The following is a 57,671-nucleotide window of genomic DNA, read 5'->3' as shown; positions in this document are numbered from 1 at the left end:
CGCCGATTTCCGCCCGGCAAGAATCGAGAACTCGAAGATCAAGAAGCGCGATGAGCATTCGGCTCCGGTCATCGAACTGGTGCGCAACCCGGACATCCTCGCCGAGCTGGTCGCCGCGCGCGGACAGAATCCGCAACTGCCGCCGTTCATTGTCGGTTTTGCCGCCGAGACCGGCGATGAGCAGGGGACCGTGCTGGAGTACGGCCAGGCCAAGCTGAACCGCAAGGGCTGCGAAATGCTCGTGGTCAACGAGGTGGGCGCATCCCTGACCTTCGGGCAGGAAACCAATAGCATCCAGGTTCTTTTCGCCGATGGCGCCGACTCGGTGCAGGCCTCGGGCAGCAAGCTCGAGGTGGCCCGCGTGGTCATCGAACAGATTTCGAATGCAACAAAAAGTCATGCAGATGTAACAAAGTGAGTGGCGCCATACGGTGCTTGTTCACGAAACGTACCAGATCTGCTTACCGGTCCCAGAGACCAGATAGAGTTATACGGTGACTTCAACAACCCCTGAACTTCGTCTTTTCACCTCGGAATCCGTGACCGAGGGCCACCCGGACAAGATTTGCGACCAGATTTCCGACGCGATCCTCGACGCCATGCTGGCGCAGGATCCGGACTCGAAGGTCGCCGTCGAGACCCTGACCACCACCGGGCTGGTGCACGTTGCCGGCGAGGTGACCACCAATGGCTACGTGGAGATCCCGGAGATCGTCCGCAAGACCATCCTGGATATCGGCTACGACTCCTCGGCCAACGGCTTCGACGGTGCGCGCTGCGGCGTGTCCGTGTCGATCGGCCAGCAGTCCCAGGAGATCCACGACGGCGTCTTCAACTCGCTGGAGTCGCGCGAAGGAACGGCCAAGGATCCCCGCGACATGCAGGGTGCCGGCGACCAGGGCCTGATGTTCGGCTATGCCTCGGATGAGACCGACTCGCTGATGCCGACCCCGATTTTCCTGGCGCACCGCCTGTCCGAGCGCCTGACCCAGGTCCGCAAGAACGGCCGCATGCCGCTGCTGCGCCCGGATGGCAAGACCCAGGTCACCATTGGCTACGACGGCGACAAGCCGGTCTCTGTGGACACCGTGGTTGTCTCCAGCCAGCACGCCGCCGAATACGAGCTGGCGACCCTGAAGGCCGACCTGCATGAAGAGGTTGTGACCCCGATCCTGGAGCGTTCGGGCCTGGACATCTCGAACACCAAGATCATCCTGAACCCATCGGGCCCGTTCATCATCGGCGGCCCGGTCGGCGATGCCGGGCTGACCGGCCGCAAGATCATCGTGGACACCTACGGCGGCTTCGCCCGCCACGGCGGAGGCGCCTTCTCGGGCAAGGACCCTTCGAAGGTCGACCGCTCGGCTGCCTACGCGATGCGCTGGGTGGCCAAGAACGTGGTCGCCGCCGGCCTGGCACGCCGTGCCGAGGTCCAGGTGGCCTACGCGATCGGCGTGGCCCGTCCGGTGGGCCTGTATGTGGAGACCTTCGGCACCGAAACCGTTGATCCGGCCAAGATCACCAAGGCCATCAACGAGGTATTCGACCTGCGCCCGCTGGGCATCATCGAAGACCTGGACTTGAAGCGCCCGATCTACCGCAAGACCGCTGCCCACGGCCACTTCGGCCGCGAGGACAATGACTTCACCTGGGAGAAGCTGGACCGCGTCGAGGCCCTGCGCAGCTGGTTCAACGCCTAGGACCTGAGCGTGCAGCAAGACGCCCTCATCTCAGCACCCGAGCCGGCCCGCCTCAAGCGGGTTGCCCGGGTGCTGATTGATTCTTCCGTCCCGCACCTGGACCGCTTCTTCGATTACGAGATTCCTCCCTCGATGGCCCAGGATGCCGTGGCGGGGGTGCGCGTGAAGGTGCCCTTCGGGCCGCAGCTGCTCTCCGGATTCATCGTCGCGGTGCTCGAGGACCACGCCCCAGAGATGAAACTGCGGCCGCTGGCCAAGCTGGTCAGCACCCAGGTGGCGCTGTACCCGGAAATTGTGGCCGCCGCGCAGGAGATCGCGACCCGCTATGCCGGAACCCTGTGGGATGTGGTGCGTCTTGCGGTGCCCGCCCGCGCGGCCAAGGTCGAAAAAGAGGAATTGGCCACCGTCGCGCCGTTGCTGCCCGACGCCCCGAACCAGCTCTCCCGCTACGAGCACGGCGCCCAAGCGCTTGACGCCTGGGGAAGCGGCGAAACCCTGCGCGCCGTTGCCACCTGGGTGCCGAATTTCCACGGTGCCTGGCCAGGTTTCTTGATGGATGCGGCCCGTCCGGTGCTTGAGCGCGGCAAGCGCGTGCTGCTGATCGTGCCCGACGCGCGCGACCTGCGGCTGCTGGGTGGCTATCTCGATGAGCACTTCGGCGCCGAATCCTATGCGCGGCTGCAGGCCGACGACGGGCCGACTCCGCGCTACCGCAACTTCCTGCGTGCCATCGGAGGGCATGTGCAGATCGTCATCGGCACCCGTTCGGCGGCGCTATGCCACGTGCCCGGGCTGGAACTGATGATCGTGTGGCAGGACGCGGACCAATCGCACCGCGAACAGCGCGCACCCTACCAGCACAGCCGCGAGGTGGCGTTGCTGCGCAGCCAGCAGGCAGGCATCTCCCTGCTGATCGCATCGCCATCGCGCTCGGTCGAAGCCCAGCGCCTGGTGGCGACCGGCTGGGCCACCGAACTGAAGGTTCCCCGCGACCTGTTGCGTGCGCAAACCGCCCGCATTGTGGCCACCACAAACGATTTCGAGCTCGAGCGCGACCCGGTGCTCGCCCGGGCGCGCATCCCTTCGCTGGCCTGGCGGGAAGCTACCAAGGCCCTGGAATCCGGCCCGGTGCTGGTGCAAGTGGCGCGCACCGGGTTCATGCCGGCGCTGGCCTGCCAGGACTGCCGGACCCCGGCGCGCTGCACTGCCTGCCAAGGCCCGCTGCACATCGCCGGCAAAGGCTCGCATGTGGCTTGCCGCTGGTGCGGCGAGCAGTACCACGACTACCGGTGCGTGCACTGCGCCTCACCGAGGATCCGGGCCGCCAGCATCGGCGCCGACCGCACCGCCGAAGAACTCGGGCTGGCCTTCCCCAAGGTCAGCGTTATTTCTTCCACCGGAGCAAAACCCGTGGACAAGATTCCCGGCAAACCGGCGCTGGTGGTCGCTACGCCAGGGGTCGAACCATTTGCCGAATCCGGCTACGCCGCGGTTCTGCTGCTCGATGCCGACAAGATGATGGCCCACGATTCGCTGCGCAACCCCGAAGAAGTCATCTCCCGCTGGTTCACCGCTGCTTCCATGGCGCGTGCCGACGGGGTAGTGGTGCTCACCGGCAATCCGAGCCCCGCCGGGGCCGCGCTGGTGCGCTATGACCCGGCGAGCTTTGCCGAACGCGAATTGGCCGAGCGCCGCGAGGTGGGGTTGCCTCCGGCAGTGCGCAGCGCAGTGATTTCGGGCCTGGGCGCCGAACGGCTGGTCGCGAACCTGGATCCGCAGACCCGGCAGTGCGTGCAAATCCACGGCCCGACGGTGATAGACGGGCCCCCGGCCCAGCACCGCTACGTGCTCTTCTTCTCCTACTCCGACGGGCCGGCGGTGACCATGGCCCTGCGCCAGCTGCGCGCGAGCATGTCCGCGGCCAAGGACCCGGTCGTGAATATCGCTATCGACCCGGACGACGCGCTCTAGGAGCCCGCCGCGGGATCCTCGGCCTGGCCGGTTGCCAGCAGCTGCAGGAAGCCATCGATGGCGGCGGCGGTTTCGGGAGCCTTCTCGTAGTGGATCAGATGCCCGACGTTCTCGAGCATGACCAGTTGGGCGTTGGCGAAGCTGGCCCGCAGCGCCTCCTGCGTCTGCGCGGTGCCCAGTTCGTCTTGCAGGCCGCCGACCATCAGCGTCGGCAAGCCGAGCGCAGGGGAGTAGTCCCCGACCGTTGCGCTGACCGAGGCGCGGTACGACTGGGCCAAGGTGGCCCGCGAGTGGAAGCCGCCGAAGTAGGCGCGGTGCTGCTCGCGCACGTAGCGGCGGATTTCCGGGTCCCTGCTCTTGGTCATCACCAGGCTCATGGCATCGCTGAACAGCTTGGAACGCAGCAGCGGTTCGCCGATGCGGGCCGGAAGCTTGGCGCACACCTCGTAGTAGCCGCTGGTGAGCTTGGCCAGCAGCGCCTGGTCGGACTCCAACGCCGGCTCGGAGATCGGGTTGAGCAATACCAGCGAGGCAAAGCCGCGGACGGTGGCCAGCTTGGCGGCCACGATCGAGCCGAAGGAATGCCCCAGCAGGTGCACGGAGGATTCCAGTTGCAGCTCTTCGGCCAGCTGATTGAGCACCGCAGCGTACCCCTCGACGTCATGGGGCAGATCCGCCATCGAGGTCGAAGTGCCAAAGCCGGGAAGATCGGGAACGATCACCGTGTAGTGCTCCAGGTGCGAGACGATGCGCGCCAGCCCGTGGTGGTCTCCGCGGAAACCATGCACGGCGTAGATCACCCCGCGGGAGGGCTGCTGGGCCGGGTGGGTGTAGACCCGGATTTCTGCACCGTTCAAATGATGGGTGGTCACTAGCTGCTGTCGTGGGGCCATGGCTTTAACCCTACCCGTCCAGCAGCGCCAGGGCGGTGCCCTCGTCGATCACCAGATCGGTGATCAGCCCGCCTTTGAGCGCACCACGCACGGCCTGGAGCTTGCCGCGGCCGGCGACCACGCAGAAACGGGTCGGCACCTTGCGAAGGGCATCGAGGTTCGGGCCGGTGGAGCGGGCATTAAGCGAAATGTTCGAGCTGTTCCCGTCCTTGTCGAAGAACACCGTGGCCACGTCGCCGACCACGCCGATCTCGTTGAGCTCTTGGGTTTCCGCCTTGGTCAGGTAGCCGCCGCGGTAGACCTGCGAAGCCACGGCGGAGCCGGCCGAGCCCAGGGAGAATACCGCGAGACTCATCTCCTTCTGCACCTGCAGTACCCGGCGGATCGATGTTTCCTCCCACATTGCGTCGCGGGTGGAGGCCCGGTCGAAGAAGGCCGGGACCGGGAACTGCTCGGTGCGGGCGGTGAAGGCTTGGCCGAAACGCGTGAGGATGTCGCTGGCATAGCGCACGCCGCTGGTCACCGGATTAGCCGCTCCATTGAGCTGCACGATCTTCGTGTCATGGGTCGGGTGGGAGCCCAGCGCCGTGGACACCGACTGCATGGTCGATCCCCAGGCAACACCCACCGTCATCGAGGAGGAAACCATGCCGCCGAGCAGGTAGGCCGCGTGCGCAGAGACCCGGGCCAGCAGCTCGGAGTCATCCATGTTGCCATCGGTGGGTACGACGTTGAAGCTGATCCCGTAGTGCTCGGAGAGCTGGTTTCCCAGCAGCGCCGACATGTTGGCGCTGGGGGAGATGCTGATCGAAACCATGCCGGTGCGCTTGGCGTGGGTGAGCAACCGGGAGACCGTGGACCGCGAGGTGCCCAGCTCCTTGGCGATCACTTCCATCTTCATATCCTGAAGGTAATACAGCTGGGCGGCGCGCAGCGCATCCTTCGCCTTGGGGGTGCTGTGCACAGATGTGCCAGTCGTTGCCCGCTTGTAGGTGCCCCCGGACGAGGATTTCATCATGATTCAGACCACTTCTGCACGTTTGTGCATTTTGTTTGACCGCTTTGCCGTTCAGTAACAAGACTAGCTTCAGACTCATTCAATATTTACATAAGGGGCACAAATCGTGATTCGGGAACAGCTAGCCAAACTGCGCGAACGTCCGCAGGCGCAGGTTCTGGTTGTTGGCGGTGGCATCAACGGCGTAGCGACCTTCCGCTACCTGGCCATGCAGGGGATTGATGTAGCCCTGATCGAGCGCGGCGATTACTGCCAGGGCGCTTCGGGTGCCAGCTCGCACATGATCCATGGCGGAATCCGCTATCTGGAGAACGGCGAGTTCCGCCTGGTTCACGAGTCGGTGCAGGAGCGCAACTCGCTGCTGGAGATCGCTCCGCACTACGTGAAGCCGCTGCAGACCACCATTCCCATCTTCTCCACCTTCTCCGGCATCCTCAGCGCACCGATGCGCTTCCTGTCCCACAAGTCGGGCAAGCCAACCGAACGCGGGGCGGCGTTGATCAAGGCCGGGTTGATCATGTACGACGTGTTCGCAGGGATCGGCGGACGCAACACCCCTTGGCATAACTTCAAGGCCGGCAAGGCTGCCCGCCAGGATCTGCCAGCACTGCGCGATGACGTCAAGTACACCGCCACCTATTTCGACGCCTCGGTGCACAACCCCGAGCGGCTGACCCTGGATGTGCTGCGTGAAGGCCTGAACGCCAACGACGAGGCCCGCGCCAGCAACTACGTTGAGCTGGCCGGCGTCGACGGCGGCACCGCGAAGCTGCGCGATATGCTCTCCGGCGAAGAATTCGACTTCGACGCCGATGTCATCATCAACGCCACCGGCGCGTGGGTGGATCTGACCAACAAGGACCTGGGCCGCGATACCAAGTGGACCGGCGGCACCAAGGGTTCGCACATCGTGCTGGATCACCCGGAACTGCTCGCCGCTACCGGAGGCCGCGAAATCTTCTTCGAGCATGAAGACGGCCGAATCGTGCTCATCTACCCGATGCTCGGCCGCGTGCTGGTCGGCACCACCGACCTCGAGCACGACATGAACGAGCCAGCGGTATGCACCGACCAGGAAGTCGACTACTTCTTCGAGCTGGTCCACCATGTCTTCCCGGGCATCAAGGCCACCAGGGAACAGATCGTCTACAAGTTCTCCGGCGTGCGCCCCCTGCCCAGCCATGACGACACCGCGCCAGGCTTCGTATCCCGCGATTACCAGATCAAGGAAACCCGCCTGACCGACGCGACCACCATGCTCTCGCTGATCGGCGGCAAGTGGACCACCTTCCGCGCACTGAGCGAGAACCTCGGCGGAAAGGCCCTGGAATTCCTCGGCGCCCGTGAAGTGAAGTCCACCGCCGGCGTAGCCATCGGTGGCGGAAAGAACTTCCCGGCCAACGAGGGCGAACTCGCCGCTTGGTATGCCGCGCGCGAGTCCAAGGCCGGCCGCGAACGCTTGCGCGTGCTGCTCGAACGCTACGGCACCGGAGCCGATGCCCTGCTGGAAATCATCGGCGGCAACGAAACCATGCTAGAGCACACCAACGAGCTGTCCTGCCAGGAGTTGGCCTACATGGCGAACCAAGAGCAGGTGGGCCGGTTGATCGATGTCTTCATCCGCCGCACCAACCTGGCCTTCCGCGGCCTGGTCACGAAGGATTTGGTAATCGAGGCAGCTAATTGCCTTGCAGAGCCGATGGGTTGGGACCAGTCCCAGACCCAAGCCGAGATCGACCATTCGCTCTCGGTACTCGCAGAAGCCCACGGAGTCACCCTGGTCTAACCTGCATCCAGGCCGGCGGCAAGGCGCCGCTGGCACTCGAAACCACTAAGAGGTCAACGTTGTCCACTCACGTGTTTCTCGCCGAATTAGCCGGCACTTTCATTCTCCTGCTGATGGGCGGCGGCGTCTGCGCGAACGTCGCCCTGAAAGGCACTCTCGGCAGCGCCGCGGGCTGGGTAGCCATCAGCTTCGGCTGGGGCCTGGGCGTCTATTGCGGCGTCTGGATAGCTGGGATCTCCGGAGCCCACCTGAACCCGGCAGTCACCCTGGGCCTGCTGGTCAACCCGGACGTTGCCGAGTACGCCCCCGGCGTCGCCAAGACCATGGCCAATACGCTGCTCTACTTCGCGGCGCAGTTCATTGGCGCCTTCCTGGGTGCCGTGGGCACCTGGCTGTCCTACAAGAAGCACCTGGATGATCCGCAGAACGCGGGCACGCAGCTGGGCGTCTTCGCCACCGGACCGGCCATCCGCTCCTACGGCTGGAACCTGGTCTCGGAAATCTTCGGCACCTTCGTCCTGGTGTTCGTGATCGCCGGACTGGGGCACACTCCTCACGAGCTTGGCCCGCTGGCTGTCGGCCTGCTGGTTGTTGCCATCGGCCTGTCCCTGGGTGGAGCCACCGGCTACGCCATCAACCCGTTCCGCGACCTCGGTCCACGAATTGCCCACGCCATCCTGCCGATCAAGGGCAAGGGCTCCTCCGACTGGTCCTACTCGTGGGTTCCGTTGGCTGGTCCAGCCATCGGCGGTATCCTTGGCGGACTTGCCGCCGCGCCAATGTTCTAGAAAGAGAGCAGTGAATCATGAGTGAAAAATTCGTCATCGCCATTGACCAAGGCACGACCAGCTCCCGCGCAATTGTCTTCACGCACGCCGGTGAGGTGCATTCGGTAGGCCAGAAGGAACACGAGCAGATCTTCCCGGCTGCCGGATGGGTCGAGCACGATCCAGCCGAAATCTGGAGCAACGTGCGCGAAGTGATTGGCCAGGCCCTGTCCAAGGCCAACCTGACCCGCCACGACATCGAGGTCGTCGGCATCACCAACCAGCGTGAAACCGCGGTGGTGTGGGATAAGAACACCGGCGAAGCCGTCTACAACGCGATCGTCTGGCAGGACACCCGTACCCAGGACATCGTCGACGAACTGGCAGCCGATGGCGGCCTGGAACGCTACAAGCAGACCGTTGGCCTGCCCCTGGCGACCTACTTCTCCGGCACCAAGATCAAGTGGATCCTGGACAATGTCGAAGGTGCCCGGGAGCGTGCCGAAGCAGGCGACCTGCTCTTCGGCACCACCGACAGCTGGGTGCTGTGGAACCTGACCGGCGGCGTGGACGGCGGCGTGCACGTCACCGACGTGACCAACGCATCACGTACCCTGTTCATGGACCTCAAGACCCTGGACTGGGACGAGAAGATCCTGGCTGACTTCGGCGTGCCGCGCTCGATGATGCCGCAGATCCGCTCTTCTTCGGAGGTCTACGGCTCCGTGCACACCAACCAGCTGCTGCGCGAGGTGCCCGTTGCAGGCATCCTGGGCGACCAGCAGGCGGCGACCTTCGGCCAGGCGGCCTTCACCGCAGGTACCGCGAAGAACACCTACGGCACCGGTTGCTTCCTGATCTTCAACACCGGCACAGAGATCGTGAATTCGACCAACGGCCTGCTGACCACCATGGCCTACAAGCTGGGCGAGAACGCACCGGTGTACGCCTTGGAAGGTTCCATTGCCGTGGCCGGGTCGCTGATCCAGTGGCTGCGCGACAATATCGGCATGATCGCTACCGCTCCGGAGATCGAGGAACTGGCAGCCAAGGTGGAGGACAACGGCGGCGTGTACATCGTTCCGGCCTTCTCCGGGTTGTTCGCACCATATTGGCGCTCGGATGCCCGTGGCGCGATCGTGGGCTTGACCCGCTATGCGAACAAGAACCACATCGCCCGTGCGGCCCTGGAGTCCACCGCATTCCAGACTCGCGAAGTCCTGGATGCGGTCAACGCCGACGCAGAGGTTCCGCTCACCGAACTGAAGGTCGACGGCGGCATGGTGGCCAACGAAGCCCTGATGCAGTTCCAGGCTGACATCCTCGGCGTGCCAGTGGTTCGCCCGAAGGTCACCGAGACCACCGCACTGGGTGCAGCCTACGCTGCTGGCCTGGCCGTTGGCTTCTGGAAGGACCTGGGCGAACTGGAAGACAATTGGGCCGAGGACAAGCGCTGGGAGCCAACCATGGATGAGGCTACGCGTGAGCGCAGCTTGCGCCTGTGGAAAAAGGCTGTCACCCGCACCTTCGACTGGGTCGACGAAGATACCAAGGCCTAAGCGCAACCGTGGCTTGGCCGGTTCCGAGCCGGCCGCAACCGGCAACGCCCGAATCACCCGGATGGGTGGTTCGGGCGTTGCCGGTTTAACCCGCGGGGCAGCTCAATCGCCTCAATCGCCCGATGCGGCCTCAATGGTGTCCTCCTGGCCTGGACGCGCGGTTTCCTGCGCGGCGGGTCTGCGGCGCGCGGGGGACTCGCCGGCTTGCCGGGCGTCCCAATAGGTATTGCGGCGGGGCTTTTGCTCCGGATCGACATGTGCAGGCATGACCACGTGCGGCAGCCCATCGACATCGACGACCTCGAGCTGTCCGGCATGGCGCTTGTGGTGATCGGACGTGCACATTCCCGCCCCGGACCAGACACTGGTTTCGCCGCCTTCGGACCAGGGCTTCTGGTAGTGGTCGGTTTCGACATGATCCGGCGGCGCGGTGCAGTCGGGCACGATGCAGCCGCGATCCCGGGCCATGATCGCTTCGCGGATCCGGCCTTTGTGGTAGCGCATCTTGCGCCCCATATCCAGCACTTGGCTGTTGCCGCCGAGGACCATCGGGATGATGTTCGCCCTGGCGAGCAGCTGCCGGAGTTCTCCGGGCGGGATGTCGATGCCATTTGCGGTCATGCCGTGCGCGTCCGCCAGGTTCTGCAGATCCGCGAGCCACAGGTAGACCACGAACTTCGGGATGACGACTTTTCGATCGCCGCCAGCAAATGGTGCGCGCAACAGCGCCATGAACGCGTTGAGCCGGCGACGATGCACATCGGGCTGCCCGGCGGGGGAGTCCTGCAGGTGCGGCTCGTCTTGCGCCCCGTCTTGCGGTTCGCCTTGGGCCTCTGCCTGCTTTGCGGTGCGGCCGCCGTCCGGGTTCTGGCCATCGTGAGCTTCTGGTTCCTCTTCGGCCCACGGCGGCATGGGCTGATCGCTGCGCAGCCACGACGGCGGCTCGGGTGCGGCTCCACTTCCGTTGCCAGCGTTCTGGCCTGCCGTGGACTCCTGGTCCGCTTGGGAGTCCTGGCCCTCTCGCGGGCCGCCGCTGGCGCTGGATCCCGAACCTGCCGGGCGCTGCTGCTGGGGATCGCGATCGGCCCGGCCGGCCTTGGTTCGTGGGTTGCCGGCCTGCGTGAGTACCGAATGAACCAGTTGCGCGTCGGTGGCATCGGTGCGCAGCGAGAAGAAATGCACGCCGTTTTTCACCGGGCCGATGAACATGCCGAGCTTGGGAGGCAGCTCCTTGCCGTGCAGTTCTTTGTAGGTCCTGATTGAGGTGCTGATCTGCTTCTGCGCGGCGGCGGGGCCCAGCTCCCGCAGGGAGTGGGCCGCGGCTTGGTCCAGGCTGCGGCCATCGGTGCCATGGGCCAGCAACGGCACGGGCACGCCGTCAAAGATGGTGTCCTGCGGTTCGAGCCGTTCAAGGCGCCGCGCGGCGGAAGCGATGGCCCGGCGGTTGGCAGCGCCCTGCCCGTAGAGTTCGGCCAGATGCTCGAAACGCGGCGCGCAGATGCCGCCATCGGGGGTGCGCCGGCCAATGAGCAGGTGCGCGTCGGCAATGCGCCGTTGGGCTTCGAAGTAGCTGATGCCCAGCCATGCGGCCAGCAGCTGGGCGGTGTCCTTGTAGCAGCAGCGCCCCGGGGCAAGGTCCGGTTCCCCGGCAAAGAGCCCGTCGGTGATGGCGTCGGGGTCATCCGCAGGCAAACGCAGGGCCGCGTAGCTGTCCAGTGCCAGCGCCCGGGCGCCGGTGGCCTCGGCATGCAGTGCGCCGGCGTGTTGCTCGCAATGGACTTGCTGGGCGAACCTTTCGGTGAGCTGCAGATGCGCCAGGACCAGGCGCGGGTCGCTCGCATCGCGCACCAGCTTGCCCAGCGCGGCATACAGGGCCAGGCACAGGTAGCCAAGGCGCAGCACCATGGCACCGGACAAGGCCGGTCCGAGGTGCATCGGGGCCTGGCATGCGGTGCGCAATGCGGCGATCAGGGCTGGCGCGTTCATGGCTCCATGATCGGGCGCTGGAAGCTCCTGCCCCTGCGGGCAGCTGCGGGATGTGGATAACTGCGGTGGCGCCGCGTTTGCCGCTGTGTGCAATCTTGCGCTTCATCGATGCGCGCGTGGGCAGGGGATATGCGATAGAATCGCGATATGAATCCGAAGCGCAACCTAGCCTGAGCACGGCCCGTTGGCCGTACCCCCGAGTGGAAATTTGGGGGCTTTTGTTGTGTCTGGAACCAAGAATAAGTTTTTCCTATCGGAAATTTTCCGCAAAGCGTGTGAGAAGAGCAGCGTGACATCATCGACGAACGAACCCAGGACCTACGACTTCAAGGACATCGAGTCCAAGTGGCTTCCGGTGTGGGACGAACTACAGGTGTTCAAGCCCGCCGATGATGGCAGCCGCGAACGCCGCTATGTGCTGGACATGTTCCCCTACCCATCGGGCGATCTGCACATGGGCCACGCCGAGGCCTTCGCCATGGGCGATGTGGTCGCGCGCTACTGGCGCTTGCGCGGCTATGACGTGATGCACCCGATCGGCTGGGACTCCTTCGGCCTGCCCGCAGAGAATGCCGCGATCAAGCGCAATGCCCACCCTGCCGAGTGGACTTACAAGAACATCGATACCCAGGCCGCCAGCTTCAAGCGCTACGCGATCTCCGCCGATTGGGATCGCCGCTTGCACACCTCGGATCCGGAGTACTACCGCTGGACCCAGTGGCTGTTCAACAAGTTCTACGAGAAGGGCCTGGCCTACCGCAAGGACCACCCGGTGAACTGGTGCCCGAAGGACCAGACCGTGCTGGCCAACGAGCAGGTCGTCAATGGCGCTTGCGAGCGTTGCGGCACTGCGGTGACCAAGAAGTCGCTGAACCAGTGGTACTTCAAGATCACCGAATACGCTGACCGCCTGCTTGAGGACATGGAGCAGCTCAAGGGCCATTGGCCTGAGCGCGTGCTGCTGATGCAGAAGAACTGGATCGGCCGTTCCGAAGGCGCCGAGGTCACCTTCGGGATCGAAGCGCACGAGGACAAGCCTGCGCTGCAGATCCCGGTCTTCACCACCCGCCCGGACACCCTGTACGGTGCTACCTTCATGGTGGTCGCCGCCGACGCGCAGCTGGCTGGCGAACTGGTCACCGATGAGCACCGCGCCGCCTTGGAGGAATACCAGGAGCAGGTCAAGGCCCTGTCCGAGATCGAGCGCCAGTCCAGCGAACGCGAGAAGACCGGCGTATTCACCGGCCGCTACGCGATCAACCCGCTCTCCGGGGAGAAGCTGCCGGTCTGGGCGGCGGACTACGTGCTGGCCGACTACGGCACCGGAGCCATCATGGCTGTGCCTGCGCACGACCAGCGCGACCTGGACTTCGCCAAGGCCTTTGACCTGCCAGTACGCGTGGTCGTCGAAACCGGTCTGGAAGACCCGAACGAAACCGGCACCGCCACCGCGGGCGAAGGCCAGCTGGTCAATTCGGGGCAGCTGTCCGGTTTGGAGAAGACCGAGGCGATCGCCAAGGCCATTGAGATCGTGGAAGCTGCCGGCACCGGCAAGCACACCATCAACTTCCGCCTGCGCGACTGGCTGCTGTCCCGCCAGCGCTTCTGGGGCACCCCGATCCCGATCATCCACTGCGCCGATTGCGGCGAGGTCCCGGTTCCCGACGACCAGCTGCCGGTGCGCCTGCCCGATAACCTGCGCGGCGAGCAACTGGCCCCGAAGGGCACCTCCCCGCTGGCCGCCGCCGAGGAATGGGTCAACGTGGCCTGCCCGCAGTGCGGCGGCGCCGCCAAGCGCGACACCGACACCATGGACACCTTCGTGGATTCCTCCTGGTACTTCCTGCGCTTCGTCTCCCCGCAGTACACGCAGGGCCCTTTCGACCCGAAGGCCGTGCGCGACTGGATGCCGGTAGGCCAGTACGTCGGCGGGGTCGAGCATGCGATCCTGCACCTGCTGTACTCGCGCTTCTTCACCAAGGTCATCCACGACCTGGGCCTGATTGACGCGACCGAGCCGTTCTCCGCGCTGCTGAACCAGGGCCAGGTCCTGAACGGCGGCAAGGCGATGAGCAAGTCGCTGGGCAACGGCGTGGATTTGGGCGAGCAGCTGGACAAGTTCGGCGTCGACGCGGTGCGCCTGACCATGGTCTTCGCCTCCCCGCCGGAGGACGACGTGGACTGGGCCGATGTCTCCCCATCGGGCTCGCAGAAGTTCCTGGCCCGCGCCTGGCGCATCGCCCAGGACACCACCAGCGAGGCCGGCGTGGACTACGCGTCAGGGGACAAGGCGCTGCGCCAGGTCACCCACCGCACCGTGCACGAATCCGCCGCGCTGCTGGATTCGGGCAAGTTCAACGTGGTCATCGCCAAGACCATGGAGCTGGTCAACGCGACCCGCAAGACCATCGACTCCGGTGCCGGGGCAGCGGACCCGGCCGTGCGCGAAGCCGCCACGGTGACCGCCCAGCTGCTGAGCATGTTCGCCCCGTACACCGCAGAGGACATGTGGGAAGCGCTGGGCTATGCGCCCTCCGTGGTCACCAGCGCCTGGCCGGAAGTGGACGAGTCGCTGCTGGTCGATGACACCATCACCGCGGTGGTGCAGATCAAGGGCAAGGTCCGTGCCCGCCTGGAGGTTCCGGTGGACATCACCGAGGAGCAGCTGCGCGCCCAGGCCCTGGCCCACGAGTCGGTGATCCGGATGCTCGATGGCAAGGAGCCGCTGAAGGTCATCGTGCGTGCGCCGAAGCTCGTGAACGTGGTTCCCGCCCCGTAAGCTCGGCTCATGACTGAACGCCAGAAAAGCTCGCGCGCGGGCTGGCTGCCCAAGTGGCTGGCCCCGCGCGGGCTTTCGCGTACCCGCATCGGGGTCGTCTCCGATTCGGCGTCCTGCCTGCCCGGGCATTTCGGGCCGCATCCGGATTTCATCGAAGTGCCGATCCCGATCATCGTGGACAACCATGTGCACGGCGAAGACCTGCAGGCGCTGATGATGGGCCTGGCCATGGGCAAGGCGGTGAAAACCTCGCGCCCGGCGCCAGGCGAGTTCGAACGCGCCTACCGGCAGCTGCTCGACGCCGGCTGCGAGTCGATCATCTCGATCCACATGTCCGGGGCGCTGTCGGGCACCGTGGAGGCGGCCCGCTTGGCGGCCCGCAGCTTTGAGGCACCGATCACCGTGGTCGATTCGCGCACCGTGTGCCTGCCCCAGGGATTTGCCGTGGCCGATGTGCTGGCCGCCCGCGCCGCCGGCGCCCCGCTGGAGATGCTCGAGCAGATCGCCGGCACGGCCACCGCCAACACCGTGTACTTCGCGGTGCCGAGCCTTGAGCAGCTGCGCCGCGGCGGCCGGATCAGCGCGCTGTCCTCCGTGGTCGGCAGCTTGCTGAATTTCAAGCCGATCCTCGGGATCGCCGAGGGCTCGATCGTCGCCCTGGAAAAGCCCCGCTCCTTCGCGCGCGCCACCGCACGGCTGGTCGCCCTGGCCCTGCGCGACGCCCGCGACGCCAGTGGCGAGGTGCGGCTGGGGGTGATGCATTTCGGCGCCGAGGAACTGGCCGAGGAAATCGCCACCGAACTGGCGCCGTTCAGCGCCATGCCGGTCGTGGTCGAGTCCCTTCCGGCGGTGCTGGCCGCGCATACCGGCCTGGGCGTGATCGCCGTGTGCGTCGCCCCCAGCTATCCACAGTCGGCGTCGATCCTGGATCGGCCGCCGGCGCCATAGCCCAGACTGTGGCCCATGGGCCGCCACGACTTCTTCAGCAAGTACGCGCCACGTCCCGGTCGCCTGAGATTCGCGATCTCGCGCGTGGCCGTGCTGGTGCTGGTCATCGTGGTGCTCGCCTGGATTGCGATCTCCATCCTGCTCGCGCCACCGCCGGTCGCCCAGGAGCTTGAAACTGTTCCGCTGGTATCCGACCCGTCCGCTTCGGCGCCTGCGGACCGCCAGTCCCCGAGCCCGGCCGCACCCGAGGTCACGGTCCACGTGGTCGGCGCGGTGAAGAAGCCCGGCGTCTACCAGCTGCCCGTGGATTCGCGGATTGCCGACGCGGTGGACGCCGCCGGCGGGCTGGCCAAGGGCGCACGTGCGCAGATGGTGAACCTGGCGGCCAAACTGGTCGACGGCCAGCAGGTGGTCCTTCCAGGAGCCGAAACGGCCACGGAACCGGCCGCGGCACCGAGCGCGGCGGCGGGCGGGAAGATTTCGCTCAACAGTGCCGATTCCCAGACCCTGCAGGAGCTTCCGGGGATCGGGCCGGCATTGGCTGCCAGGATCATCGACTTCCGCACCGAGAACGGTCCGTTCAGCTCCGTGGAAGAGCTGGATGCGGTACCGGGCATCGGTCCGGCGCTGCTGGGCCAGCTGAGCGAACTGGTGATCCCGTGAACACCGATTTCCGCGGCCTGTGGCTGCTGGGCGGCGCATGGACCGCCGCCTATTTCACCCTCCCGGCCTGGTTGCTCTGGGCACTTTCCGCGCTGATGGCTATCCTGCTGTTCCTGCTATTGCGGCCCCGGCACGACCGCGCCTACGCGGCGCCATGGTTTACCGGTCCCATTATCCTGCTCCTGGGGGTGGTGGCCGTCAGCAGCCTGGCCTTCACCGACCCCCAGTGCCAGCTGCCGGGCGCCGGCGAGCAACAGCGCCGCGCCGTGGTCCGCTTCGAGGACCCGGCTACCGCCCAAGGCCAGGGGGCTGCCGCCGGCCGGGCGGAAATCCAGCGGTACTGGGCCAACGGCCAATGGGTGCCATGCCGGGTGCCGGTCTTCCTCACCATTGATTTCGGGGTGCCGGCCACTGCGGGCGAGTTCGAGACCATCCTCGACTTGGAAGCAGCAGCTGCCGGCGCCTTCGATTGGTGGGCGCATGCCGCCAGTGAACCGCAGGTGAGCTCCTGGGTTGAGCCTACCGCCGCGGATTACCTCAAGGAACGGTTCACCCAGGGCCTGCGCGGCCTGCCGGACAATGCCCAGGCACTGCTGCCTGGCATGCTCTATGGCGATCGTTCCGGACAGGACGAAGCGTTGAGCGAGGCGATGAGATCCAGCGGGTTGAGCCACCTGACAGCGGTGAGCGGATCGAACATTGCCCTGATCGGGGCCATTGTGCTGGTGCTGTTCCGGCTGTTTTCGGTGCCACGGGCACCCAGCGCGATCTTGATGATTGGCGTGGTCGGGCTCTTCGCCTGGTTTGCCGGGCCGGATCCCAGTGTCCTGCGCGCCAGCCTGATGGGCAGCATTGCGGTCATCTCGGTGCTGCTGGGCCGTGGCCAAGGCTCCCTGGGAATACTGTGCCTGAGCGGAACAGCCTTGCTGGCCATCGATCGCTCGCTGGGTGCCGAACCGGCCTTCGCCCTGTCGATGCTGGCGACCCTGGGAATCATCATGCTCGCCCCGGCCCTGACCGAAATCCTTCTCCACATATTCCCGGCCTGGTTCGCGCAGCTGACGGCCATTTGCTGCGCGGCGCAGTTCACCTGCCTGCCGGTGGTCATCGCGTTGAATTCGGATTTCAGCCTGTACTCGCTGCCCGCGAACCTCGTGGTCGCGCCGTTGCTGCCTTTGATTACTGCGCTCGGCATGGCCTGCCTGATGCTGTGCACGCCGTGGCCAGCGCTGGAATCGGTGCTGATCTGGGTTCCGGGGCTGCCGGCAGAAGCCATTGGCCAGGTGGCCCATTTCGTTTCCGGGCTCCCCGGTGCCGCCCGGCCGTGGCCCGAGGGCCTACCCGGAATCGTCTTGGCAGTGATGCTCTCCCTGGTGCTGTGCACCCTGCTGGTGCTGGGCCGGGAAACCGAGAGGCTCCGGGTCAGGCAGGTGTCCCTAAGCGTGCTGGGAGCGATCATGGTATTCGCCGTAGCGCTCGTTCTGCCTGCGACGCTGTTCTACCGGGAAGATCTTGCCCCGCAGTGGAGCATTGCCATGTGCGATGTGGGCCAGGGCGACGCCTTCGTCATCAATCTGGGGGATTCAGAGGGCTGGCTGATCGATACCGGACCACCGGAGAGCGGGTTGCTGCTGTGCCTGGAGCGGCTGGGCATCAGCAACTTGAGCAAGGTCTTCATCACGCACACCCACAGCGACCATTTCGGGGCCGTGGGCGAGCTGGAGAATTCGCACGTAAAGATTGGTGAACGCCTGGTCTCGACCGGGTTCGACCTTGAACTATGGCCAGGTGCGCGTGCCTTGGAGCCCGGTACGCGGCAGGCTGCAGGGGAGGTGGGCTTCGAAGTCGTGGGCCCCGAGGCGCGCTTCGCGAAATACGCCGAACCGAACGATACGTCGCTGGTCATCCGGTTCAGCTTTTCCACCGGGTCCGGGACCATCGATCTCTTCACGGCCGGGGACATGGAAACCGAAGCCATGGATCGCCTGCTGCGCCTGCATCCGCAAGGGCATGCAGCGATCCTGAAAGCCTCGCACCATGGGGCACGCAACGGCGGAACCGAAATCATCGAGCAGATCCGTCCGCAGATCCTGCTGGTCTCCGCCGGGAAGGATAATTCCTATGGCCATCCGCACCCCGAAACCCTGGAGATGGCGCAGCAGGTCGGCGCGACGGTGATTCGCACCGACCAATCGGGTACCGTACTGCTCACATTTACCAGCCAGGGCGTTCTGGGTACCGCCCTGGGTACGCCAGTTCGGTAGGATCGTTATATCGACCGATGCACTAAGGAGTTCGATGGCACGCGCCCAAGCAAATCCGGGTATCTCATGGCGGGAACTGCGCCCGCAACCACTGATCCTGTTGACCGGTTCAGAGGATTACCTCGCTTCGCGCGCCTTCGAATTGCTGCGTTCCCAGGCATCCCAGCGGGACGATATCCAGCACACGCGTCTTGACGCGGCAAAGTACGAGCCAGGAGAGCTGCTCATGGCCACCAGCTCTTCGCTGTTTTCCAGCGCCAATCTGGTCGAGGTCCACGAACTGGCCCACATGAACGAGTACTTCCTCAAGGACGCCCTGGCCTACCTGAAAGACCAGGCTCCCGAGAATGTGCTCATCATGCATTACTCGGGTGGTACGCGCGGCAAGAAGCTGATTGACGCAATCAAAGCTGCCGGTGCCCTGATCGTCAATTGCCAACCGGTGAAAAAGGACTCCGAGAAGATCGACTTCGTCCAGTCCGAATTCAAAGCCGCCAAGCGCCGGATTACCAATGACGCGGTCAAAGCCCTCGTAGCGGCGGTAGGCAACTCGCTGGCAGAGCTTGGATCGAGCTGCTCCCAGCTGATTGCCGACACCACGGGAACCATTGACCAGGATACGGTCGACAGGTACTACGGCGGCCGGGTTGAAGCAACTGCGTTCAAGGTGGCCGATGCCGCAATTTCCGGCAACGCCCAGATGGCGCTTCGCACTTTGCGCCATGCGCTGGGTACTGGAACCGACCCGATTCCCATTGTGGCCACCTTGGCGATGAAAGTCCGCCAGATCGCCAAGGTCGCCGGCGTGAATGAACCCGCAGCTTCATTGGCATCCGAGTTGGGGATGGCGCCGTGGCAAGTTCAGCAGGCGCAGCAGCAGGCTCGCGGCTGGAAACGCAGCGATCTTGCCCTGTGCGTCGAAGAAATAGCGAATACCGACCGCATGGTCAAGGGCGGCAGCCGTTCACCGGGCTACGCGCTGGAACACGCCATCATGTTCATTGCAGGCAAGGCTCCGGGACGCTAGCCGCTGAGGTTCCAGGTGGGGGCGGGCACGATGCACTCGTGCGCGCTCCCACTGCTCTTTAATTAAGGCTAGCCATCAGCGCGTGCCTGCCTGGAAGCTTCGATGAGCAGTTCCGGGCAAAACAAAACCCCCGCACTCGATGAGTGCGGGGGAGTTGATGAAGTCTAAGCTCGGCTTAGAGGGCGTTAACCTTCTTGGCGATAGCCGACTTGCGGTTAGCAGCGTTGTTCTTGTGCAGAACACCCTTGCTTACAGCCTTGTCGATCTTCTTGCCAGCCAGGCGCAGTGCCTCGGTTGCCTTTTCCTTGTCACCGGAGACTACTGCCTCGTTGACGTTACGGATCACGGTCTTGACCTCGGAACGGACAGCTACGTTACGCAGACGTGCCTTCTCGTTGGTCAGGATACGCTTCTTCTGGGACTTGATGTTAGCCACTTTAATAAACTCTCTCGTTTATCGTTTTATACGGTCGGTAGAGGGTTCATCCTTCAGGCCATCGACTGAGCGGTGTGGGGCACCTATGGCGACCCGAAGGGGGCGTGTTGCCCAACCTGCGCAACACACAAAGATTAACTTTATCAGATAGGGAGCCTGACAACGAGTGCTTATGCGCGTTCGTTTAGGGCGTTCACCACATTTGAGAAGCGTTCGCGATCCAGGATGGCGCCTTCGCGGCGGACGGCTTGCTCGCCGACTCGGATAATGCGATCGAGCTTGACCTCGCTCGGACGCCGCTCGCGGTCCCAGTCCCCGGTACCGATGTCCATGTAGTTGCGGTCGCGGTGATCCGTGTTGTTCTTGTCCCTGCTGGTGAGCATCAACCCCAGCAGCCAGCCACTATCACGGCCGACGATCAGCACCGGGCGATCCTTGCCCTGCGAATAATCCTCTTCATAGGGAACCCAAGTCCAGACAATTTCTCCCGGATCGGCGTTGCCGTCCTTCGCCGGGTTGTACTCGTAGTGAATCTTCCCACGGTAATCACCCGGGTAGCCGGCACCCGCTGGAGAATCCTGCATGGAGTTGGCACGAGAGCGGCTTCCGGCAGTGCTCGGGGACCCGCTGGCCCCGCGGTTGCTGGCCGGGCGCTTGCTTGCCGAATTTGCGCGGACCTTGCTGATTTCCTTCAGCGCGCGCATGACGATGCTAAATATCTTCTCTGGATTCAGTGCCATGGACGACAAACTATCAGTTTCAGGCTGTCGAAATATGAGAAGACGCGGAAATCATGACAGAATGGAAGCTAATCCAACTATGTCTTTTAGTCAGCTAGTGAGGTCTGTTTAGGTGTCTCCATTGGCCCGCACCGCTCCGGTGCCTGCCGCGACCGATCCGTCGCTCATCCGTAACTTCTGCATCATTGCCCATATCGACCACGGTAAGTCGACCCTGGCCGACCGGATGTTGCAACTGACCGGCGTTGTCGCTGCCCGCGACATGAAGGCACAGTACCTCGACCGCATGGACATCGAGCGCGAACGCGGCATCACCATCAAGTCCCAGGCTGTGCGCATGCCGTGGGGAGCCGAAGATGGCACCCCCTATGCACTGAACATGATCGATACCCCCGGGCACGTCGACTTCACCTACGAAGTCTCGCGTTCGCTGGCAGCCTGCGAAGGCGCGATCCTGCTAGTTGACGCCGCCCAGGGCATCGAGGCGCAGACCCTGGCCAACCTCTATTTGGCTATCGAGGGCGATCTGACGATCATCCCTGTGCTCAATAAGATCGACCTGCCCAACGCGCAGCCGGAAAAGTACGCTGCCGAGCTGGCCAACCTGATCGGTTGCGAGCCAGAAGACGTGCTGAAGGTTTCGGGCAAGACCGGTGAAGGCGTTGAAGCACTGCTCGATGAGGTCATCAAGCAGCTCCCGCCGCCTGTCGGCGATGCCAAGGCTCCGGCTCGCGCAATGATCTTCGACTCCGTATACGACACCTACCGTGGCGTGGTGACCTACGTTCGAGTTGTCGATGGCAATCTGTCTCCTCGCGAGAAGATCCAGATGATGTCCACCGGCACCACCCACGAACTGCTGGAAATCGGCGTATCCTCGCCGAACCCCGAGCCCACCAAGGGCCTGGGCGTTGGCGAAGTGGGCTACCTGATCACCGGTGTCAAGGACGTGCGCCAGTCCAAGGTCGGCGATACCGTCACCAACTTCCACAAGCCGGCCACCGAGTCCCTGGGCGGGTACGAAGAGGCCAAGCCAATGGTCTTCTCCGGCCTGTACCCGATGGACGGCACCGACTACCCGGTACTGCGTGATGCGCTGGATAAGCTGCAGCTCAACGATGCTGCGCTGACCTACGAACCGGAAACCTCCGTGGCCCTGGGCTTCGGCTTCCGCGTGGGCTTCCTGGGCCTGCTGCACCTGGAAATCACCCGCCAGCGACTGGAATCCGAATTCAATCTGGACCTGATTTCCACGGCGCCGAACGTGGTGTACGAGGTCATGGGCGAAGACAAGCAGATGATTACGGTGACCAACCCCTCGGAATTCCCGGATGGCAAGATCCTGGAAGTCCACGAGCCAATGGTTGCCGCCACCATCCTGGCGCCAAGCGAATTCATCGGCTCGGTCATGGAACTGTGCCAGACCCGCCGCGGCACCATGCGCGGCATGGACTACCTCTCCGAGGACCGTGTCGAAATGCGCTACCACCTTCCGCTGGCTGAGATCGTGTTCGACTTCTTCGACCACCTCAAGTCCAAGACCCGCGGCTATGCTTCGCTGGACTGGAAGGCCGACGGCGAGCAGGTGGCAGATCTGGTCAAGGTCGACATCCTGCTCCAGGGCGAGCAGGTGGATGCTTTCAGCGCCATTACGCACCGCGACAAGGCCTACAACTACGGGACCATGATGACCTCGAAGCTGCGTGAGCTGATTCCTCGCCAGCAGTTCGAAGTTCCAATCCAGGCCGCGATCGGTTCGCGCATCATTGCCCGTGAGAACATCCGCGCAATCCGCAAGGACGTTCTTGCCAAGTGCTATGGCGGCGATATCAGCCGCAAGCGCAAGCTGCTGGAAAAGCAGAAGGAAGGCAAGAAGCGCATGAAGATGGTCGGCCGCGTGGAGGTTCCGCAGGAAGCCTTCATTGCCGCACTGTCCACCGACGAGCCGAAAAAGAAGTAGATGCCTTCAGTACTGCCTGACGGCGATCCGGCTCCGGCCGATGGTCTACTCCCTGCCTCATGCGCGCATGAGGCACAGGGGCGGACCATGTCCTTTTATGTGCATATTCCGTTCTGCACCGTCCGTTGCGGCTACTGCGATTTCAACACGTACACCGCCACGGAGCTGGGCTCCGGTTCCAGCCAAGCAACCTACGCTGCCACCGTCAGCAAGGAAATCAGCTTCGCCCGCGAGGTGATGGACCGTTCGGGCCAACCGCACCGCGAAATTGAAACCGTCTTCTTCGGCGGCGGAACTCCCACGCTGCTGCCCGCCGGAGACCTGGTCGCGGTGCTCGGCCGGATCCGCGACGACTTCGGCCTGAAGCCGGGCGCGGAAATCACCACGGAGGCCAACCCGGACTCGGTGACCCGCGAAAGCCTGCAGGAGCTGGCCGACGGCGGGTTCACCCGCGTGTCCTTCGGCATGCAGTCCGCGGTGCCCCACGTGCTCAAGGTGCTTGAGCGCACCCATGATCCGAAGCGCGTTCCGCAAGCCGTTGCGTGGGCGCGCGAGGCCGGCCTGGATGTCAGTGTCGATCTGATTTATGGCACTCCGGGGGAGAGCCTGGCAGACTGGCGCACCAGCATCGAAGCCGCGTTGAGCTACGAACCTGATCACATTTCGGCGTATGCGCTGATCATCGAGGAAGGCACCAAGCTGGCGGCCCAGATTCGCCGTGGCGAGGTACCGAACATCGATGATGACGACCATGCCGAAAAGTACCAGTTGGCCGACGACATGTTTGCCGCGGCCGGTTTCTCCTGGTACGAGGTCAGCAACTGGGCGAAGACCCCGGCGAATGCCTGCCAGCACAACATCGCTTACTGGCAGGGCGGCGACTGGTGGGGCGCAGGCCCCGGCGCGCATTCCCATGTTGGCGGGCTGCGCTGGTGGAATGTGAAGCATCCAGCCGCGTATCAGCAACGGATCGATGCTGGAATCTCCCCGGGCCACGGCCGCGAATACCCGGATGCCGAGGCCGTGCAGCTTGAGCGCACGATGCTGTTGACCCGGCTGGGTTCGGGCATGAAGATTAGCGAGCTCGATGAAACCGGACGCAAGAAAGTCGCCGGCTTGATCGCCGACGAGCTGATTGATGCCAAGGCCGCGTTCGCCGGCACATTGGTGTTAACGCAGCGAGGCCGGCTCCTGGCCGACCTCGTGGTGCGTGAACTGCTCGATTTCTAAGACTGGGAAACCGCTGCTACTTCATCAGCCGCAGATTGAATTGGTAGCGGTAAGGGCGTCCCTTGTTGGCCTGGATGGCAGCAAGGGCGCCCGAGACCGTCATGAAGACCCAGAGGGCCACGGCGAGTACTGCGAAAAGCCAACCGATCACCGGCAAGACCATGAGCACATTGAATACGATGGCGAGAATGGTCAGCGGGAACGTGAAATTGAACGCTTCCTTCGATTCCTGTGCAGTGAACGGGCCACGGTCCCGGAATACGGCAAAGACGATTGCCGAAGGAACGCAACCCAAGATGGCACCGAAGTGGGCCATCATTGCCCACTGGCGATCTTCTGAAGGAGTCAGCGGCAGCGCAGAGGTCCTGGAACCTTCGAAGCGGGAATTCTCCGATGGCTTCGTCTGGCGTGATGTCACTATTTTTCCTTGTCTTGCTAAGTGTGGTTCCTCTTATCATAGCGACCGCGGCTGGGCGCACGGGGAGATTCGCAGACTAATCTCCAACTATTAGTCAATCGTTAGGAAACCGTAATCTTCGGTCGTGAGAAAATCGATCAATTCTTCAATCCGGCCCAAGAGCTGTGGTTCAAGCTGCCCGTAATGCTGCACCGTGGACAAGAGCCGCTGCCATCCGATGCCGATGTCTTCCGCGGTGGAGTGCGGCCAGCCAAAGGCCCGGAGCACACCGGTTTTCCAATCGGTGCCCTTGGGGATCACCGGCCAAGCCTTGATGCCCAGTGTCGCAGGCTTGATCGCCTGCCATACATCCACGTACGGGTGGCCGAGGATCAGCACGTTTTGCGCTGCACCGGGGACCTTCATCGCCTCGGCAACGATGCGCGATTCCTTGCTTCCGGCAACCAGGTGGTCAACCAGGATTCCCAGGCGGCGCTGCGCGGAGGGGGCGAAGTCGCGGATAGCCCCGGCAAGATCGTCCACGCCATGCAGCGGTTCAACGACGATGCCTTCAACACGCAGGTCGTGGCCCCAAACTTTTTCAACCAGCTCAGCGTCGTGCTTGCCTTCTACCCAGATGCGGCTTGCCCTGGCTTCCCGGGCCTTCAGTCCGGCAACGGCACGCGAACCCGAAGCCGAGACCAGCTTCTGGGGCGGTGCGGCCTTGGCAACGGGATCAATGATCTCCACCGCTTCGCCTTCGAGGAAGAACCCGAAGCCCGCCTGGAAGGAGCGGGTCTTGCCGTGTCGGTCCTCGAGCACGATCACGCGCATGCCACCGGATTTCTCGGTACGGATGACTTCTCCTACCCATCCTGAGGTGGCATCTTCCAGAATCATGCCACGTTCAACAGGGACCTGGCGGAGTTTTTTCGGTGCCGGTGCACTCAGATCCCGTGGTCCCCAGGAGTAATTAGTCACGTACTGCCTTTCGCTGTGATCGAATACGCTCGAAATCCAATGCTAGCAACTGCTGAACGTATTAGACTTGGCACTTGACAGGTTAGAGTGCCAAAGCCGGGCACAGGGAATCCAAGGAGGTGCTGTTGTGACAGAGCCGCGACGCCTAGACGTTCTGCGTGCCATCGTGGAGGACTACGTCCAATCCCGTGAGCCAGTGGGTTCCAAAGCGCTCCTCGACCGGCACAACCTCGGTGTCAGCGCCGCGACGATCCGCAATGACATGGCTATGCTGGAAGAAGAGGGGCTCATAGTCGCTCCGCATACTTCCTCCGGACGGATCCCCACCGAAAAGGGATACCGCCGCTTCGTCGATGAGATCGGCGAGCTCAAGCCGCTGTCGCGGGCTGAACGCGACGCCATCAACAAGATCCTGGACAGCTCCACGGACCTGGACGAGATGCTCAAGAGCACCGTTCGCCTCCTGGCGCGGTTGACCAACCAGGTAGCAATGATCCAGGTGCCGCACTACGACACCGCTTCGTTGAAGAACCTCGATCTGGTCGGACTGGGCTCGGCCCAGGTGCTGATGGTGATGATCGCTTCCAATGGCACGGTGGATCAGCGCATGATGCCGGTCCAGCGTTCCTACAGCGATGATGAGCTGGACGACCTGAAGCTGTGGCTGCTCAACAATTTCGGGGGAGTGAAGCTTGCCGAACTTGCCGGACGGCTCACCCGCATCGAGCGCAGTTCGACGCAGCAGGCCGACCCCCTGGTGGACCAGGTGATCGGTGCGCTGGAAGAAATGGCCCAGGCGGCCAACGCGCAGCGCATCATCATGGCAGGCACCGCGAACCTCGCCCGCGTGGAAGGGGACTTCCCGCTGAGCATAACCCCGGTGCTCGAGGCGCTCGAGGAGCAGGTAGTGCTGCTCAAGCTCTTCTCCGAGCTGGAAGCCGATTCGCGCGGCGTGGCCGTGGCCATCGGCACCGAGCACCACTACGGGCAGCTGTCGGAAGCCGCCGTGGTCGCCACCACTTACGGCACCGATCTGCGCAACAAGCTCGGGGTCCTGGGCCCCACCCGGATGAACTATCCAACCTCCATGGCCTCGGTTCGTGCGGTGGCACGGTACCTGTCGAAGATTTTGGCTAACTAGCCTCGCTGGGCACCGCCCGGCACTACCGAATTTCAAGATTCTCAGGAAAGGACACGGCGAATAACGTGAGCTCGCATTACGAGACCCTAGGCGTCGCCAAGGACGCGACCCCGCAGGAAATCAAGAGTGCCTACCGCAAGTTGGCGCGTAAGCTGCACCCGGATGTAAACCCTAGCGATGACGCTGCAGAACAGTTCAAGCTGGTCACCCGAGCCTACGAAGTCCTTTCCGACCAGACCAAACGCTCCAACTACGACGCCACCGGCGATGAGAACGGCAACGGCCACCCGGGCTTCGGCGGTGGCGGCCAGGGCTTTGGCGGCTTCGGCGACATCTTCGAGCAGTTCTTCGGTGGCGGCCAGGCCCAGGGCCCGGCATCACGCACCCAGCCAGGGCGCGACGCGCTGATCACCATCACCATCGACCTGGAAGACGCGGTCAAGGGCACGGTCTACCCGCTGGAGATGGAAACAGCTGTCACCTGCAAAACGTGCAACGGTTCGTGCACGCGCGAAGGCACCAGCCCGGTCACCTGCGATATCTGCCATGGCGCAGGCCAGGTCCAGCGTCCAGTGCGTTCATTCCTGGGCCAGATGATGACCGTGGAAACCTGTGCGGCCTGCCGCGGTTTCGGCACCACCATCCCGGACCCCTGCCTGGAGTGCAACGGCGAAGGCCGGGTGCGCGAGCATGTGTCCAAGTCGCTGAACGTTCCTGCAGGTGTCGACTCCGGCACCCGCATCCAGCTGCGCGGACAGGGCGAAGCCGGCCCGGGCGGCGGGCCTAACGGCAACCTGTTCGTCGAGATCGACGTGCGCCGCCATAAGGTCTTCGAGCGCGCCGGCACCGACCTGCACGCCAAGATGAGCCTGCCAATGACCGCCGCCGCACTGGGTTGCGAGCTGAAGCTGGAAACCTTCGACGGCGGCCAGTCCATCAATGTGGAGCCAGGCGCCCAGGATGGCGACACCGTCACCCTGCCGGGCCTCGGTGTGCCGCGCCTGCGCGGAGGCAAGCGCGGGGACATCACCGTGCACCTGCAGGTGGAGACCCCGACCAAGCTCGACGCTGCCCAGCGCGATTTGCTCGAGCAGCTGGCCAAGCTGCGTGGCGAAGAACTCTCCGCCGGCCGCGTGGAGCACAGCGGCGGCATGTTCTCCCGCCTGCGCGACAAGCTGAACCAGCGCTAGGCATGAGCAACCACAGCTTCGTCATCGACGCCCAGCAGGGCCGGGACGCATCGGTCGGGGACATTCTTGAACTGGATGGCTCCGAAGCGCACCACGCGGTCACCGTTAAACGGGTCTCCGCGGGCGAGCACCTGGACCTGCTGGATGGCAAGGGGCTGCGCCTGACTGTGGAGGTCATCGGCACCGCCAAGGACCTGCTGAGCGTGAAGGTCCTGCGCCGTGCCGAGGAAGCTGTCAGCGATCACCCGGTCACCCTGGTCCAGGCGCTGTCCAAGGGGGATCGCGACCTGCAAGCTGTCGAGTCCGGCGTGGAACTGGGCGTGCTGTCGGTACGCCCCTGGCAGGCCGACCGCTCGATCGTGCGCTGGAACGCGGCCAAGGTCGACAAGGCCATGGCCAAGTGGCGCGCCCAGGTGCGCTCGGCGCAGAAGCAGTCGCGCCGCGCCTATGAGCCGGAGGTGCTGGACCCGCTGGGTTCCAAGGAACTGGCCAAGGCCATCGCGGCCGATTCCGCAAATGGCGCGCTGGTTCTGGTTCTGCACGAGCAGGCCGCGGACTCGGTGGCCCGGCATGTGCAGTCGTGGCTCGCCGATGCGCGGGCCGGCCAGGAGGTCATCATGATCGTCGGGCCAGAAGGAGGCATCTCCGAAACGGAGCTGCAGTCCTTCGTCGATGCCGGCGCCCAACCAGCCCTGCTGGGCCAGCATGTGCTGCGTGCCTCGACCGCAGGCCCCGCGGCCCTGGTCTTGATCCGCCATTTGATCGGCGAAATCTAGATTCCAGAATTCCGGTTAGCAGGTGAATTGCTCCGCAGATCCCGGCAGGCATATGCCTGCCGGGATCTGCGGAGCAATTTCGTCTCCGGCCGGCGCAACGGGTTCGAGCCGAGAAAAGGCCTCGGGACGGGGAACGCGAAGCCGCTGCGGGTCAGATCCGCGAATGCGGCAGCCGATCGGATAAGGACGCTGTCCTAGGCAACGGCACTGGAAATCCTGCCAGCAGGCCAAGAATGCTCAGCCGCCACCAGTTCAGGAGCTGGCCCGGACAACGGGCGCCCAGGTTCATGTCCAGGACTTCCGGCAGGGGGCTGCAGCGCTGGATGCTGCGTTACTCGACGCGGAAGTCGCTGGTGACCTTGCCGACCAGATGGTCCGATCCGGTCTCAACGCCCCAGAAAGTCAGCCGGTATGAGCCGGCACGCAGATCGGTGGTCAGGGTGAATGAACCGTCGGCATTGATCTGCCCGGGGTTGACCTGCTTCTGAGCGGTCATCACCGTGAGCTTGCCGTCGGCGTCCTTGCGCTGCAAGGAGTAGAAGGTGCCGATGTCGAACTGGGTGGTTCGGCCGTTAATCTTGATCGAGCCATCCGCCAAGGTCTTGTTGAACTGCGGATCGATGATCCAGATCGGTGCAATGAACGCCGCATCGCGCTCGTAGACATCCTTGAGCCGGAAACCGTCGAAGACTGTGGCATTTGCCTGGCCATCAACCAGGATGCGGACCGTTGCGGGAAGCTCGCCCACGACCAGTCCAGCGCTGGCGGCAGCTGCCGTAGCGGTGAAGACCAATTGCTGGATGGCGCGCTCCGACAGGCCCTGGTCGAGATTGGCGCTGAAGACCTTGGCCGGCAGATCCAAGGTGATGACATTCGCATTATTGATTGAAACCCCGATTTCATCGGTGGGCTTCAAATGGGTATAGCGTTTCGGCTTCATCGGGTCGGCTGAGAGCAGCGTCCAGATCGCGTCGCCGATGGGTTCCTGATGGCGGGTGTCCTCGATGTACTCGCGGTACAGGAACACGCCGGTATCGGTGTTTTCCAGCCAGTAGATGGGCAGGCTAGCCGCGATGCCGACATCCTCGCCAGCGTCGGTGGCGTTCGGCAGGTTCAGCGATTCAGCCACGGCGGTCGATGGCATCTCATAGGAGCTCTCGCGATTCGTCAGACCGCATCCTGCGGCGACGACGAGAGCGGCAGTGATTCCCAAAACGCCGAATCGGCGTGGAATCTTCCGCAAGATCCTTGATTGCACTGCGTACCAATCCGTGGTGATTTTAGCTGTTGCGGCTCCTGGCCGTATTGGAACCGCTCTCAAGCTTGCCATATCAGAAGCGGCTAACTGCAGAAAAATGGCCCAACCTACTAATCCGTAACCAAATCTATATGTTCGCCACTTGCCCCGATTAGCATCATTCAAGACTACTTTCAGGTTCTACTGCTTACGCTGAGACCTGAATTTTCTCCGGATTGGCCTGCGACTCGATAGAATGGCAAGCAGGACAAATCACGATCACCACCAAGCTCGCAAAGGGGCGCCGCGCACTGCATGCAGGTTGAACAGAATAAGGCGACAGCGGAGAACGGATCCGCATCGCTCACCATCAGTTTCGATACAGCTGAGCTCATGATTGCCACCCTCGGTCCCAATGACGAGCTCTTGCGTATTCTCTCCGGCGCCTACCCGCAGGTGAGCTTCCGCCCCAACGGCCAATCCCTGGCTCTGGTAGGTGAACCGCAGCAAGTTCGCAAGGCCCAGCGCGTCACCGAAGAAGCCCGTTCGCTGGCTACTCGCGGCTCGCGCATGAGCGCCGAAACGATCGAGCAGATCATCAAGATGCTCAGCGCCGGCAATCCGGATGCACCCACCGACGTCCTGGGCCTGAAGATCCTCTCGGGGCGCGGACGTTCCATCCGCCCCAAGACCGTGAACCAGAAGAGCTATGTCGACGCCATAGAGGATTCGACAATTACTTTCGGCATTGGCCCAGCCGGTACCGGCAAGACCTTCCTGGCCATGGCCATGGCCGTCGCCGCCTTGCAGGACAAGCAGGTCAACCGCATCATCCTGACCCGGCCTGCCGTTGAGGCAGGGGAGAAGCTGGGCTTCCTGCCGGGCTCGTTGACCGAGAAGATCGACCCGTACCTGCGCCCGCTCTACGATGCCTTGCACGACATGATCAATCCGGAAACCATTCCGCAATTGCTCGAAGCCGGAACCATTGAGGTCGCTCCGCTGGCCTATATGCGTGGACGCACCCTCAATGACGCCTTCGTGATCCTGGATGAAGCGCAGAACACCACCAGTGAACAGATGAAGATGTTCCTGACCCGCCTGGGATTCGGTTCCAAGATGGTAGTGACGGGGGATGTCACCCAGGTGGATCTGCCCAACAATGCGACCTCCGGGTTGCGCATGGCCAGCGATGTCCTTGAAGGCATCGACGACATCAGCATCTGCCGACTCGACTCTTCGGATGTGGTTCGCCACCGTCTGATTGCCGACATCGTTACTGCTTACGACCGTTGGGATGACACCCGACGCAAAGACCACAACCGGGGACGCCGCAGCAAATGAGCATTGAAGTAAATAACGAAACCGAATACGACGTCGATCTCAAGGATGTCAACGCCTTGGCAGAATCGGTGATGCGGGCAATGTTCCTGCATCCGGAAACCGAAGTATCGATCGTTTTCATCGACGAGGATGCCATGAGCGCCCTGCACGTCGAGTGGATGGACCTCGAAGGCCCCACCGATGTGATGAGCTTCCCGATGGATGAGCTGCGCCCAGGAACTGCCGGTGCGCCGGGGGAGAGCGGCATCCTTGGCGACATCGTCATCTGCCCTGCCGTCGCCGAAGCGCAGGCCAAGGCCGGGGGCCACAGCACCCACGATGAAATCCTGTTGCTGACCACCCACGGCCTGCTGCACCTCATGGGTTTCGACCACATGGAGCCAGCAGAAAAGGAAGAGATGTTTGCGCTGCAGCGCCAGCTGCTAGAGAGCTACACCGGCCGCCCCGCGCCAAAGGAAACGGTGGAATAACCCCGTGGAAATAATTTTGCTGATTCTCGCCCTTGTTTTCATGGCCTTCTCGGCCGTGCTGACTGCCGCAGACTCAGCCTTCTACGCATTATCCCGGCACGCTGCTGAACGCCTGCGCGCCGAGTCCAATTCCAAATCGCTGTCCGCAATTCTGGATGAAACAGAAACCCACGCCCAGGCAGTGAAGTTCTGGCGGATCTGGTTCGAGACCGCTTCCGCTGTCGCTGTAGCCCTGCTCGTTTCGCAGTGGATCGAGAATGTGTGGCTGATCGGCATGATCTCCACTATTGCGATGGCCGCCTTGGGATTCGTCCTGGTCAGCGTGTCGCCACGTCGCTACGGGCGTTCCAACGCCCAGAACGTCGTGCAGTCCACCGCCACCCTGGTCCGCTTCCTGCGCCTGGTGCTCGGACCCATCACCACGTGGTTGGCATCCATCGCCAAGGCGCTGAGCCCCGGCGGCGTGGATGGCGACGGCTACCTGGGCAAGGAACGACTGCGTGATCTGGTGGATCGCGCCTCCGAAGGCGAGGACCTGGATGAGGAATCGGCCGAACTGATCTCCTCGGTAATCGACTTGGAGGAGACCAGCGTTCGTTCGGTGATGGTGCCGCGCACCGACATGGTGGTGCTGGATGCGGATCATTCCTTCCACAGCGCCATGGACCTGTTCATCGCCTCGGGCTTCTCCCGCATCCCGCTGATCGGCGAGGACACCGATGATATCCAGGGCATCATCTACCTCAAGGACCTGATCCGCGAGATCCACGGTCTGCAGCAGGCCCGGACCCTGGCCGAATTGGCGCGAAAGGTCCGCTTTGTTCCCGAATCGAAGTCGGCAGCAGAGCTGATGCAGGAACTGCAGCAGGAATCCATCCACCTGGCCATCGTCATCGACGAGTACGGCGGCACCGCGGGCCTGGTGACCCTGGAAGACCTGCTTGAGGAAATCGTTGGCGAAATCGATGACGAGTATGATCGTTCGAGGGCCGAATTGATCCAGAACCCTGACGGGTCGATTTTCGCCGTGGCGGCGGCATCCATTGACGATATTGCCGACCACTTCGACATGCACATCGAGGAAGAGGACGTCGACACCGTCGGCGGCCTGCTCTCCAAGGCCTTGGAATCGGTGCCGGTACTCGGTTCCACCGCTGAAGTGCACGGCCTGCGCCTGACCGTGGTAGCCCTCGCGGGCCGCCGCAACCGTATCGGCAAAATCCATGTAGAGCGTCTGGAAACAGATGCATCCGACCATATTGAGAACGACGAGGATTCCTCACATGAGTGAAAACCACAACCTGCTTGCATCCAGCGGATGGCCTGAGGGCTTCCGCTCCGGCTTCACCTCTTTCGTAGGCCGCCCGAATGCCGGCAAGTCGACCCTGACCAATGCGCTGGTGGGCCAGAAGGTGGCCATCACCTCGGCCAAGCCGCAGACTACCCGCCACACTATCCGCGGTATCGTGCACCGCGAGGATGCGCAGTTGATCCTGGTCGATACCCCGGGCCTGCACCGTCCGCGCACCTTGCTCGGCCAGCGCCTGAATGACCTGGTCGCCGACACCCTCTCCGAGGTGGACGCGATCGGCTTCTGCATCCCGGCCAATGAGAAGATCGGCCCGGGCGACCGCTACATCGCCACGCAGCTGGCTCAGCTGCAGCGCAAGCCGATCATCGCCCTGGTCACCAAGGCTGACCTGGTGGACCGCGAACAGCTCGCGCAGCAGCTGGTTGCGGTGGCCGAAATGGGTACCCAGAACTTCGGCGAGAACGGCTTCGCCGCAATCGTTCCGGTCTCGGCTGTCAAGGAATTCCAGGTCGAAGAGGTGGCCAACGTGCTGGCAGAGCACCTGCCAGTGGGCCCGCCGCTGTACCCGGACGGCGAGCTGACCGACGAGCCGGAAGCCAAGATGGTTTCCGAGCTGATTCGCGAAGCCGCCCTTGAAGGCGTGCGCGACGAACTGCCGCACTCGCTGGCCGTCGTCGTCGAAGAGATGGTTCCCCGCGAAGGACGCAGCGAAAGCAATCCGCTGATCGACATCCACGTCTCGCTCTTCGTTGAGCGCTCCAGCCAGAAGGCCATCATCATTGGCCGTGGCGGTTCGCGCCTGCGCGAGGTCGGCACCAACGCCCGCCAGGGCATCGAGAAGCTGCTGGGCACCAAGGTCTACCTGGACCTGCACGTGAAGGTTGCCAAGGATTGGCAGCGCGACCCGAAGCAGCTTGGACGCCTCGGCTTCTAGGCTGCGCACCCCAGCGCTGGAAAATGCGTAGCTCGTCCCTCAAGACCAGACCGGTTTTGGGGGACGAGCTGGTTAATCGGCTGCTTGGCCCGCACTCTGGATCTCCTGGGCCAGCCTTTCCGCGGGAGAAGCACCGGGACGCAGCCCATGGATTCCAGCGCCGATGCCGATCGCCTCCATCCATGGACCTCCCTGGCGCTTAGCTCCATGAGCCCCATTGTTCGCCTGCTTGGGCATCCTGTCCGCTGCCTTGCGCAAGGCGGACGTCCACTATGTGACACGCAAGTGACATAAGTTTCACTTGCCTCCAAAGCGCGGTGATATGCTCATCTCGTGCATTTCGAGCTTCTACTACTACTTAGCCGCTGCGAGGATCCAAAGGACCGCTAGTGGTCTACAGGCCGACCCCTCGTCGCGGAGTAGCTCTTGTCTGGCCCCACAAACTAAGCACTAATTTTGTCTAGGGGACCCACAGAAATGCAGAACATGCAGAAATCTTCGAACATGCCAATCCACAAGTATGTTCCATTCCAGGATCAGATCGAGGTCAATCTGCCCGATCGCACCTGGCCCGACAAGTACATCACCAAGGCCCCGCGCTGGTGCGCGGTCGACCTGCGAGATGGCAACCAGGCGCTGATCGATCCGATGAGCCCGGAGCGCAAGCACAAGATGTTCGACCTGCTGGTCGAAATGGGCTTCAAGGAAATCGAGGTCGGCTTCCCGTCGGCTTCGCAGACCGACTTCGACTTTGTCCGCCAGCTGATCGAGCGCGGCATTCCCGATGACGTGACCATCCAGGTGCTCACCCAGTCCCGCGAGCACCTGATCGAGCGCACCTACGAAGCGCTGGAGGGCGCCAAGCAGGCCATCGTCCACCTGTACAACTCCACCTCGATCCTGCAGCGCGAAGTCGTCTTCCGCCAGGACGAAGACGGCATCGTGGACATCGCCGTCCAGGGCGCCCGGTTGTGCAAGAAGTACGAAGAGCAGCTGACCGGCACCAAGATCACCTACGAGTACTCGCCAGAGTCCTACACCGGGACCGAGCTGGCCTTCGCCAAGCGCATTTCCGAGGCCGTAGCCGAGGTGCTGGAAGCGACCCCGGAAAACAAGATGATCCTGAACCTGCCGGCCACGGTGGAAATGGCTAGCCCGAACGTGTACGCCGACTCCATCGAGTGGATGCACCGCAACCTGGCCAACCGCGACTCGATCATTCTCTCGCTGCACCCGCACAACGACCGCGGCACCGGAGTGGCCGCGGCAGAACTGGGCTACCTGGCCGGCGCCGACCGCATCGAAGGCTGCCTGTTCGGCAACGGCGAACGCACCGGCAACGTCGACCTGGTGACCTTGGGCATGAACATGTTCGGCCAGGGCATCGACCCGCAGATCGATTTCTCGGACATGGACCACATCCGCCGCACCGTCGAGTACTGCAACCAGCTGCCAGTGGCTGAACGCAGCCCGTACGGCGGAGATCTGGTCTTCACTGCCTTCTCCGGTTCGCACCAGGACGCAATCAAGAAGGGCCTGGAAGCGATGGAAGCCAAGGCTTCGGCTGAAGGCAAGGACATCAACGACCTGGTCTGGGCTGTTCCTTACCTGCCGATCGACCCGAAGGACATCGGCCGTTCCTACGAGGCCGTGATCCGCGTGAACTCGCAGTCCGGCAAGGGCGGGGTTGCTTACCTGCTGAAGAACGACTACAACTTGGACCTGCCGCGCCGCGCGCAGATCGAGTTCTCCGGCGTCATCCAGCGCAAGACCGATACCGAGGGCGGCGAGATCTCCTCGCAGCGCATCTGGGACGTTTTCCAGGATGAGTACCTGCCGGTCAGCGAAGATTCGGGCATGAACCCCTGGGGCTACTACCAGATTGCTTCGGCGACCGCGGCTTCGGCGGAGGACGGAAGCTTCCGCCTGGATACCAAGCTGATCATCGACGGCGTGGCCCATGAGCGCAGCGCCCAGGGTAACGGTCCGGTCTCCGCGCTGGTCAAGCTGCTCAACGATGATGGCGTGGATCTGCGCGTGCTGGACTACTCCGAGCACGCCATGAGCGAAGGTGGCAACGCCCGTGCAGCCGCATTCGTCGAATGCGCCGTGGGCGATCGCATCCTGTGGGGCATTGGCCTGGACACCAATACCAACATTGCAGCACTGAAGGCCGTAGTTTCGGCCGTCAACCGCGCGATCCGCGACAGCAAGTAGGTCTGCGGCACCACCTTGTTGCTAGCTCAACGCCACGGCCAGCCTCACCACGCTGGCCGTGGCGTTTTGCCTTCCATATACTGCCAGGGCGGCTGGCAAGCAAGCGCCGACGAAGAAAAGGAACTGGCAACTGCGTCGCTGTCGGCGTTCCCGCTGAATTCAAATCAAAAGACGCCTTGAACCCCTTTTCCTCGGTCGCGGTAGATGCCGGATTGCTCCTGCAGCTACCGCGCCCAGGGACGAATCGACACCCATAGGAATCGTTGGATTCAGAACTTTGGGAGTTGAAGTGGGAGAATATTGTCCGTGTCCAGATCAGGTTTCGCTTCCAAGAGCTACCACACCCGTGGTTTGGTCTTGCGTACCCACAAGCTGGGAGAAGCCGATCGCATCATCACCCTGCTGACACCCAATGGGATTGTCCGTGCGGTGGCGAAGGGCGTACGCCGCACGTCGTCGCGAATGGGCGCCACGCTGGAACCGTTCATGGAAGTCGACGCGCTTCTGGTGATGGGCCGCAATCTCGATATCGTCTCGCAGGCACAGCTTCGAAATCCATACGGCCAATTGCTGGTCATGGATTACCCGAGCTACACGGTGGCCAACGCCATGTCGGAGATCGCTGAAAAACTGCTGGAAACAGAAAGCGATTCAGCCCTCCAGCAATATCAGCTCTTTCACGGTGCGATCGCCCTGTTATCCAAGCAGCGAGTCGATTCCGGAGCCGTGCTGGACTCCTACATCTTGCGGGCCCTCTCGGTTGCTGGTTGGGCGCCGTCCTTTACCGACTGCGTGCGCTGCGGCAAGCCTGGCCCGCATCAAGCGCTCCACGTCCAGCTTGGCGGCGTCGTCTGCCCCGAATGCCGCCCCTCTGGATCGTTATCGCCGCACCCCGTCACCATTGAATATCTGCAGGCGCTGCTGGAAGGCGACTGGTCCACCGTGGCAGAAGCAGGACCTCGAGCGCGCAAGCAAGCAGCAGATATCGTGGCCAACTACTTGCAGTGGCACCTTGAGCGTGCCGTGAATTCCCTACGTCTTGTGGAGAGAAATTGAAGAAGCTTCCTAAGATCACCGGCCGCCAAGGCCCCGTTGCTCCTTATGCGCATCCGGATAATCCGCAGATGCCCGCCATTCCGCAGGAACTCATCCCTGAACACGTAGCTATCGTCATGGATGGCAATGGACGTTGGGCGAACCAGCGGGGATTGCCTCGTACCGAGGGGCACCGTGCAGGCGAAGCAGCTTTGCTTGATGTGGTGGCCGGAGCCGTGGAGCTGGGCGTCAAGTACGTCTCTGTCTACGCGTTCTCAACCGAGAACTGGAAGCGCAGCCCTGAGGAAGTGCGCTTCCTGATGGGCTTCTCACGTGATGTTCTGCGCCGCCAACGCGATACGTTGAACTCATGGGGCGTCCGCATACGCTGGTCGGGGCGAGAACCCAAGCTATGGAAATCGGTTATCAATGAACTCAAGGAAGCCGAAGAACTCACCAAAGACAACCTGGGTTGCCAGCTGACCATGTGCGTGAACTACGGCGGGCGCGCAGAACTAGGCGACGCTGTCAGCGCGATTGCCCAGGATGTTGCAGCCGGCAGGCTTCGCGCTAGCTCGGTTGGCGAAAAGACTATCGCCAAATACCTGCATGCTCCCGAACTGCCAGATGTGGATCTTTTCCTCCGAACCAGTGGCGAGCAACGCACAAGCAACTTCCTGCTCTGGCAGTCGGCATACGCAGAGATGGTCTTCCTCGACCAGCTTTGGCCGGATGTCGACCGGCGAACGCTCTTTACCGCCGTAGAAGAATATGCCAAACGCGATCGCCGTTACGGCGGAGCTATCGACAAGCCACAGACCTAGGACGTTTTCAGCGCTGTTCCCACCAAGCGCAACCAGAGGCTTAGGTCTCGATATGCTGCGGATCTGGCGGGCTCAGCGGAGGTGAATACATCGTGCATTGCGCCCGGAATTTCGGACAAGGTAACGAAACTGCCTAGTTTCAACGCCCGCAAGCGCGTTTGCTGAACGTCGAGTACCGAATCGCAGTGCTGCATGTCAGGGGAGTAGCTCGTGCCGATATGGGTGCGATCCGAGGTGAGGACGAAGATCGGCTGTTGAAGTTTCAGCCCCTTCGCAACTAGGGCATGGCCATCAAATATCGTTTTCAGCCATCCCGCGGTGTTCGGAAAAGCGATCCGTGGTCGCCATAACCGATGAACGTCCCACTGGCCATGGCTACCAGTACTTAACGATTGCCAGTAATGATCGAATTCTGGTCCGTTGAGCTTCCTGCGCGGATTCGTGCGGGTGATCGCTTCCATAAGGCCGTGAAAAGGAATGCGCAGGAACGCCGTTCCCTGAAACTCAAGCCATGGAGCATTCAGGACCAGAGCTTTAATGCCCGGCGCTTGGCGCGCAAGCCACAAGGTCAGGATCAAGCCGCCCGTCGAGTGCCCTTGGGCAACCACCGGTAATTGAGGATGCTCATTACGCAGCAGTTCCAAGCTCGCATTGAGCTCCTCATCGAAGTCCGCCAAGTCATCGACATAACCAGGCAAAGCATGTTCGGCTCTCAGACTGCGTCCATGCCTGCGTAGATCAAGTGCGTAGAAGTGGTATCCATGGTGATGCCAGAAAGCTGCCAGTTCGCGGTTGTAAAAATAATCGCTCCAGCCATGCACGCTCAGAACAATTCCCTGGGCTCGTCGTCCGAGCCGATTCCTGAATCCAGCCGGGCAATAGCGGACCAAGGTCGCGACGGCCGGTCCTTCCGCATCGACGCCGAAATCCAAGGTTTGGTGCTCAAAATCAGGCCCGAGGGGATCTTCGACCCATTGCCCCGGCCTAGTTGAAGACATAAAGTCTGGCCAACTGCTGCTTTCTGGAACAACGAAGTGCTTCATATCTTGAATACTACCCATCTCAAGTTGTCTGTTTCGGGTTCTTCACGGGAAAATGGTTCCATGCGCATATACCCACTGGTCTTCAAACACGTGTTCACCAAGATGGATCCTGAACAGGCTCACCATTTTGCATTCAACGCGATCAAGATTGCGCAACGCGCAGGGCTCACTAAGGCAGCTCGCAAGTTCTTCGCTCCGGCACCCAAGCTGAAGCGCACCGTTATGGGCATCGACTTCCCATCCCCATTCGGATTGGCTGCTGGCTTCGACAAGGGCGCCACCGGAATCCTGGCGTTGAGCGATATCGGCTTCGGCCATGTTGAAATCGGAACCGTCACCGGACAGGCCCAGTCCGGCAACCCGCAACCGCGGCTCTTCCGCTTGGTTGAGGACCGCGCGGTAATCAACCGGATGGGCTTCAACAACGAAGGCGCCGAAACTGTCGCTGCCCGTGTCGCCAGTTCTCGCCAAGAGCTCAAGACTGGTTACGCTGGAACCCGCCCGGTCATCGGCGTGAATATCGGCAAGACCAAGGTTGTAGAGCTGGAAGACGCGGTAGGGGATTACCTGGCGTCCACCCGCCAGCTGGCGATCCACGCAGATTACCTGGTCGTCAATGTTTCGAGCCCCAACACCCCGGGTCTGCGCCTGCTCCAGAGCGTTGACTCTCTTCGTCCGCTGCTTTCGGAAGTCGGCCAGTTGGCTGACAAGGTTGCCGGCCGCCATATTCCCTTGCTGGTCAAGATTGCTCCCGATCTTAGCGATGAGGATGTCGCTGACGTTGCACGCTTGGCCATGGAACTTGAACTCGACGGCATTATTGCCACCAATACGACCATCGGTCGCGAGAACTTGACCAGCGATGCGTCCAAGGTTGAAGAGATTGGCGCCGGCGGGCTATCTGGCGCTCCGCTCAAGCAGCGATCGCTTGAAGTTCTTCGCCAGTTGCGTGCACTTGTTCCGGCCGAGATGGCTCTGATCGCCGTCGGCGGCGTGGAAAATGCCGCGGATGTGAAGGAACGCCTGGACGCAGGCGCGGACCTGGTACAGGGTTACACCGCATTCCTCTACGAGGGTCCGTTCTGGGCACGTTCGATCAATAAGGACCTGGAGCACATGCTCTAGTTCTTTGGAGTGGAATTTCCCAAATGCTCCGGAATGGCTCCGATTCTCGAAGAATCGGAGCCATTCCGTGTTAACCGGGCCCATCTTCTGCGTACGTCATGCCTGCAACAGCTTTGAACGCAACTTGGATCAGGAGACTAGGCAAGGGCAGCCGCGCTAGGGGAGAAGGTGGCAATAACGGTTGCCGACCGGGATGAATCCTTGTATCGGAGCCAACAAGGCCGCATGCTGCGAGCACGGACAGGATTGGCAGAAATGCGTCGCGGCAACGATATTCCTATCGCAGAATTTGCATCACCTTGTAGTTGGCTCCACAAATTTTGAACATTGTTATTCAACCAAGCAATTAACTAGAAAGGGGCAAGCTCAGCGAGCTTGCCCCTTTGCGGTCTAGCGGTATCGACTAGTCGATATTTGCGCCGCGCTTGACCTGTGGCTTTGGCAGGCGCAATTTGCGGAACTGCATTCCACGCATTGCCGCGTACATGCGTACGCCCTTTTCCATGTGGCCGAACTTGGCGACCAGGCGCTTCTTCAAGAGGATGGTCGTCACAATTGCTTCGATGATGATCAGTGCGATAACAACCCAGAGGGCTGCCTGCACAAACATCTGGATCTGCAGGTTGCGCTGGAACACCAGCGAGACAACCAAGAAGGCCAGGATGATGAACATCATGAACTCGCCGAACATCCAGCGAGAGTCAATGAAGTTACGGGTGTAGCGCTTCTGCTCACCCTTGTCGCGTGGCATCAGGTAGCGTTCATCGCCAGTTTCGTTGGCTAAGCGCAAACGATTCTGCGCTTCAACACGCTGTTGACGCTGGGCTTCCTTAGCGGCCTTGCGATCGGTAGGAACCAACGGGCGCTGACGGTTCGCCTGCTGCGCATTGCGCTTGGGCGTTGGACCAGTCTTGCGGCCGTCGGTTGTTTCCGGGGCCTGCTGGGCAGACTCCACATTTACGGGGGATTGAGGTTCATCCTTCTTACGTCCAAACACCCCTCTATTCTAGCCGGAAATAGTTAGCGGCGTGACATTCGATACGCGAGGAATTGCTAGGCTGAAGGCATGACCGAAAATACTACCGTCGACGCTGTTGCAAGCGGCGTCGATATTGCCGCGCTAAAAAGCCACATCGACACGAACTTCGAGAAGATCCTCGAAGAGCTCACTTCCCTGGTCGCGATCCCGAGCATCGCATGGGAATCCTTCGACCCGCAGAACCTGGAAAAATCGGCTGCGGCAGTGGCCGAATTGGCCAAGTCGGCCGGGATGGAGACCGTGGAAATCCTGCGCGAGCCTGCGCAGAACGGCGCTATGGGCGCGCCTGCCGTGGTAGCCCAGCGCAAGGCGGCACCCGGAAAGCCAACCGTGCTCCTGTACGCACACCACGACGTCCAGCCTCCTGGCAACGCGGCGGACTGGAACACCCCGGTATTCGAAGCCACGAAGGTAGGGGACAGGCTGTTCGGCCGCGGTGCCGCTGACGACAAGGCCGGCATCATGGTCCACATCGCGGCGATGCGCGCCGTGCTGGACCTCATTGGCGATTTCGGCGTCGGCGTAACCTACTTCTTCGAGGGGGAGGAAGAAGCAGGATCCCCATCATTCCGCAACTTCCTCGAAGCCCATCAGGACAAGTTGGCAGCAGATGTGATCGTAGTTGCCGACTCGTCCAACTGGTCGGTTGGAACCCCAGCACTGACCAGCTCGCTGCGCGGCATGTGCGCAGCGGAGATCACCGTTCGCTCGTTGAACCATGCAGTTCACTCGGGCATGTTTGGCGGACCAGTTCTCGATGGCCCGATCCTCGCCGCCAAGTTGATCTCCAGCTTCCACAACGAAGACGGTTCTGTTGCCTTTGCCGGCCTGGTTGCCAACGACATCGCTGAAGTCGACTTCGACGAAGCCGAATTCCGCAGGGACTCCGGCGTTCTGGAATCCTTCCAGCTTGCCGGCACCGGCAAGATCACCGACCGCTTGTGGAATAAACCAGCACTGAGCGTGATTGGAATGGATATCCCGAGTGTCGACCACTCGTCGAATACCTTGCTGCCGGCAACGCGTTTCAAGGTATCGATGCGCCTGGCCCCAGGGCAGAATCCTGCAGATGCGCTCAAGGCCCTTGAGGCACACGTCAAAAGCGTTGACCTTCGCGGCGCCGAGGTTGAATTTGTCGCCACCGAAGCAGGCAACGCCTACAAGGCGAACCTGGACGCTTCGGCAAATGACACTGCGCGCTGGGCGCTTGAACAAGCTTGGGGCGTTGTACCAGTAAATATGGGCCTGGGTGGATCAATTCCATTCATCGCAGATTTGCTGGAAGTTTTCCCGAAGGCGCAGATCCTGGTGACCGGTGTCGAGGATCCCGATTCGCGTGCGCACTCGGCCAACGAGTCGCTGCATCTAGGCGACTTCCAGCACGCAATTGAGGCTGAAGCCCTCATGCTGGCGAGGATCAACGCCAAGGGACTATGAACCGTGTCATACGGAGAGACGCAGGGGAAGAATTCTTCAGCGTAGCGACGTAGGATAGAAGCAAGAACAGAGGTGCCGGTTCCAGTAACAAATCTGGAGCTTGGTGCCGCATCGAGCAGTATGGGAGGAAAATCATGACTGCATCTGTTGACCAGACCAAGGGCGATCCAACTGAGGTGCCAACCCATGAGGTAGAGATTTCCGACGTGGCGGCGGACAAGGTTCGCTCGCTTCTGGAACAGGAAGGCCGGGATGATCTTCGTCTCCGCATCGCCGTGCAGCCAGGTGGCTGCTCGGGCCTTATCTACCAGCTTTACTTCGATGAGCGCATGCTCGACGGCGACGCGGTACGCAACTTCGATGGCGTTGAGGTCATCGTTGACAAGATGAGCGTCCCGTACCTCGCTGGCGCGTCCATTGATTTCGAGGACACCATCTCGAAGCAGGGCTTCACCATCGACAACCCGGCCGCATCGGGTTCCTGCGCCTGTGGAGATTCCTTCCACTAGGCCGTAGGGAACAAACGCCGCTGTTCAAACGTTGAAGAAATTTCTCGTTAGCACAGCGGCGTTTTTCGGCATTCTGACCCCAAAGAGGGTAAGCTCTACATTAAGTAGTAAAACTATGTTTCCCTTCGTGAGCCACCTCACCGTGCAACTCGTTTAAACCACGAGGTGACTTATGAAGACCACATTCTGCACCAACAAAGAGGAAGGGCCGTCTGTGAGTTCGCAAGACCGAACCGGCAGTCGCGGGTCCGCTAAAGCCAAAGTACTGGCTTTAGTCGGCACTGGCGCATTGCTGTTGACGGGATGTACAGCGGAGGCAAAACGCGGTTGGCTCCCAAACGTGGAGCGCGACACCACCAACCACACCGGGGCAATCCAGGATTTCTGGGTTAACTCGTGGATCGCTGTTATTGTCGTCGGCGTATTGACCTGGGGATTGATGCTCTGGTGCGTCATCGCCTACCGCCGCCGCAAGAACGATACGGGTTACCCGCGTCAGCTGAGCTACAACCTGCCATTGGAGATCTTCTACACGGCCATTCCTTTGGTCCTTGTTCTGGTCTTCTTTAGCTTCAACAACACCCTGGAAAAGCAGATCAACGCCCCTGTTGATTCTGAGGTCGTAGTCGACGTCCGAGCCAAGCAATGGTCGTGGGACTTCAACTACAGCTACCAGGGCACCGAGAAGTATTACGCCGGCGAACAGGCTCACCTGAACACCGATGGCTCGGAAGGCGTTCGCGAAGAACTGCCAACCTTGTACCTGCCAGCGGGCAAGTCGGTAACCCTTGAGCTGAATAGCCGCGATGTCATCCACTCCTTCTGGGTACCAGCCTTCTTGCAGAAGCTGGACATGATCCCAGGCAAGACCAACTACATCTACCTGACTCCACAGGTTGAAGGCAGCTACGACGGAAAGTGCGCCGAGCTTTGCGGCGAGTACCACTCCGAGATGCTCTTCAACGTCGAGGTTGTCAATGAGTCCGAGTTCAAGGCTCAGCTGGCAAAGATGGAAGATGGACACATTGGTGAAGAGTACGACCGTAAGCCAGATGTTGTTAACGGCGTCGTAGTAGAGCACGGGGAAGGAGAGTAATCATGACAACGTTTGAATATGCAACTGACGACGTGAAGTCGATTGCTCCAGCCGTAGTGCCGAAGTCCAAGGGTCGTCTGTTCGTCGACTACATTACTTCGACCGACCACAAGAAGATCGGGTACATGTACCTGATCAGCTCGTTCATCCTGTTCTGTGTCGGTGGCGTTATGGCGCTGCTGATTCGTGCAGAGCTGTTCGAACCAGGCATGCAGATCCTGCAGACCAAGGAACAGTACAACCAGCTGTTCACCATGCACGGCACTGTCATGCTCTTGATGTTCGCAACCCCGCTGTTCGCAGGTTTCGCCAACGTCATGATGCCCCTGCAGATCGGTTCCCCGGATGTGGCCTTCCCACGTCTGAATGCATTGGCTTTCTGGTTCTTCTCGCTGGGCTCGCTGATCGCTCTGGCCGGCTACCTCACCCCCCAGGGTGCAGCTAGCTTCGGTTGGTTCGCTTACGCTCCGCTGTCGAACACCACCTTCTCGCCAGGAATCGGCGGAGACCTCTGGGTCTTCGGCCTTGCACTGTCGGGCTTCGGTACCATCCTTGGCGCCGTCAACTTCATCACCACGATCATCTGCCTGCGTGCACCTGGCATGACCATGTGGCGCATGTCGATCTTCTCGTGGAACACCTTGATCACCTCGTTGCTGGTCCTGATGGCTTTCCCGCCACTGGCAGCTGCGCTGTTCGCACTGGGTGCAGACCGCCGCTTCGGTGCCCACATCTTCGACCCAGAGAATGGCGGTGCCGTACTATGGCAGCACCTGTTCTGGTTCTTCGGGCACCCTGAGGTCTACATCATTGCTTTGCCGTTCTTCGGCATCGTCTCCGAGATCTTCCCAGTGTTCTCCCGCAAGCCGATCTTCGGCTACAAGGGCCTGGTCTTCGCGACCATCTCGATTGCTGCACTGTCGGTTTCCGTGTGGGCACACCACATGTACGTCACTGGCTCGGTAATGCTGCCGTTCTTCGGCTTCATGACCATGCTGATCGCAGTTCCAACCGGTGTGAAGTTCTTCAACTGGATCGGAACCCTGTGGCGCGGCTCGATCACCTTCGAAACCCCAATGCTCTGGAGCATGGGCTTCATGATCACCTTCCTGTTCGGCGGTCTGACCGGTATTATCCTGTCGGCTCCGTCGCTGGACTTCCACGTATCGGATACCTACTTCGTTGTGGCTCACTTCCACTACGTAGTCTTCGGTACCGTTGTGTTCGCGATGTTCGCTGGCTTCTACTTCTGGTGGCCGAAGTGGACCGGCAAGATGCTCAACGAGCGTCTTGGCAAGATCCACTTCTGGTTGCTGTTCATCGGCTTCCACGGCACCTTCCTGATCCAGCACTGGCTGGGCGTTATGGGCATGCCACGTCGCTACGCCGACTACATGCCTGAAGATGGCTTCACCACCATGAACCAGGTTTCGACCGTCTTCGCATTCATTCTGGGTGCGTCGATGATTCCATTCTTCTGGAACGTGTGGGAAACCCACCGAAACGCCAAGAAGGTCGAAGTAGATGATCCATGGGGCTTCGGCGCATCGCTGGAATGGGCAACTTCTTGCCCTCCACCACGCCACAACTTCCACTCGATCCCTCGCATCCGTTCCGAGCGTCCGGCACTGGATCTGCACCACCCGGAACTGAGTGGACGGGTAACCCCCGAAACTCCGGTTGCGAAGATCTTCGGCTCGGCTGACCAGAAGGACGTGTAACGATGAAAGTTGAATCCTGGATTTTCCTGGGTGGCGTCTTCTTCTTCACCCCAGTAGCGATTGTCTACGGTTACATGACCAACTGGAGCGAATGGGTCGGATTCCTGGCATTGCTGATGCTGGTCGCATTGTCCGCGATGGTAGGTGGCTACTTGCTATTCACCGCTAAGCGCGTTGGCAACAGGCCCGAGGACCGCGTGGATGGCGAAATCCACGAGAACGCCGGCGATATCGGAATGTTCTCCCCATGGAGCTGGTGGCCACTGGTCCTGGCTTCGGCTGCAGCGATTGGCTTCCTTGGCCTCGCTGTCGGCTGGTGGGTCTTCTTTATCGGCGCCGGTTTGGCCGTCGTTGGCGTGACCGGCTGGGTTTACGAATACAGCCGTGGCGATCACGCTCACTAGGCAGTAACCCTGACGGGACGACAAGCAATTTTGCTTGTCGTCCCGTTAGTCTTTTAATAGGGGTTCCTCGATGGCGATAGGCCGTCAGGCTATTTGGATCAAGGAGAAGCAGCATGCGCCACGCACCGCAGCCACATGTCCAGGCGCACCTTGATCCGGCCAGCCGGCAAAGTAAGTACCGGCAAATCCGAGAGATTCTCAAGACCCATGCGCGCGAGGCCTGCAAACCCGGCTACAAGCTTCCGCCCGAACGCGTGCTGGCAGAGCACTTCGGCGTGGCCCGCAAGACCATCCGCCAAGCCATCGATGCCTTGGTGGATGAACAAGTGCTCAAACGCGTGGTGGGAATCGGCACATTCGTCGTGCCCGAAAAATTGGACCTTCGTGTCCGCCTGCATTCCTACTCCGAAGATATGATGCGCCGCGGCATGGTTCCCGATGCCCATGTACTCGAATTCGCGGAGATCAAAGCCAGCGCCACCTTGGCTTCGCAGCTGATGGTGGAGGAGGGTACTGCCGTAGTCCAGTTCAAGCGCCTGCTGCTGGCCGATGGCACCCCCATGAGCCTGGACGAGAACTATATGCCTGCCGATCTCGTGCCTGGCTTTGTGGATGGCGATCCGCCGTCAAAGCTCTATCAGGCATTGCACGAGCGCTATGGCATCTTGCTCGAATGGGGTGAGGACCAGGTGGAAAGCACTGCGGCGAGCAAGCGGCAAGCCGTGCTCCTGGGCGTAGAACCAGGCTTCCCGCTCCTGCAGATCACCCGGTATGCCTACATCGGCGATCGGCTAGCCGACTACTCGGTCTCGCTCTACCGCTCAGACCGCTACAAGCTCTTCGTGCCGTTGCAGCGAGTGGGCACACGCACGCCTCGCTACACCGATACTTTCTAGGCCTGGCCTGGCCAGGCGGCCGGCTGCTTCGATTTCAACGGGCAAGTACCAGGCAAACCCGTCAACCATGCCCAAGGATGCCATATCTGCCGTTCAAAATGGTTCCGGGCATCAACTACTGAATAAGCACTCCCGCAGCCTGGTCCGCCGGTATGGAGCTATAGCAGGAACTAGCAGGTCTCCCGCACACGGAAGAAGATCGCGGCGCAAGCTCAAAGCCGCTTCAAGGCAGCAGGACATGGAATGTCGACGGAAGTTGAAAAGTGGACACTCCAGCCGCCCTGTCCAGTGGGAAACCAGCCACACTGGTGCGATAGGCCGTAGCGAAGATCCAATATATCCCTAGATCACACAGTCTTGTTTGCAGCGTGATTCTGCCATCCGGTCGATGCGTCCAGAGTTATTCCGTCATCCAATTCAAACGATTCTGAAGCAGGACTGGAGGTCATGGTGCCTGCCGGGCATTCTTTCTGGCAGGAGAGCAGCCTTTGGAAGAGCGCTCTGGATATCGGCTCGGCCATGCCGAGCGCCAAAACGGGAGTCTGAACTGCTGCATTCGAAGTCTTGGCGAACGTGATTGCGGAACTGAGCTCGTCCCCAGTCTGGAGGGTCTTCGCTGGAAAGACGAATGCACTGAGCAGCTCTCCGCTCCGGTTCGGCCCGGGACGACACCGGGCAGCTGCGCCAGTCGCAACTGGCATTGGCGTGCAGCATTCGATTCCAGCCAATCCAGAATGGCTGCACTGCAGGCCGGCAGTAGCATACAGCCCCGAACGGCATTTCTGACTGAAGTGCCAAACAGGATGGCCAATTCTTCTCCGCACTGGGGAGCGCAGCTCGATACGCGGCTAGGGGAGCAGGAACGGACTTTCCACCCTGAGCACCCGGCAGTGCCAGATGGCGTTCTCAGCCACTGGAATTTCGATGGGCGTCCACCATGCGTCTTCGGAGCGCTCACCGGCGCTAGGCTCACTGGGCCCCCTGGGAAAGCCGGGTTAACGAAAGGAGGGACACACCTTGCGGTTTGTCCCTCCTTTTGTGACTAACTCAGGTCGCTATTACTTGGCGATCGAGTCCTGCGTGTCACCCTCAACCTCATGGTGGCCGTGGGCTGCATGAGCAGCTTCCAGCTCCGATGGGGTTACCGGGGCGACGCGATCTTCGAAGAAGAACTTCGAGATTGCTGCACGACGCTTCTCCGAACCGGAGACGTGTCCTGCTGCGTCAGGCTGAGCCGGGATGTACTTGCGATCAACGTAGTTGGTCAGCAGGTAACGCTTGTAGACGTCGACTTCCTCGTGCTTCTCCGAGAAGCCGCCCTCAGGCGACATCTGGATGATGCCAGCTTCACGGCCGTGCAGGACGATCTCGCGATCCTTGCGCTGCAGCGACAGGCAGATACGGCGAGTCAACCAGAAGGCGAAGATTGGGCCCAGGAAGAACAGCGTACGCAGCCAGTAGGTGACATCGTTCAGCGACACGTGGAAGTGGGTCGCGATCAAGTCCGAGGAAGCAGCAGCCCACATGACGCAGTAGAAGACTACGCCGGCAGCGCCCACTGCGGTTCGGAATGGAGCGTTGCGTGGACGGTCGAGCAGGTGGTGCTCACGGTTGTCCTTGGTGATCCAGCGTTCGATCCACGGCCATGCGAACATCACTGCGAACAGTGCGCCTGCAGGAACCAGTGCTGGCAGCAGTACCGACATCACCAGGGTGTTATCGCCCCATGGGAATGGAATGATCCATTCGAAGCTGAAGTTGCCCAGGTAACCTGGCATCAAGCGCAGCGCGCCATCGACGAAACCGATGTACCAGTCCGGCTGGGTACCAGCCGAAACAGGGGATGGGTCATATGGACCGTAGTTCCATACCGGGTTGATCTGGAACAGGCCAGCAATGAATGCCACGATGCCGAAGACGATGAAGAAGAATCCACCGGCCTTGGCTGCGTATACCGGACCAACAGGGAAGCCAACAACGTTGTCGTTGGTGCGGCCTGGGCCAGGGTACTGGGTGTGCTTGTGGGTCACGACCATGAACAGGTGCACAACGATCAGCAAGATGATGACCGCAGGAACAATCATGATGTGCAACGAGTACAGTCGCGGAATCACGGTATCGCCAGGGAACTCGCCGCCGAAGAAGAACATCGACAGGTAGGTGCCGACGATCGGCAGTGCCTTCATGACGCCATCGATAATGCGCAGGCCGTTGCCGGACAGCAGATCATCTGGCAGGGAGTAGCCGGTGAAGCCGGCAGCAAGACCCATGATCAGCAGCACGCCGCCGACAACCCAGTTCAGTTCACGTGGGCGACGGAATGCGCCGGTGAAGAATACGCGCAGCATGTGCACGGACAGGGAAGCGACGAACAGCAGTGCCGACCAGTGGTGTACCTGTCGCATGAACAGGCCGCCGCGCACGTCGAAGGAGATATCCATGGTCGAGGCCATAGCCGTCGACATGCCGATACCCTTCATCGGTACGTACGAGCCGTCGTAGACGACGTGAGCCATCGACGGATCGAAGAAGAAGGTCAGGAAGGTGCCCGAGAGCAGCAGCAGTACGAAGGTGTACATTGCCACTTCGCCGAACATGAACGACCAGTGGTCCGGGAAGATCTTGCGACCGAATTCCTTGACCATGCCCGAAGCGCCGACGCGGGAATCCACGAAGTTGGCGATGCGACCGGTAGCGGTCGATGCCTGGTATTCGTTAGTCGTCGTCATGATTAACCACGCTCCCAGTAGGACGGGCCAACTGGTTCGTGGAAGTCACTCTGAGCTACCAGGTAGCCCTCGGAGTCCACGGTAATTGGCAGCTGTGGCAGTGCGTGGCCAGCTGGGCCGAAGATGACCTTGCATTCCTGCGTCAGGTCGAAGGTCGACTGGTGGCAAGGGCACAGCAAGTGGTGGGTGTGCTGCTCGTACAGAGCAATCGGGCAACCCACGTGGGTGCAAATCTTGGAGTATGCGACGATGCCGTCGACGTTCCAGGTTTCGCGTCCCTCGGAGATCTGCATTTCTGCTGGATCCATGCGCATCAGCAGAACGACGGCCTTGGCCTTTTCGTTCAGCGGGTGCTCGGTCTCGTTGAGGCCTTCTGGGATCACGTGGAATGCGGAACCGATCTGCACATCCGAAGCCTTGATCGGGGTACCAGATGGGTCGCGGGTCAGACGGATGCCCTTGTCCCACATGGTGTGGCGCAGGGAATCGATCATCTCGTTCGCGGTGTTACCGGTGCGATCCAGGTCGCGGAACATGAAGATTGCTGGGATTGGCGCCAAGGCGATGGCACCGATCAGGGTATTGCGGATCAGCGGACGACGCTTGATGCCGGACTCTTCGAGCACGGTATCGATGATTTCGACGGCATCCTGGCGATCTTCTTCCGAGCGGATCTCGTGGCGCATTTCCATGAGCTCGTGATCCGGCATCAGGGTCTTGGCCCAGTGAACAATACCCACACCGATACCGAGCATCGCGAAAGCGGTGCCCAGTCCCAGTGCAGCGTTCTGCACACGCAGTTCAGCGAAGGTCATCTCGCCCAGGTGGCCCAGGACGAAGTAGGCCACGAAGAAGAAGAGCGTGCCGATGATGGAGATGGTAAATAGGAGCGCTACTTGACGCTCATGTCGCTTGGCTGCGCGCGGATCGCGGTCTGCGAGACGCGGACGATGGGGTGGTAAGCCCGGATCTGGGAATCGATCCTGAGCTACATCGTCAGCCTTAGCAACGGTGCCCGAGTTTTCGGGACTGCCGTGACTATGGTCGCCCATGTTTCTCTCTCATCCTTCTGTTAGGAATTTATGTACGTAGTGATGGTTACGGCCGAGGCCGCGGGTTTGCCTTAGGAAGGACGCGAGGTCAACCAAATGGTGAAGGCAATGATGATACCCAGACCTGCGGTCCAGGTGAACAGGCCTTCAGCAACTGGACCCAGGGAGCCCAGGGCTGCACCGCCAGCGGAACCATTTGCTTCAATGGTCTTCAGGAAGGTGATAACGTCACGCTTCTCTTCTGGGGTGATGTTCGAGTCGTTGAACACTGGCATGTTCTGTGGGCCGGTAGCCATCGCTTCGTAGATGTGCTTCTCGGATACACCGGTCAGGGTTGGTGCGAACTTGCCGCGGGTCAACGCGCCACCGGCAGCAGCCGCGTTGTGGCACATTGCGCAGTTCACACGGAAGACGGTGCCACCGTGGGCGGCGTCGCCCTGGGTGGTATCCAAGTATTCCTCATCAGGGATCGCTGGGCCTGCACCCAGGCTTGCAACATACGCTGCCAGCTGGGAGATCTGCTCGTCGTCGAACTGTACTGGCTTGACCTGGGCCTGCGGGCCCTGCATCTGCATCGGCATACGGCCGGTGCCGACCTGGAAGTCAACAGAAGCCGCGCCAACGCCGATCAGCGATGGACCGGAGTCAGAGCCTTCGGCATTCATGCCGTGGCAAGTAGCGCAGTTGGCGACGAAAAGCTTCTGACCTTCTTCTACATCGGCCTGCGATGCAGAAGTGGTCTCAGCTGCCTTCGCTTCGCTGATGTTACCGGCTGCAGTGTAAAGACTGCCGGTAATCAGCAATCCGAACAGAAGCAGGGCCACAGCGGCGAGCGGGTGGCGGCGCTTTTTCGAAAGAGCCTTCACTTGCTGGTTCCTCACTTAGTTTCTTTGGTGTGGTGTTGCCGTACTTCTTGTTGAGGCAACTAATGAATTTAAGTTGCTACTTCAAGAAGTAGATGATCGCGAACAGGGCGATCCAAACAACGTCAACGAAGTGCCAGTAGTAGGACACGACGATGGAGCCGGTTGCTTCGAAGTGACCAAACTTCTTAGCCAGCATCGCACGACCAATGATCAGCAAGAATGCAATCAGACCACCAGCGACGTGAATGCCGTGGAAGCCGGTCGTAATGTAGAAGGCCGAAGCGTAGGAGTTCGAGTCGAATGCCACGCCCTCGCTAACGAGGACAGCGTATTCGTAGGCCTGAACCGAAACGAAGATCGCGCCAAGGATGAAGGTAAGAATGAACCATTCAATCATTCCCCATTCCTTGAAGTTGAAAAGCCCACCGGAACGGCGAGGCTTGAATTCTTCGGCACGGAACACGCCTAGCTGGCACGAGAACGAGCTGGACACCAGGATGATGGTGTTAACAAGCGCGAACGGTACGTTGAGCTTGGCAGTTTCAGTCGCCCATAGTTCGGGCGCGGCAGCCCGGAGGCTGAAGTACATGGCGAAGAGGGCGGCGAAGAACATGAGCTCGCTGGAGAGCCACACCATCGTTCCCACCGACACCATGTTTGGGCGGTTCGGCGCATGTGGCGCCGTCGTATTTGGGGCATGAGTCGCAGTTGTCACACTGACATTATGTCTCTAAATGCCCCTCAGATACCAATGCAAAAGCGGGTTGGCAGAGGTTTGTTGCGCCACATCTTGGCAACATCCGCGGAAACATGCGGAAGTACAGAGAAAACTCTTTCTACAATTCGTAGAGCTTCGTCCGGCGAGTCTCACGAAACAATCATTTATGCAACGAAAGTGTTTCGTATTTAACCCCAGAAACTAGGCATTTTTAGCGACCTGAGCCACATCATCTAACGACATGAATTGGGTAGCGCCCCGGTGTCTGGATAGGCTTTCCCATGTGTCAACGAGCCTTGTAAACGAAAAGTTCCCGACGTGGCCAGATCTATTGGCCACCCTGATCAACGGTGGCGATCTCAGCCGCGAACAGGCCGCTTGGGCAATGAATGAGATCATGTCCGGCGAGGCGAGCGACGTTCAGATTGCCGGGTTCCTGGTTGCACTGCGATCCAAGGGTGAGACCGTGGCCGAATTGACCGGCTTGGTGGACTCCATGGTCGCCAATGCGCGCCCTTTGACCATCGATGCACAAACTTTGGACATTGTTGGGACCGGTGGCGATCGCCAGAACACCGTCAACATCTCAACGATGGCCACACTGGTGTGCGCTGGCGCCGGCGTGAGCATAGTTAAACACGGCAACCGCGCATCCTCTTCGTCCTCGGGTTCCGCCGACGTGCTTGAAGCATTGGGCGTCCGCCTGGAGGTACCAATCGAGCGCCTTGTAGAGGTGTACGACAAGGTTGGGATTGCGTTCTGCTTCGCCAACGTCTTCCATCCCTCGATGCGCCACGTTGCCGGAGCACGCCGTCAATTGCGCATACCAACCGCTTTCAACTTCATGGGCCCCTTGACCAATCCCGCATTGCCCAGCGCATCCGCCATCGGCTGCTCCGACATGGTCATGGCACCAATCATGGCGGGCGTTCTTGCAAGCCGTGGCGTGCGTGGGCTGGTCTTCCGCGGGGATGACGGACTGGATGAACTAACCACCACTACAGCTAACCGCGTCTGGGAAGTGCGCAACGGCACGGTCTCCGAGTTCACGTTCGATGCCCGGGACGTGGGATTTGCCCGTGCGACGCTTAATGATCTGCGCGGTGGAGATGCACTACATAACGCAGGGGTTGTACGAGATGTCATCTCGGGGAGTCCCGGACCCGTTCGAGATGCGGTCCTCCTGAACGCGGCTGCCGGAATGGTGGCTTACAGCGATACTGCTGAAGGCAGTTTCGAAGACCGCATGCGGGCGGCGATTGGGAAAGCAGCGCATTCCATCGATTCCGGTGCGGCGAAGGCGACCTTGGAAGCCTGGTCCTCAACGACCCAGGCGATCGTAGGCGCGTAGCACCGTCAGATGCCAACAAAGCCGGTCTTTGGTTCGCGATTTTACAATCGCTGAACCGAAGGCCGGCTTTGTTCTTGAAAAGTCCTTAGTCGCCTAGGCCTAGGGAAAAAGCTGCTTCAAGATCATGTTCCGAATATGCGCGGAATGCAATGTGGGTCTGGGTGCCGCGGATGCCTGGAATCTTGGAAAGCTTATTGGCAATGACTTCGGCAAGGTCCTCGTGCTTGTTGACTCGTGCAATTGCAATCAAGTCCCAGTCGCCTGCTACGGAATAGACTTCGCTGATGCCCGAGATTGCGGAGATCTGCTTAGCGCATTCAGGGATACTGTCCGTTGCAGTCTGGATCATGACGAATGCGGTGACCATCACTGTGCCTTTCGGTTCTAACTTGTCGCCTGCCAGGAGGCGGCTGATCTGGAATCAACTCTAGTCGAAAAGCAGCGAATGAGAGGCATGGGCGCATCGCCCCGCTTCGCATAGTACAATGATTTTAATTTGTAGATTCGGATACAAAGTTTTACAATTGTTTCATGATTGTGTTGACCATTGACCAGCGGCGTTCACGTTCCACCGAAGACAAGGTGGAGGCTCTAGTCAAGCAAGCTAATGCTACCGTTCCAGTGGTTCGCCCCTTCCAGCGAACCGCCGGCGATGAAGTCCAAGCTGTCTTGGATAACGCCAACGAAGCAATTCGCTTGGCAGTGATGATGGCAGCTTCAGGGGACTGGAGTGTCGGCATTGGCTTCGGGCAAGTTGAAACGCCACTGCCCGAAGAAACCCGTGCCGGACGGGGGCCTGCCTTTGAATATGCTCGTGTCGCAGTTGAGCGGGCAAAGAACACCAATGCGCATCTAGCTGTTCATGGACCGTCGCATGAAGCCACCCGCCTGGAAGCCGAGCTCCAGCTGACTGCCTGCATAGTTTCAAAGCGACGGGCCACGGCATGGGAAGCTGGCACTCTGGCCGATGAAGGCCTGACCCAGCAGCAGATTGCCCAAGAATTAGGAATCACCCAGCAGGCTGTCTCTTCTCGTCTGTCGGCCGCGCTATGGTTTGAGGCGAACCGAATGATGGATGAAGCTGCCAAATCGCTGAACCGACAGCTGAAGATGCTAAAGGAGCAGTAAATGCTTTGGATCGCTTGGGGGAGTCTGAGCCTGGCGGCGTTTGTCTCTTGCATAGCTGCCTACCTTGGCTATGCCATGGGCAAACGAGCTCGTGTCCGCGACTGGCTAGTTGTGGGCTCTGCCCTGTTCGCCATTCTCTCGGCCCTGCTGGCAGTTGCTTCTCAAACTTCGTTGGAGCAGAACGGGCTTTCGCCGGTGTACGCGATCGTCCTGAGTTCCATCTTTGCCATTAGTTTCGGCGGTCCGTTTACGGAACTTGTTTTCCGGCTTGCTGCGAAGAATGATGTCGAGCTCCAAAAGGAGGAGTCCGACCCTTCACCGCTTCGAGGCGGGCTGTGGATCGGACTCCTGGAGCGCACGGCCATCGTTGGAAGCCTCTGGGCCGGTTGGCCAGAAGGCATTGCCGTCGTCTTGGCGGTCAAGGGTCTTGGCCGGTTCTCTGAACTGAAAAACCATCGCGCCGCCGAACAGTTTATTCTGGGGACTTTCGCCAGCGGTCTCGTCGCTGCCGGTTCCTACGGGCTCGGCCTGCTATTTACCTAGCCGCTTAGCCACCATTGAGGTAACCAGCCGACGCCCCATCAAGAATGCGCCCAGAACCAATGTCGCGACAATGATGAAGGGGAGTGCCGCAGTGGAATCCATGCCAACGCGAAGCGCAAGGCCCGCTGCTACGGTCACCACCCAGACCAGTACGCCAACAGGGAAGAGCTTGTTGATCGTGGTCCAAGGCTTGGACAGCAAGGTCACGACGACGTAGGCAACCAAGAACGGCAGGGCGGTCATCAGGATGCCGCCAATGCTCAAGGCATGCTCGTGTTCACGTCGACCGAGCAGGGCGAATAGAACAATGAGAACAACGTCGACAGCCATCCACAGCGGCCACTTACGAATAGAATCCTTCATGTACTCATCATAGGTTTACCCCGGTGTCCGTGAGTAATTCGGCGTTGGCTGGATCGTTGTCGGTTCAGACACAGAAGGTCGCCGTCGCGGCTCGCCCGAATGAGCTCACGGCCATGGTGGCCGCAGCTATTGTTCTAGCATTAGTCCTATGAAGATCTGGCCTGGCAATGCATGGATGCAAACGCACCAGATCGCCCTCTATTTATCCGCGATCACTGCCGGTTGCGTTCTCGGCCTGGCCTTGCCTGCCGCAAGCAAGGGTCTCGAGAACTCGGTTAACCCGTTCCTTGGATTGCTGCTCTACGCTACTTTCCTGGGCATGCCGCTGACCCGTTTTCCGGAGGCCTTCCGGGACACTCGCTTCATGGGTGCACTGTGCGCGGTCAACTTTGCCGTGGTGCCGCTCGTGGCCTTCGGGCTATCGCGAATAGTGGCGGGGGACCAGGCACTGCTCTTCGGCGTGCTGCTGGTCTTGCTAGCGCCCTGCATCGACTACGTTATCGTCTTTACCGGCTTAGCCGGGGGAGACAGCCAACGGTTGCTGGCGGCCACACCGCTCTTGTTGATCTTGCAGATGCTGCTCGTGCCGGCATACCTCTATATATTTGCTGGACCCTCGGCGATCGACGTGATCGTGCCAGCTCCTTTCCTGGGGGCACTGCTGGGACTGATCGTGCTCCCACTGCTGGCAGCAGCACTCACCCAGGCACTCGCCAAACGATTTACCTGGGCAGAGCCCATCGGGGATTGGGCCGACTATCTAATGGTTCCGTTGATGATGGGAACGCTATTTAGCGTGGTGGGCTCGCAGATCTTCACGGTGAGCGCAAGCCTGGGTCAATTAGGGCTGGCCATTATGGTTTTCGCCCTGTTTATCTGCATCATGAATGTCCTTGGATACTCCGCGGGGAAACTCTTCAAGCTGCCCACCGCCTCGCGGCGGGCAGTTACTTTCAGCGGCGTCACACGCAATTCTCTGGTGGTGCTTCCCCTGGCCCTGGCTTTGCCCGCGGAGCTGGAATTAGCTTCTGCCGTGGTCGTTAGCCAGACCTTGGTAGAGCTAATTGGAATGTTGGTGATGGTTCACTACGCACCGAAGCAACGCACCACCAAGTAGTTCGAGCCTTACCCTGCTATGTCCGGATTAAACAGAATTTGCCTGGCCAAGAACACATGGAAGTGACCGGGCCAGGCAAATTGGATTGAGGAGTCAGTGCATTCAGTGATGCCCAGGCGAAAGCAGCCTGCTCCTCATAGAATCCATGATTAGTGCTCGCCACCTGGAGGGCCAATGAAAAGCATGGCCGAGAAGATACCGGCAATAACGACGAATAGCAGGACCGTGGTCAGCGCCGGGCGGGCAACAAGCCAACGCATCGTCGCGTCGGTCCACTTGCGATCATCTGGATGATCGGTTGCTTCGGTACGCCAGGTACCTTCCAGCTTTCCCTTGCGTTCCAGCCACTTGTCGTAAGGAATGGTCAGATATGGGACGACGGCGGTCGCGGCAGCTCCAATGATCAGCGACTTCCTCCAGCGCTGATTCATGCCAATGAGCACAGCCATCGTTGCATAAGTCAGGAAGACAAAGCCGTGGATGAAGCCGGCAATGGATACAGGCCAATCACCAACCTTGACGACGTACTTCAAAATCAATGCGATGATCAGCATCGTCCATGTGACAGCTTCAGCGCGGGCAACTAGACGGTACAGGGCGCTTGGAGACATAGGGTGTTTTCTGTCCTTGAAGGTAGATAGGGGAGTAGTCCGGGAACTCGGTCAAGTACTAGCCTATCTGGCTCCCGGGATACCGCCGACATCCTGCCCTGGAACATGGAGTTCCCGGTTGACGCAGCACCTGCTAGATTTCTAGGCAGGCCCTCGCTGCAGGAAAGGCACCGCATGCACTTGGCCCCAGATGCCCCAATGCGCCTGCATCTGGCAGGATTGCCCCATGATCCACGCAGTAGTTTTCGATTTGGACGGAGTGATCCGCAACTTTCCCGAGGCCGCCACTGCTGACGTTGAAATGGAATATGGGTTGCCATCGGGCACTTTGAACGCGG

General features: G+C 61.1%; 52 protein-coding genes (2 of these 52 running past the window's edge). 35 read left to right on the top strand and 17 right to left on the bottom strand.

Going from position 1 to position 57,671, the window contains the following annotated elements; genetic code table 11:
• The 3 genes from coaBC to ACFVHU_RS01530 all read left to right on the top strand — a co-directional run.
• Nucleotides 1-418 carry the 3' end of a bifunctional phosphopantothenoylcysteine decarboxylase/phosphopantothenate--cysteine ligase CoaBC gene (gene coaBC / locus ACFVHU_RS01540; protein ID WP_388022086.1) on the top strand. The gene continues 809 nt to the left of window position 1, outside the view, so only the last 418 of its 1,227 coding nucleotides appear in the window; its start codon lies off the left edge, out of view; the stop codon is at nt 416-418.
• Between the two features lie 76 nt (nt 419-494).
• The gene (gene metK, locus ACFVHU_RS01535) at nt 495-1,700 is read left to right on the top strand and encodes a methionine adenosyltransferase (RefSeq protein WP_105658312.1); all 1,206 of its coding nucleotides are present in this window, start codon (nt 495-497) and stop codon (nt 1,698-1,700) included.
• A 9-nt stretch (nt 1,701-1,709) separates the two neighbouring features.
• Nucleotides 1,710-3,671, top strand: coding sequence for a primosomal protein PriA (locus tag ACFVHU_RS01530; protein ID WP_388022084.1), 1,962 nt, complete (start codon nt 1,710-1,712; stop codon nt 3,669-3,671).
• On the opposite strand, the gene ACFVHU_RS01525 is transcribed toward ACFVHU_RS01530, so the two are convergent.
• Both ACFVHU_RS01525 and ACFVHU_RS01520 read right to left on the bottom strand, forming a co-directional pair.
• Complete coding sequence (locus tag ACFVHU_RS01525; RefSeq protein WP_388022082.1) at nt 3,668-4,564, bottom strand: alpha/beta fold hydrolase; 897 nt, start codon at nt 4,562-4,564, stop codon at nt 3,668-3,670. The genes ACFVHU_RS01530 and ACFVHU_RS01525 overlap by 4 nt on opposite strands.
• A gap of 10 nt (nt 4,565-4,574) precedes the next feature.
• Nucleotides 4,575-5,582, bottom strand: a complete 1,008-nt coding sequence (locus ACFVHU_RS01520; protein WP_332486174.1) for a sugar-binding domain-containing protein — start codon at nt 5,580-5,582, stop codon at nt 4,575-4,577.
• A gap of 106 nt (nt 5,583-5,688) precedes the next feature.
• Here ACFVHU_RS01520 and ACFVHU_RS01515 point away from each other — a divergent pair, with 106 nt between their 5' ends.
• The 3 genes from ACFVHU_RS01515 to glpK are packed head-to-tail and all read left to right on the top strand — an operon-like array spanning nt 5,689 to nt 9,694.
• A complete protein-coding gene (locus ACFVHU_RS01515) occupies nt 5,689-7,368 on the top strand; it encodes an FAD-dependent oxidoreductase (RefSeq protein ID WP_388022079.1) in 1,680 nt (559 codons plus the stop codon).
• A gap of 59 nt (nt 7,369-7,427) precedes the next feature.
• Nucleotides 7,428-8,156, top strand: a complete 729-nt coding sequence (locus tag ACFVHU_RS01510) for an MIP/aquaporin family protein (protein WP_105658317.1) — start codon at nt 7,428-7,430, stop codon at nt 8,154-8,156.
• A gap of 17 nt (nt 8,157-8,173) precedes the next feature.
• On the top strand, nt 8,174-9,694 hold the full coding sequence (gene glpK / locus ACFVHU_RS01505) for a glycerol kinase GlpK (protein WP_105658318.1): 1,521 nt from the start codon (nt 8,174-8,176) through the stop codon (nt 9,692-9,694).
• A gap of 111 nt (nt 9,695-9,805) precedes the next feature.
• On the opposite strand, the gene ACFVHU_RS01500 is transcribed toward glpK, so the two are convergent.
• Nucleotides 9,806-11,680 carry a hypothetical protein gene (locus ACFVHU_RS01500; protein WP_388022076.1) on the bottom strand — a complete coding sequence of 625 codons (1,875 nt, stop codon included), beginning with the start codon at nt 11,678-11,680 and terminating at the stop codon, nt 9,806-9,808.
• Nucleotides 11,681-11,969: 289 nt separating this feature from the next.
• Here ACFVHU_RS01500 and leuS point away from each other — a divergent pair, with 289 nt between their 5' ends.
• From leuS to holA, 5 genes are read left to right on the top strand one after another with little or no spacing between them, the layout of a single operon-like run.
• Entirely contained in the window at nt 11,970-14,459 is a 2,490-nt protein-coding gene (leuS, locus tag ACFVHU_RS01495; RefSeq protein ID WP_388022074.1) for a leucine--tRNA ligase, read from the top strand.
• A 9-nt stretch (nt 14,460-14,468) separates the two neighbouring features.
• Nucleotides 14,469-15,407: a DegV family protein gene (locus ACFVHU_RS01490; protein WP_388022072.1), complete on the top strand. Its 939-nt coding sequence runs from the start codon at nt 14,469-14,471 to the stop codon at nt 15,405-15,407.
• Between the two features lie 15 nt (nt 15,408-15,422).
• Entirely contained in the window at nt 15,423-16,070 is a 648-nt protein-coding gene (locus ACFVHU_RS01485; protein WP_388022070.1) for a helix-hairpin-helix domain-containing protein, read from the top strand.
• On the top strand, nt 16,067-18,334 hold the full coding sequence (locus tag ACFVHU_RS01480; RefSeq protein WP_388022068.1) for a ComEC/Rec2 family competence protein: 2,268 nt from the start codon (nt 16,067-16,069) through the stop codon (nt 18,332-18,334). Before ACFVHU_RS01485 ends, ACFVHU_RS01480 begins: the two co-directional genes overlap by 4 nt.
• 34 nt (nt 18,335-18,368) lie before the next feature.
• Nucleotides 18,369-19,361: a DNA polymerase III subunit delta gene (gene holA, locus ACFVHU_RS01475; protein WP_105658323.1), complete on the top strand. Its 993-nt coding sequence runs from the start codon at nt 18,369-18,371 to the stop codon at nt 19,359-19,361.
• A 175-nt stretch (nt 19,362-19,536) separates the two neighbouring features.
• On the opposite strand, the gene rpsT is transcribed toward holA, so the two are convergent.
• A complete protein-coding gene (gene rpsT / locus ACFVHU_RS01470) occupies nt 19,537-19,797 on the bottom strand; it encodes a 30S ribosomal protein S20 (protein ID WP_105658324.1) in 261 nt (86 codons plus the stop codon).
• A 170-nt stretch (nt 19,798-19,967) separates the two neighbouring features.
• Complete coding sequence (locus ACFVHU_RS01465; RefSeq protein WP_388022065.1) at nt 19,968-20,537, bottom strand: type II toxin-antitoxin system PemK/MazF family toxin; 570 nt, start codon at nt 20,535-20,537, stop codon at nt 19,968-19,970.
• 112 nt (nt 20,538-20,649) lie between these two features.
• Between ACFVHU_RS01465 and lepA the strand changes: the two genes are divergently transcribed.
• Both lepA and hemW read left to right on the top strand, forming a co-directional pair.
• Nucleotides 20,650-22,497, top strand: a complete 1,848-nt coding sequence (lepA, locus tag ACFVHU_RS01460; RefSeq protein WP_105658326.1) for a translation elongation factor 4 — start codon at nt 20,650-20,652, stop codon at nt 22,495-22,497.
• Nucleotides 22,498-23,727: a radical SAM family heme chaperone HemW gene (gene hemW / locus ACFVHU_RS01455; RefSeq protein WP_388022063.1), complete on the top strand. Its 1,230-nt coding sequence runs from the start codon at nt 22,498-22,500 to the stop codon at nt 23,725-23,727. It begins immediately after the preceding gene.
• A 16-nt stretch (nt 23,728-23,743) separates the two neighbouring features.
• On the opposite strand, the gene ACFVHU_RS01450 is transcribed toward hemW, so the two are convergent.
• Nucleotides 23,744-24,145 carry a DUF4870 domain-containing protein gene (locus ACFVHU_RS01450; protein WP_105658328.1) on the bottom strand — a complete coding sequence of 134 codons (402 nt, stop codon included), beginning with the start codon at nt 24,143-24,145 and terminating at the stop codon, nt 23,744-23,746.
• 90 nt (nt 24,146-24,235) lie between these two features.
• Nucleotides 24,236-25,105, bottom strand: coding sequence for a DUF3097 domain-containing protein (locus ACFVHU_RS01445; RefSeq protein ID WP_105661288.1), 870 nt, complete (start codon nt 25,103-25,105; stop codon nt 24,236-24,238).
• Between the two features lie 127 nt (nt 25,106-25,232).
• On the opposite strand from ACFVHU_RS01445, the gene hrcA reads away from it, so the two are divergent.
• From hrcA to ACFVHU_RS01430, 3 genes are all read left to right on the top strand, one after another.
• Entirely contained in the window at nt 25,233-26,246 is a 1,014-nt protein-coding gene (gene hrcA, locus ACFVHU_RS01440) for a heat-inducible transcriptional repressor HrcA (protein ID WP_332594744.1), read from the top strand.
• Between the two features lie 65 nt (nt 26,247-26,311).
• Nucleotides 26,312-27,436, top strand: coding sequence for a molecular chaperone DnaJ (dnaJ, locus tag ACFVHU_RS01435; protein WP_388022060.1), 1,125 nt, complete (start codon nt 26,312-26,314; stop codon nt 27,434-27,436).
• Nucleotides 27,437-27,438: 2 nt separating this feature from the next.
• Complete coding sequence (locus ACFVHU_RS01430) at nt 27,439-28,212, top strand: 16S rRNA (uracil(1498)-N(3))-methyltransferase (protein WP_388022058.1); 774 nt, start codon at nt 27,439-27,441, stop codon at nt 28,210-28,212.
• 331 nt (nt 28,213-28,543) lie between these two features.
• Here ACFVHU_RS01430 and ACFVHU_RS01425 read toward each other — a convergent pair whose 3' ends face one another.
• Nucleotides 28,544-29,455, bottom strand: coding sequence for a GerMN domain-containing protein (locus ACFVHU_RS01425; protein WP_105658333.1), 912 nt, complete (start codon nt 29,453-29,455; stop codon nt 28,544-28,546).
• Between the two features lie 309 nt (nt 29,456-29,764).
• Between ACFVHU_RS01425 and ACFVHU_RS01420 the strand changes: the two genes are divergently transcribed.
• The 7 genes from ACFVHU_RS01420 (at nt 29,765) to ACFVHU_RS01390 (ending at nt 37,585) form a co-directional block, all read left to right on the top strand.
• Complete coding sequence (locus ACFVHU_RS01420) at nt 29,765-30,793, top strand: PhoH family protein (protein WP_105658334.1); 1,029 nt, start codon at nt 29,765-29,767, stop codon at nt 30,791-30,793.
• A complete protein-coding gene (ybeY, locus tag ACFVHU_RS01415; RefSeq protein ID WP_105658335.1) occupies nt 30,790-31,263 on the top strand; it encodes an rRNA maturation RNase YbeY in 474 nt (157 codons plus the stop codon). Before ACFVHU_RS01420 ends, ybeY begins: the two co-directional genes overlap by 4 nt.
• Before the next feature lie 4 nt (nt 31,264-31,267).
• Nucleotides 31,268-32,554 (top strand): hemolysin family protein, encoded by a 1,287-nt coding sequence (locus ACFVHU_RS01410; RefSeq protein ID WP_105658336.1) that lies wholly within the window; start codon nt 31,268-31,270, stop codon nt 32,552-32,554.
• Complete coding sequence (gene era / locus ACFVHU_RS01405) at nt 32,547-33,509, top strand: GTPase Era (RefSeq protein WP_105658337.1); 963 nt, start codon at nt 32,547-32,549, stop codon at nt 33,507-33,509. Before ACFVHU_RS01410 ends, era begins: the two co-directional genes overlap by 8 nt.
• A gap of 477 nt (nt 33,510-33,986) precedes the next feature.
• Nucleotides 33,987-35,726: a 2-isopropylmalate synthase gene (gene leuA / locus ACFVHU_RS01400; RefSeq protein WP_388022054.1), complete on the top strand. Its 1,740-nt coding sequence runs from the start codon at nt 33,987-33,989 to the stop codon at nt 35,724-35,726.
• Nucleotides 35,727-36,032: 306 nt separating this feature from the next.
• Complete coding sequence (gene recO / locus ACFVHU_RS01395) at nt 36,033-36,782, top strand: DNA repair protein RecO (protein ID WP_105661281.1); 750 nt, start codon at nt 36,033-36,035, stop codon at nt 36,780-36,782.
• Entirely contained in the window at nt 36,779-37,585 is an 807-nt protein-coding gene (locus ACFVHU_RS01390; RefSeq protein WP_388022052.1) for an isoprenyl transferase, read from the top strand. Before recO ends, ACFVHU_RS01390 begins: the two co-directional genes overlap by 4 nt.
• On the opposite strand, the gene ACFVHU_RS01385 is transcribed toward ACFVHU_RS01390, so the two are convergent.
• A complete protein-coding gene (locus ACFVHU_RS01385) occupies nt 37,582-38,646 on the bottom strand; it encodes an alpha/beta hydrolase (RefSeq protein ID WP_388022050.1) in 1,065 nt (354 codons plus the stop codon). The two genes, ACFVHU_RS01390 and ACFVHU_RS01385, sit on opposite strands and share 4 nt — an antisense overlap.
• Nucleotides 38,647-38,688: 42 nt before the next feature.
• Between ACFVHU_RS01385 and ACFVHU_RS01380 the strand changes: the two genes are divergently transcribed.
• Nucleotides 38,689-39,753, top strand: a complete 1,065-nt coding sequence (locus tag ACFVHU_RS01380) for a quinone-dependent dihydroorotate dehydrogenase (RefSeq protein ID WP_105661278.1) — start codon at nt 38,689-38,691, stop codon at nt 39,751-39,753.
• Nucleotides 39,754-40,156: 403 nt separating this feature from the next.
• Here the strand turns inward: ACFVHU_RS01380 and ACFVHU_RS01375 are convergent, their stop codons facing one another.
• Nucleotides 40,157-40,750, bottom strand: a complete 594-nt coding sequence (locus ACFVHU_RS01375; protein WP_105658342.1) for a DUF3043 domain-containing protein — start codon at nt 40,748-40,750, stop codon at nt 40,157-40,159.
• 69 nt (nt 40,751-40,819) lie between these two features.
• Here ACFVHU_RS01375 and ACFVHU_RS01370 point away from each other — a divergent pair, with 69 nt between their 5' ends.
• From ACFVHU_RS01370 to ACFVHU_RS01345, 6 genes are all read left to right on the top strand, one after another.
• Nucleotides 40,820-42,229 (top strand): M20/M25/M40 family metallo-hydrolase, encoded by a 1,410-nt coding sequence (locus ACFVHU_RS01370; protein WP_388022047.1) that lies wholly within the window; start codon nt 40,820-40,822, stop codon nt 42,227-42,229.
• 134 nt (nt 42,230-42,363) lie between these two features.
• Complete coding sequence (locus tag ACFVHU_RS01365; RefSeq protein WP_105658344.1) at nt 42,364-42,738, top strand: iron-sulfur cluster assembly accessory protein; 375 nt, start codon at nt 42,364-42,366, stop codon at nt 42,736-42,738.
• A 172-nt stretch (nt 42,739-42,910) separates the two neighbouring features.
• Nucleotides 42,911-43,834 carry a cytochrome c oxidase subunit II gene (gene coxB / locus ACFVHU_RS01360; protein WP_286134304.1) on the top strand — a complete coding sequence of 308 codons (924 nt, stop codon included), beginning with the start codon at nt 42,911-42,913 and terminating at the stop codon, nt 43,832-43,834.
• 2 nt (nt 43,835-43,836) lie between these two features.
• Entirely contained in the window at nt 43,837-45,555 is a 1,719-nt protein-coding gene (gene ctaD, locus ACFVHU_RS01355) for a cytochrome c oxidase subunit I (RefSeq protein ID WP_388022044.1), read from the top strand.
• Between the two features lie 2 nt (nt 45,556-45,557).
• The gene (locus ACFVHU_RS01350) at nt 45,558-45,959 is read left to right on the top strand and encodes a cytochrome c oxidase subunit 4 (protein WP_105658347.1); all 402 of its coding nucleotides are present in this window, start codon (nt 45,558-45,560) and stop codon (nt 45,957-45,959) included.
• Between the two features lie 113 nt (nt 45,960-46,072).
• The gene (locus tag ACFVHU_RS01345) at nt 46,073-46,855 is read left to right on the top strand and encodes a GntR family transcriptional regulator (protein ID WP_133833362.1); all 783 of its coding nucleotides are present in this window, start codon (nt 46,073-46,075) and stop codon (nt 46,853-46,855) included.
• 1,058 nt (nt 46,856-47,913) lie between these two features.
• Here the strand turns inward: ACFVHU_RS01345 and ACFVHU_RS01340 are convergent.
• The 4 genes from ACFVHU_RS01340 to ACFVHU_RS01325 all read right to left on the bottom strand — a co-directional run bounded on the left by ACFVHU_RS01340 (nt 47,914) and on the right by ACFVHU_RS01325 (nt 52,217).
• A complete protein-coding gene (locus ACFVHU_RS01340; protein WP_133833363.1) occupies nt 47,914-49,584 on the bottom strand; it encodes a ubiquinol-cytochrome c reductase cytochrome b subunit in 1,671 nt (556 codons plus the stop codon).
• A 2-nt stretch (nt 49,585-49,586) separates the two neighbouring features.
• Nucleotides 49,587-50,636, bottom strand: a complete 1,050-nt coding sequence (locus tag ACFVHU_RS01335; RefSeq protein ID WP_105658351.1) for a ubiquinol-cytochrome c reductase iron-sulfur subunit — start codon at nt 50,634-50,636, stop codon at nt 49,587-49,589.
• 71 nt (nt 50,637-50,707) lie between these two features.
• Entirely contained in the window at nt 50,708-51,502 is a 795-nt protein-coding gene (locus ACFVHU_RS01330) for a cytochrome c (protein ID WP_105658352.1), read from the bottom strand.
• 76 nt (nt 51,503-51,578) lie between these two features.
• The gene (locus tag ACFVHU_RS01325) at nt 51,579-52,217 is read right to left on the bottom strand and encodes a heme-copper oxidase subunit III (RefSeq protein ID WP_105658353.1); all 639 of its coding nucleotides are present in this window, start codon (nt 52,215-52,217) and stop codon (nt 51,579-51,581) included.
• Nucleotides 52,218-52,503: 286 nt separating this feature from the next.
• Here ACFVHU_RS01325 and trpD point away from each other — a divergent pair, with 286 nt between their 5' ends.
• Nucleotides 52,504-53,571 (top strand): anthranilate phosphoribosyltransferase, encoded by a 1,068-nt coding sequence (gene trpD, locus ACFVHU_RS01320; RefSeq protein WP_133833364.1) that lies wholly within the window; start codon nt 52,504-52,506, stop codon nt 53,569-53,571.
• Between the two features lie 85 nt (nt 53,572-53,656).
• Here the strand turns inward: trpD and ACFVHU_RS01315 are convergent, their stop codons facing one another.
• On the bottom strand, nt 53,657-53,938 hold the full coding sequence (locus ACFVHU_RS01315; RefSeq protein ID WP_105658354.1) for an Lrp/AsnC family transcriptional regulator: 282 nt from the start codon (nt 53,936-53,938) through the stop codon (nt 53,657-53,659).
• 164 nt (nt 53,939-54,102) lie between these two features.
• On the opposite strand from ACFVHU_RS01315, the gene ACFVHU_RS01310 reads away from it, so the two are divergent.
• Both ACFVHU_RS01310 and ACFVHU_RS01305 read left to right on the top strand, forming a co-directional pair.
• Entirely contained in the window at nt 54,103-54,699 is a 597-nt protein-coding gene (locus tag ACFVHU_RS01310; RefSeq protein ID WP_105661274.1) for a sigma factor-like helix-turn-helix DNA-binding protein, read from the top strand.
• Nucleotides 54,700-55,242, top strand: a complete 543-nt coding sequence (locus tag ACFVHU_RS01305; RefSeq protein WP_208294227.1) for a hypothetical protein — start codon at nt 54,700-54,702, stop codon at nt 55,240-55,242.
• Here the strand turns inward: ACFVHU_RS01305 and ACFVHU_RS01300 are convergent.
• A complete protein-coding gene (locus ACFVHU_RS01300) occupies nt 55,231-55,605 on the bottom strand; it encodes a DUF3054 domain-containing protein (protein ID WP_105658356.1) in 375 nt (124 codons plus the stop codon). The genes ACFVHU_RS01305 and ACFVHU_RS01300 overlap by 12 nt on opposite strands.
• 148 nt (nt 55,606-55,753) lie before the next feature.
• Between ACFVHU_RS01300 and ACFVHU_RS01295 the strand changes: the two genes are divergently transcribed.
• Nucleotides 55,754-56,722: an arsenic resistance protein gene (locus ACFVHU_RS01295; protein ID WP_105661273.1), complete on the top strand. Its 969-nt coding sequence runs from the start codon at nt 55,754-55,756 to the stop codon at nt 56,720-56,722.
• Nucleotides 56,723-56,871: 149 nt separating this feature from the next.
• Here the strand turns inward: ACFVHU_RS01295 and ACFVHU_RS01290 are convergent, their stop codons facing one another.
• Nucleotides 56,872-57,333 carry a DUF3817 domain-containing protein gene (locus ACFVHU_RS01290; RefSeq protein WP_105661272.1) on the bottom strand — a complete coding sequence of 154 codons (462 nt, stop codon included), beginning with the start codon at nt 57,331-57,333 and terminating at the stop codon, nt 56,872-56,874.
• 226 nt (nt 57,334-57,559) lie between these two features.
• Here ACFVHU_RS01290 and ACFVHU_RS01285 point away from each other — a divergent pair, with 226 nt between their 5' ends.
• Nucleotides 57,560-57,671: the beginning of an HAD-IA family hydrolase gene (locus ACFVHU_RS01285; protein WP_133833365.1), read on the top strand. Its footprint extends 476 nt past the window's final position; the window shows 112 of its 588 coding nt (coding positions 1-112); its start codon is at nt 57,560-57,562; its stop codon lies beyond the right edge, outside the window.

Origin of the sequence: Glutamicibacter sp. NPDC127525, assembly GCF_042672105.1 — a bacterium.
Classification (GTDB): domain Bacteria; phylum Actinomycetota; class Actinomycetes; order Actinomycetales; family Micrococcaceae; genus Glutamicibacter.
Note: the sequence above shows the minus strand (reverse complement) of the source record. Positions and strands in the feature narration are given on the sequence as shown.

Coding starts and splice junctions, on each gene's coding strand:
- ACFVHU_RS01525 (WP_388022082.1), bottom strand. CDS start 4,564: ATGGCCCCACGACAGCAGCTAGTGACCACCCATCATTTGAACGGTGCA.
- ACFVHU_RS01520 (WP_332486174.1), bottom strand. CDS start 5,582: ATGATGAAATCCTCGTCCGGGGGCACCTACAAGCGGGCAACGACTGGC.
- glpK (WP_105658318.1), top strand. CDS start 8,174: ATGAGTGAAAAATTCGTCATCGCCATTGACCAAGGCACGACCAGCTCC.
- ACFVHU_RS01500 (WP_388022076.1), bottom strand. CDS start 11,680: ATGAACGCGCCAGCCCTGATCGCCGCATTGCGCACCGCATGCCAGGCC.
- ACFVHU_RS01490 (WP_388022072.1), top strand. CDS start 14,469: ATGACTGAACGCCAGAAAAGCTCGCGCGCGGGCTGGCTGCCCAAGTGG.
- ACFVHU_RS01485 (WP_388022070.1), top strand. CDS start 15,423: ATGGGCCGCCACGACTTCTTCAGCAAGTACGCGCCACGTCCCGGTCGC.
- holA (WP_105658323.1), top strand. CDS start 18,369: ATGGCACGCGCCCAAGCAAATCCGGGTATCTCATGGCGGGAACTGCGC.
- ACFVHU_RS01465 (WP_388022065.1), bottom strand. CDS start 20,537: ATGGCACTGAATCCAGAGAAGATATTTAGCATCGTCATGCGCGCGCTG.
- hemW (WP_388022063.1), top strand. CDS start 22,498: ATGCCTTCAGTACTGCCTGACGGCGATCCGGCTCCGGCCGATGGTCTA.
- ACFVHU_RS01430 (WP_388022058.1), top strand. CDS start 27,439: ATGAGCAACCACAGCTTCGTCATCGACGCCCAGCAGGGCCGGGACGCA.
- ACFVHU_RS01420 (WP_105658334.1), top strand. CDS start 29,765: ATGCAGGTTGAACAGAATAAGGCGACAGCGGAGAACGGATCCGCATCG.
- ybeY (WP_105658335.1), top strand. CDS start 30,790: ATGAGCATTGAAGTAAATAACGAAACCGAATACGACGTCGATCTCAAG.
- era (WP_105658337.1), top strand. CDS start 32,547: ATGAGTGAAAACCACAACCTGCTTGCATCCAGCGGATGGCCTGAGGGC.
- leuA (WP_388022054.1), top strand. CDS start 33,987: ATGCAGAACATGCAGAAATCTTCGAACATGCCAATCCACAAGTATGTT.
- ACFVHU_RS01385 (WP_388022050.1), bottom strand. CDS start 38,646: ATGGGTAGTATTCAAGATATGAAGCACTTCGTTGTTCCAGAAAGCAGC.
- ACFVHU_RS01380 (WP_105661278.1), top strand. CDS start 38,689: ATGCGCATATACCCACTGGTCTTCAAACACGTGTTCACCAAGATGGAT.
- ACFVHU_RS01370 (WP_388022047.1), top strand. CDS start 40,820: ATGACCGAAAATACTACCGTCGACGCTGTTGCAAGCGGCGTCGATATT.
- ACFVHU_RS01365 (WP_105658344.1), top strand. CDS start 42,364: ATGACTGCATCTGTTGACCAGACCAAGGGCGATCCAACTGAGGTGCCA.
- coxB (WP_286134304.1), top strand. CDS start 42,911: ATGAAGACCACATTCTGCACCAACAAAGAGGAAGGGCCGTCTGTGAGT.
- ctaD (WP_388022044.1), top strand. CDS start 43,837: ATGACAACGTTTGAATATGCAACTGACGACGTGAAGTCGATTGCTCCA.
- ACFVHU_RS01350 (WP_105658347.1), top strand. CDS start 45,558: ATGAAAGTTGAATCCTGGATTTTCCTGGGTGGCGTCTTCTTCTTCACC.
- ACFVHU_RS01345 (WP_133833362.1), top strand. CDS start 46,073: ATGCGCCACGCACCGCAGCCACATGTCCAGGCGCACCTTGATCCGGCC.
- ACFVHU_RS01340 (WP_133833363.1), bottom strand. CDS start 49,584: ATGACGACGACTAACGAATACCAGGCATCGACCGCTACCGGTCGCATC.
- ACFVHU_RS01335 (WP_105658351.1), bottom strand. CDS start 50,636: ATGGGCGACCATAGTCACGGCAGTCCCGAAAACTCGGGCACCGTTGCT.
- ACFVHU_RS01315 (WP_105658354.1), bottom strand. CDS start 53,938: ATGGTCACCGCATTCGTCATGATCCAGACTGCAACGGACAGTATCCCT.
- ACFVHU_RS01310 (WP_105661274.1), top strand. CDS start 54,103: ATGATTGTGTTGACCATTGACCAGCGGCGTTCACGTTCCACCGAAGAC.
- ACFVHU_RS01305 (WP_208294227.1), top strand. CDS start 54,700: ATGCTTTGGATCGCTTGGGGGAGTCTGAGCCTGGCGGCGTTTGTCTCT.
- ACFVHU_RS01300 (WP_105658356.1), bottom strand. CDS start 55,605: ATGAAGGATTCTATTCGTAAGTGGCCGCTGTGGATGGCTGTCGACGTT.
- ACFVHU_RS01295 (WP_105661273.1), top strand. CDS start 55,754: ATGAAGATCTGGCCTGGCAATGCATGGATGCAAACGCACCAGATCGCC.
- ACFVHU_RS01290 (WP_105661272.1), bottom strand. CDS start 57,333: ATGTCTCCAAGCGCCCTGTACCGTCTAGTTGCCCGCGCTGAAGCTGTC.